We start from the raw sequence: 55,712 nt of genomic DNA, 5'->3' as shown, positions 1-55,712 counted from the left end.
CCAAGGAAGAGATCGCGGCAACCGCTTCCATCTCCGCCGGCGACCCCGAAATCGGCGCGATCATCGCCGAGGCCATCGACAAGGTCGGCAAGGAAGGTGTTGTCACCGTTGAGGAGTCGAACACCTTCGGCACCGAACTCGAGCTCACGGAGGGCATGCGCTTCGACAAGGGCTTCCTGTCGGCGTACTTCGTCACCGACCCCGACCGTCAGGAAGCGGTGTTCGAAGACCCCTACATCCTGATCGTCAACTCCAAGGTCTCCAACATCAAGGACCTGCTTCCCATCGTGGACAAGGTCATCCAGACCGGCAAGCAGCTTCTCATCATCGCGGAAGACGTCGACGGCGAGGCCCTGGCCACGCTCGTTGTGAACAAGATCCGTGGCATTTTCAAGTCCGTCGCCGTCAAGGCTCCGGGCTTCGGTGACCGTCGCAAGGCTCAGCTGCAGGACATCGCCATCCTCACCGGTGGACAGGTCATCTCGGAAGAGGTCGGCCTCAAGCTCGAGAACGTCACGCTCGACCTGCTTGGTAACGCCCGCAAGGTCGTCATCACCAAGGACGAGACAACGATCGTTGAGGGTGCCGGCGACGTCGAAGCCATCGCCGGTCGCGTTTCGCAGATTCGTGCCGAGATCGAGAACACCGACAGCGACTACGACCGCGAGAAGCTCCAGGAGCGTCTGGCCAAGCTTGCTGGCGGCGTTGCTGTCATCAAGGCCGGAGCCGCAACGGAGGTTGAGCTCAAGGAGCGTAAGCACCGCATCGAAGATGCAGTGCGTAACGCCAAGGCTGCCGTCGAAGAGGGCATCGTCGCCGGTGGTGGCGTTGCACTCATCCAGGCCGGCAAGACCGCATTCGAGAGCAAGGCCGTCCTTGACCTCGTCGGCGACGAGGCAACGGGTGCGAACATCGTGCGTGTTGCCATCGACGCTCCGCTCAAGCAGATCGCGCTCAACGCCGGCATGGAGCCGGGCGTTGTCGCCGACAAGGTGCGCAACCTGCCCGTCGGATGGGGCCTCAACGCCGCCACCGGCGAGTACGTTGACATGATCGCTGCCGGTATCAATGACCCGGTGAAGGTCACCCGCTCCGCGCTGCTCAACGCTGCGTCGATTGCCGGACTGTTCCTCACCACCGAGGCCGTCGTTGCCGACAAGCCCGAGAAGAACTCGGCTCCGGCCGGCGACCCCTCGGGTGGCATGGACTTCTAGGTCCCGCCAGCTAGACCAGCACGACAGAGTGGGCGTCTCCTTCGGGAGGCGCCCACTTTTTTATCTGCAGCCGCCGAGGTGTGAGTGTGAGCGCATTCTTCGCGAGAAATGCGCTGAGACTCACACCTCGGTGCAGCTCAACGTCTTCTGCGCCGAGGTTACCGTGCAAAGAGCCGCGTGTTGGCCTGCTCGGTCTCGGCGTACTGTTGGCCAGCTACGCTCAACGCCTGGTTGAGCAGGGTCAGGCTCTCCTCCAGTTGCTGGTGCATGCCCCGCCACTCGGCGAAGGCCCCCTGAAAAGCTGCGGAGGCCTGGCCGGTCCAGAACCCTTCCAGGCTGGTCAACTGGGTGTTGAGATCGCCGACATCCGCCTGCACGCGCGCGATGGTTCCCCGGGCTGTGCTCGCGGTGCTCTGCACCGCCTCGCTGTCGACCTGGAAGCTCGTCATGGTGTGCCCTTCTCCTACATAACAGTGGTTGATGACTGTGAGAGTAGAAGGCAAGCGAGGGCATCCGTTTGATACGCCCACTTCTGTGAGCGGATGCCTCCCGCCCCCGTCTGGGGAGGAGTCCCTACGGGATGACGGGTTGCGCGTGCTGCGGCGCGTTCGGCGCGCCGGCGAGCGGGAGCGAGACGCGGAAGGTAGCGCCGCCGCCCGGAGTCTCGACGACGTCGACGGTGCCGTGGTGGCTGGCGATGATTGCGGCGACGATGGCGAGTCCGAGGCCGCTGCCGCCGGTTTCGCGGGCGCGGGAGGAGTCGGCCCGCCAGAACCGCTGGAAGATCTTTTCCCGAATCTGCGGCGGGATGCCTTCGCCGTGATCGATCACGGCGATGGAGGCGCGCTGGGTGCGCGGGTCAACCATGACCTCAAGTTCGATCGGGCTGTCGGTGGCGGTGAAACGCATCGCATTGCCCATGAGGTTGGTGATGACCTGGCGAATCTTGTTCTCTTCGGCCATCACGATCGGCGGCAGCTGCGGCTCGACCGGCAGCACGGTCAGGTCAGTGTCGGGCAGTACGGCGCTGCCCCGACGCGGCTTGCGGGTGCGCAGCCGGGCCAGGGTGGCACCGGCGAAGGCGATGGCCCCGGTCGGCGGCCCGTTTCCGGCCGGCCGGGTGATCGCGCCGGTGGTGACGCTCTCCGACGCGTCGTGGTCGAATGCCGCGATCTCACCGGAGTCGTCGTGTCGGTCGTGATCGGCGTCGAGATCTGTTTCGAGCGGTCCGATCACCGGCGGGGGAGTGAGCACGGTAACCTGGCGGCCCGGGGAACTCGCCATGGCGTCGAGGGCCGCGTCGCGAGCGAGCGGCACGAGGTCGACAGGGGTGAGAGCCAGCGGCTTGGTCTCGTCAAGCCTGGCCAGTTCGAGCAGGTCCTCGACCAGCCCGCCCATGCGAATGGCTTCTTTCTCAATGCGTTCCATCGCCTGCGCGACGTCTTCGGGTGTCTGCAGCGCACCCATGCGGTACAGCTCGGCGTAGCCGCGCACCGAGACGAGGGGGGTGCGCAGTTCGTGGCTCGCATCGCCGACGAAACGACGCATCTGGTCGATGGTACGGGCTCGGTCTTTGAAAGCCCGGTCGATGCGGCTGAGCATGATGTTGAGCGAACGGTTGAGCCGACCGACCTCGGTGTTCGGGGTAGCGCCGCCGAGCCGCTGGCTGAAGTCACCGTCGGCGATGGCTGCGGCGGTCTGCTCGGCCTCACGCAGCGGAACGAAGGTGGTCGTGACGAGTACCCGGGTGAGCATGGCGCCGATCAGCACGACCCCGGCGCCAAAGCCCAGAAAGATCGTGAGGTAGGTGGCCATGGTGTTCTCGGTCGGCCGCAGCGACACGGCCATGACGAGGGTGCCATAGGTGCCGGTGGGGCTGATCACAACGGGAACCATGATCGCGTGGAACTCGGTGTCGTGGGCGGCATCCCACAGGGACTGAATCTGACCGTCGAGCTGCGAAACCCGTCTGAGGTCAAGGGGCATGCCGACAACCGGCAGCTCCGCGTGGTCGCGTTCCTGCCAGGTGCGGGTGATCAGGGCGCCGTCCTGGTTGTACAGTGCCACGAAGTAGTCCGAGGCGACGCCTTCGGTGTCACCCTGCGAGAACACGCTCGACGAGTAGCCGCTGAGCGCGGTTTGCGTGTCTACCTGCAGCTGAGTGTCGACCTGGGTCACCACGTACTGCTTGAGCATGGCCATGGTACCGATGCCCGAAACGAGCAGGCCGAGCGTGAGCATCAGCACCGTGACGCCGGTGATCTTGGAACGGAGGGAGATGCTGCTCCACCGTCTCGACAGGGTTTCGTGCATAAGGGCTTTAGTCTACGAAAGCTCGCTGTGTATAAGGAATGCTGTGACTAAGCCTTGGCAGCCTTGAGCATGTAGCCGAAGCCACGCTTGGTCTGGATGAGCGGTTCGCTCGAGTGCACATCCACCTTGCGGCGCAGGTAGGAGATGTAGCTTTCCACGATTCCGGCGTCACCGTTGAAGTCGTACTCCCAGACATGGTCGAGGATCTGCGCCTTCGAGAGCACCCGGTTGGGGTTGAGCATGAGGTAGCGCAGCAGTTTGAACTCGGTCGGGCTCAGTTCGATGGCTTCGGTGCCCACGAGAACCTCGTGGGTGTCCTGATCCATGGTGAGCTCGCCGGCGCGGATGACGGCATCTTCGTCGGCGTGCATGGTGCGACGCAGAATAGCCTTGATGCGGGCGACGATCTCGTCGAGGCTGAACGGCTTCGTGACGTAGTCGTCGCCGCCGACGGTGAGGCCGGTGATCTTGTCTTCGGTGTCGTCTTTGGCGGTGAGAAAGAGGATGGGCGCGGTGTAACCGGCCGAACGCAGGCGCTTGGTGACGCCGAAACCGTTCATGTCCGGCAGCATGACGTCGAGGATGATGAGGTCGGGTTCCTCTTCGAGCACGGCCGAGATGGCCTGTGCGCCGTTGCCAACGGCGCGCACGGCGAAGCCGGCGAAACGGAGGCTGGTAGTGAGGAGGTCGCGGATATTGGGTTCGTCGTCGACGATAAGGATGCGGGGGCCGTCAGTCATTCCCCCAGTATCTGCGCGTTAGCTGGAGCTTTGCTGAGAGTGAACGGTGTGTGCTGCGATCGGCGGTCGATAACCGTGATGTCGCCAGGTTTACCGACATGATGGAGGAGCACGATTGATGTGTTTACAGGTGAGGACCGCAATGACCCACACGAGAACCGGCACGGCACTGACGCTGCCTCAAATGGATGCCCCGCGCCGGCTGATCGGCGGCCGAACCTTCGACTTCGATCGCGAAGTGGCGGTGATGGCCATCATCAACCGCACGCCGGACTCGTTCTATGACCAGGGCGCAACGTTCGCGCTCGACGCATCCGTTATGGCGGCCCATCAGGCCATCGCCGACGGGGCCGACTGGATCGATATCGGTGGGGCCAAATTTGCGCCAGGGCCGGCCGTGCCGATCGCGCAGGAGATCGAGCGGGTGGTGCCGGTGGTCGAGGCGCTGCGGGGCTCTGGCGTGGTCATCTCGGTCGACACCTTCCACCCGGCAGTGGCGGCCGCGAGTATCGCCGCCGGAGCGCACGTGATCAACGACACGACGGGGGTGCACGATCCGGCCATGGCCGACGTCGTCACCGACAGCGACGCCACCCTGGTGATCACGCACAGCCTGGCTGCACCGCGGATGCCCTACCCGGCGCCGCACTACGACGATGTTGTCGCCGAGGTCAGCGCGTTTCTGTTCGCTCGGGTGGAGCGCGCCGTCGGGCGCGGGGTGCCGCCCGAGCGCATCATTATCGATCCGGGCCACGACCTCAACAAAACCACCCGACACTCCCTCGAACTTACCCGGCGGCTCGGTGAGATAACCGGGCTCGGCTTGCCAACTCTCGTGGCCGTCTCCAACAAAGACTTCGTGGGGGAGAGCCTCGACCGGCCGCGCGGCGAGCGGGTCGAGGGTTCCCTGGCGGCCATGACGGTCTGCATTCTGCAGGGAGCTCGCATCGTGCGCATGCACAACGTGCGGGCCGCCGTCGACGCCGTGCGCATGACCGAGGCCATCCTCGGGTTTCGCAAGCCAGCCTACGAGCGTCACAACCTCCCCTGATGCGCGCCGAGCTGCCCCAACGGGCCGAACTGATCGAACGCTACCGGGTGCCTGATCGCCTCACACCCCGGGTGCGGGTCAACTTCATTGCGAGCCTCGACGGCGCCGCAACGCACGAGGGGCTCAGTGGCGGCCTGAACAATGCCGACGACAAGATTGTCTTCGACGTGCTGCGACTACTCACCGACGTGATTCTTGTCGGTGCCGGAACGGTGCGCGCCGAGGGCTACGGCGGCATTCGAATGACGGCAGAAGACGCCGCCTGGCGAGTCGCCCACGGCCTCTCCGCCCAGCCGCCCGTGGCGATCGTGTCGGGGCGCCTGGATCTCGACCCGGGGCATTCGGTCTTCACCAAAGCCGTGACCCGACCGCTCGTGCTCACTCACGCTGCGGCGCCGACCGACCGGCGAGTTGCGCTCGCCGCGGTAGCCGACGTAATCGTCTGTGGTGAGCACGCCATCGACCCGAGACTGCTCGTGGCAGCGCTCGCCGCCCGCGGCCTGCCCCAGATTCTCTGCGAGGGCGGACCGCACCTGTTCGGCGACCTCGTCGCGGCCGACCGGGTCGATGAGCTCTGTCTGAGCTTGAGCCCCCTGCTCGAGGGCGGCTCCGCCGGGCGCATCGCCGTCGGGGCGATCGCAGTCACCCGCGCCATGGAGCTGCTGCACGTGCTGCGCGCCGGTGACATGCTGTTTCTGCGCTACGCGCGCCCCGAAAGCTCCTAGATCAAAGTTCGCAGGCCAGTGAGTTCATCGACCCGTGAGTCTTCGGTCGATTCAAACGTTTCACCCGCGAAAACTCACGGCTCGGCACGAAAACCCACGGGTGGACCAGTGGGACGGGGCCCAGGCCCCGTCCGTGGTGATACGGGTCAGACGGGCAGGGACTGGGCCTCGAGGCTCTGCGAGTCGAGGATCGTGTAGCTGTAGCCCTGTTCGGCGAGAAAGCGCTGCCGGTTCTGCGCGAAGTCCTGATCGACCGTGTCGCGGGCGACGAGGGTATAGAAGTTCGCGGAAAGACCGGACTCCTTGGGGCGCAGTAGGCGGCCGAGGCGCTGGGCCTCCTCCTGGCGGGAGCCGAATGAGCCCGACACCTGGATGGCCACGGTGGCCTCGGGCAGGTCGACCGAGAAGTTCGCGACCTTCGACACGACGAGCACCTTCACCTCGCCCACCCGAAACGCCTGGTACAGCCGTTCGCGTTCGTCGATCGGCGTGGCACCGGTGAGCTGAGGAGCGTTCAGCACCTCGGCGAGCTCGTCGATCTGGTCGAGGTACTGGCCGATCACGAGGATGCGTTCGCCCTCGTGCTTTTTGATCAGAGCCTGCACCACACCGAGCTTGGCCGGAGCGGTCGCAGCCAGACGGTAACGCTCATCGTCGGCCGCCGCGGCGTAGCTGAGCCGCTCTGACTGCGGCAGGTCGATGCGCACCTCGTAGCAGTTGGCGGGGGAGATGAAGCCCTGGGCTTCGATCTCCTTCCACGGGGCGTCGAAGCGCTTCGGGCCGATCAGGCTGAACACGTCGCCCTCGCGGCCGTCCTCGCGCACGAGCGTGGCCGTGAGGCCGAGGCGGCGGCGGGCCTGCAGCTCGGCGGTGAGCTTGAACACGGGAGCGGGCAACAGGTGCACCTCGTCGTAGATCACCAGGCCCCAGTCCATGGCGTCGAGCAGTTCGAGGTGGGCGTACTCGCCCTTGCGCTTCGCGGTGAGAATTTGGTACGTTGCGATGGTAACCGGCTTGACCTCTTTCACCTGGCCGGAGTACTCGCCGATCTCTTCCGGCGTCAGCGTGGTGCGCTTGAGCAGCTCGTCCCGCCACTGCCGGGCCGAGACCGTGTTGGTCACCAGAATGAGCGTGTTGGTCTTCGCGGTGGCCATGGCCCCGGCACCGACGAGGGTCTTACCGGCGCCGCAGGGCAGCACGACCACGCCGCTGCCGCCATCGAAAAAGCTTGCGACGGCCTTGTTCTGGTAGTCGCGCAGCGCCCAGCCGTCTTCCTTGAGGGAGATGTCGTGCGGGGTGCCTGGCGTGTACCCGGCGAGGTCTTCAGCCGGCCAGCCGAGCTTCACAAGCTCCTGCTTGAGCTGGCCGCGGGCCCAGGGCTCGATCAGGTAAGACTCCGGCGACGGATGCCCGATCAGCAGCGGTGCGATGCGCTTGGCTCCTGCTATTTCGGTGAGCACTGCCTGGTCGCTGCTGTGCAGCACGAGGGCGCCCTCGGCGTCGCGTTCGATGACGAGCCGGCCATAGCGACCGACCGTCTCCGTGATGTCGACGCTGACCGTTTGCGGTATGGCGAACTTGGAATACTTCGTCAGCGTCGCGAGCATGTCGGCCGCGCCATGGCCGGCCGCACGGGCATTCCACAGGCCCAGCCGCGTGATGCGATAGGTGTGGATGTGTTCGGGCGCGCGTTCCAGCTCGGCGAAAACGGCGAGGTCGTGGCGAGCATCCTCGGCGAGAGGGTGCGCGACTTCGAGCAACACCGTGCGGTCACTTTGCACAATCAGGGGGCCATCAGACATAGCGCCTAATCCTACTCTCGTCAGTGACGGGTCCCGTTCGGCGGGTGGCCATTGCGCGCGCTCGCGGCTCTCGTCAGTGCTGCCGCCGGGCCCGGGCAGCGAGTCAGGGCACCGGGGTGATGCTGAGGATGCTTTTCAGCGGCAGGGTGCGCTCGATATCCGCGCGCCGGTCGCGGGCCCGAAAGCGTCCGTTGCTGACGCTGGCCGGTTCGAGCAGATAGTCCACCACCGCGCCACCGGGCATGGCGATGCTGACCAGAATGGCCTGTTTGGCCTTGATGGCGGTGTCAAGCTGGCGGGCGAGCCAGGCATCCGCTACCGAAACGCCACTTTCGGCGCCGAGCCGCAGCTTCTCGACCAGGGTGAGAGCGGTATCGACTGTTGGCGTCACGACGACCCGAGCAATCTGGTGGCGGCGCAGGTGCACGATTTCGCCCAGATCGTCTTCGGCGGCGACCGGATAGCGCGCGTCGCTGAGCGCCCAGAACACGGCGTCTCCCGCGAAACGGCTGAGCAGGTGCTGGCCGTCGTCGGCGCGCACAAGCCCGATCGGCGCGAGCGTCTGGTCCACGGCAATGGTGCCGAGCAGCGCGGCATCGGCCGAGGAGACGTAGCTCAGATAGACGGTATCGCCGTCGGGCGGGCGGACCTGTGCGTGCGGTCCGCCTCCCTGGCTGCCGACCCGTACCCGACCGTACCGGGAGGCCGATTCGTTGATGAGGTAATCGACCGGCTGCGGAATTCCGGTGAGCGAGATCGACGCGAGAAAGGCGAGCAGCGTCGCGGCGTTCTCGCCCGCGGCAAGGGCGCGATTGACGGATGCCGCGGTGATGCGGTAACTCGTCGCCAGTTCCCTGCTCTCAACGTCGGCGAGACCGCGCAGTCGGGAGTCGATCGACGGCGCGAGCGGACCGGGCGCGACGATCGACAGGTCGTGCTGCAGATACACGGCACCGACTTCGGTCGGCAGGGCGGTCGCCATGGTGGCGACGGCCGCTTCCAGGTCGCCGCGCAGCACACTGGCGCCGGCCGTGCTCGTGGTGTCGTGGGTCGTGATGCCGAGCAACTCGGCGTCGCGGGCGAACTCGGTCAGTTGGGACAGCATCCACTCGCCGCCGGCCGGGTACAGCCAGGCGATGAACGCGGTGAGGCCGTCGCCCCAGTGCAGACCGGCCTGCTGCGGCAGAATTTCGGCCACGATGGGCGGCAGCGCCGTCTGCCAGGCGGCGGCCAGCGCGGCCCAGCGCAGGGTCGTGCGTTCGAGCAGCCAGGCTTCGCCGGCCTCGGTTTCCATCCAGTACCCGTCGGAGCGGGCCAGCAGATCGGCCCGCGCCGCCAGGGCGACGATCGGTGCGACCAGGTCGAGTTCAACCGACATGACGGCGGCCAGGCGTTTGGTGTCGGGCAGGCCGAGCCCGCCGCGGCTGAGCTGCCTGGCGGGCTCCCGGCTCAGTTCGTTGACCAGCTCGGCGATCGACGACACGACCGCGAAAACGCGCTCAGCAGCGAGCTGGTCAATGAAGGTGATCTCCGTGTGGGGAACGGCGGGCAGGCTCGCCGGGGGGAGCGCGGTTGCGAGTTCGACGGCACCCGGCAAACCCTGGGCCGGCCACGTCGCGAGGTGTGCCGAGACAGCGTCGTAGGGGATGGCGCATCCGTCGGTGTGGTCGGCGAGCAGTAGAGCATGCAGGGTGTCGACCCGCCGGGCCACATCGTTGAGCGCGACCTCAACCGACCCCAACTCGCACAGTCGGTTGGCCACCGCGTTCAGGGACGGAACAGAATTGCTGCTCGTGAGCTGCCCGGCCACGGCCAGGACGGCGAGCGTTGCGCGGTCGAGATGGCTCAAAGCCACCTGCACACTGCTTGAATCAAGCAACGCCTCAGCAAGATCGAAGAAGTCGTGGATGCCGCTCGCCGTCACGCCGCGCGCCCGGATCACGCGCCGCAGCTCGGCGTCGGGCAAAGCCCGAAGTCTCGATGCGAGGCCGAGCATTACTCGCGGTCTCGTCGAGCTTCGCGACTGCGGCGAGCTCCCACAGAAATCATCAACGTGATGATGAGAACGAACCCGACCGGCAGGCCGTACAGCGGAAGGATGAAAATCGGCGGCCAGATGCCACGGCTGAACCCGTCATTTTCGCCCACACCCACGGCCGTCGCGATGATCACCGCGAGGAACGCGAGAATCGATAGCCCCACCACGCTCGCCACCATGTAAGCGAGAACGCGCTCCGTTCGACTAACAGCGAGCCGGCTGACGGGTTGTGGAGTTTGATTGGTCACGTACTAAGGATACGGGCACGTCGGCGTTGCAACCGAATATGCTTGGTTCACACCGCGCACAATTCTGTGCGCCCAAAACTCAGTGAGGTTCAGATGCCCACCGGCAAGGTCAAGTTTTACGACGAGGAGAAAGGCTTTGGCTTCATCACATCCGATGACGGTCAAGAGGTCTTCCTCCACGCTTCCGCCCTGCCCTCCGGCGTAACCGTCAAGGCCGGCGCGAAGCTCGAATTCGGAATCGCCGACGGTAAACGCGGTGCCCAGGCACTCTCGGTACGCGTGATCGAGGTACCGCCGAGCCTGAGCAAGATCAACCGCAAGCCGGCCGACGACATGGCCATCATCGTGGAAGATCTGGTGAAGCTGCTCGACGGGATCGGCACCAACCTCAAGCGCGGCCGCTATCCTGAGTCGAGCCACAGCAAGAAGATCGCGGCGATGCTCCGCAAGGTCGCCGAGGAACTGGATGCCTGACCTGACGGACACGCAGCCGACCGACACGCAGCCGACCGACACGCAGCCGACCGACACGCAGCACCCAAAGCCGACCGATGCCACCCTGCTTGCGGCCGTCGACCTGGCCCGCACAGCGCTGTTGGAGATAACGACCGACGACACGATCGGTGAGGTCATCGGCCACATCGACGAGGGCGACCTCGTCGTGTCGCTGCTCTTTGACTGTCTGATGACCGGCTACCCGGGCTGGCGTTGGACCGTCAGCCTCGCGCGGGTCGATGAGAATTCTCAGCCGAAGGTTCTGGAAACCGAACTCACGCCCGGCGACGACTCACTGCTCGCGCCCGAATGGGTGCCGTGGTCGGATCGTCTCCTCGACGGCGACGGCGACGGCGACGGCGACGGCGGCACAGAAGCGGATGCCGACTACGACGACGATTCAGATGACGACGAGTCAGAAGACGACTCAGATGATGACTCCGCCGGCTCGGAGGAAGATGACGGCTCGGAGGAAGATGACGCGGATGACGACGCGGAGTCGGTCGAGGACGACGCGGACGACTCGCTCGACGCCCTGGATGCCCTCGACGGCATCGACTTCGATGAGGCGTTAGCGGCGGCGCAACTGAACCCAGGCGAGACCGCCAAGGCCGAGGGCGACACCGATCACGGTGCACCACAGCCACCAACCCGCTCCCGGCGCGCTCGCCGACCCTGACGCTTCTGGCGTCGTCCACTGGGTGATGAGGGCGGCGCCCAGAGCGATCAGCCAGAGCAGGGTGCCCACGAGCAGCGCCTTGCGGGCATCCGTTCTCGCGGGCAGCGGATCGGGCCGACGCTCGCTGTCCTTTAACCAAAGACGCATGACCCGATCCTGTTCCTGCTAGTTTCCGAGGTGTCCGACGACGTGCTCGATCGAGGCCACGAGCTTTTTGACGTCTTCGGGGTCGATCGCGGTGAAGGTCGCGACGCGCAGCTGATTGCGGCCGAGCTTGCGATAGGGCTCGGTGTCGACGATGCCGTTGGCGCGCAGGGTCTTGCTGATAGCGGAGGCGTCGATGGCGTCGTCGAAGTCGATCGTCACGACGACCTGCGAGCGGTGCGTGGGGTCGGCCACGAACGGAGTCGCGTAATCCACGCTCTTCGCCCAGTCATACAGAACGGATGATGACGCCTGCGTTCGCGCAGACGCCCACTCCAGTCCGCCGCTCTGGTTGATCCAGTCGATCTGGTTCTCCATCAGCAGCAGCGTGCTGAGGGCCGGCGTGTTCAGCGTCTGATTCAGGCGCGAGTTGTCGACGGCATTCTTGAGGCTGAGAAATTCCGGAATGTACCGGCCGCTCGCCGCGATTCGTTCAACCCGCTCGAGGGCGGCCGGGGAGAACAGTGCGATCCACAGGCCACCGTCGGAGGCGAGGTTTTTCTGCGGGGCGAAGTAGTAAACGTCGGCCTGGCTGGCGTCGAAGTCGATGCCGGCCGCCGCGCTCGTCGCGTCGATAACGGTGAGGGCGCCGGCGTCGCCGGCGACCCGGGTGACCGGAGCCATCACGCCGGTCGAGGTCTCGTTCTGGGGCCAGGCGTAGACGTCGATGCCGCCCGTCACAACGAAATCGCTGCGTGAGCCGGTGTCGGCCTTGATCACGTCGGGGGCTTCGAGCCACGGGGCGGCGGCCGCCTTGGCGAACTTGCCGCCGAACTCGCCGAAGACCAGGTTTTGGGCGCGCTTTTCAATGAGGGAGAACGCTGCGGCGTCCCAAAAGGCGGTCGAGCCGCCGTTGCCGAGCACGACTTCGTAGCCGTCAGGAATTCGGAAAAGTTCGCCCAGGCCGGCGCGTACGCGACCGACCAGGTCTTTCACGGGTGCCTGGCGGTGCGAGGTGCCGAGCACTCCGGTGCCGAATCCGAGCAGGTGATCGAGCTGTTCCCGCCGGATTTTCGATGGGCCGCAGCCGAATCGTCCGTCGAGGGGGAGCAGATCGGTGGGTATCAGTAGGTCGGCCATACGGCGATTCTAGTTGCCCAGCCGGGGGCGGGTAGGCTTGTGACGCTGTGCGGGCCCGGCCGAGGCCGCCACCGGAGCATCGCCTCGTCACTCGACGAACGGTGCACGCACGAGCCGAATGAAGGGCTGCGGATGAGCGATCTGATCGACACCACCGAAATGTATCTCCGCACGATCCTTGATCTGGAGGAAGAACAGATCGTGCCGCTGCGGGCACGGATCTCCGAACGCCTGGGGCACTCCGGCCCGACGGTTTCGCAGACCGTCGCACGCATGGAACGTGACGGCCTCGTCGTCGTCTCCGGTGATCGACACTTGGAACTGACCCCCGCCGGGCGCAGCAAGGCCGTGCACGTCATGCGCAAGCATCGCCTGGCCGAACGACTTCTAAGCGACGTGATCGGCCTCGAGTGGGAGTTCGTGCACGACGAAGCCTGCCGCTGGGAGCACGTGATGAGCGAGCAGGTCGAACGCAAGATTTTGGAGATGCTCGGCCACCCCACGGAATCTCCCTACGGCAACCCGATCCCCGGCCTCGACGAGCTCGGCGATTCGCCGGCGGTCGCATTCATGGCCGGAGTGACCAACGTGCTGTCGGTGGTGGCGAGTTCGACCGTGCCGGTGACCGCGGTCATCCGGCGTCTCGGTGAACCTGTGCAGTTCGACCCCGAGCTGCTGCTGCAGCTCAAGCAGAGTGGGGTCATGCCGGGCGCGAGCGGCGTGTTCTCGGCCGCGGGATCGTACGTTCTGGTACAGGTCGAGGGTTTCGGTGCCGGTCTGGAATTGCCGAACGAGGTTGCGAGCCATATTTTCGTCACCACACCGACCGGCTACATCCCGGTCGCTCACTGACATTGCGTACGGTTGCGCGTTCGATGAATCGTGCCAGTCGTCTCGCCTTTTCGAGCGGCCGTTACCAATCCGTTAGAAAAGTGCCGTTTCAGGGTGACAAATGGGTGGGCTTCTTGTAGCCTCGAGGATGTCCCACAGACCAGAAACGGTCGAAGGACTCTAGTCAAGACGCCTTCTTACCCCGTCTCTTGATTCGGAACACACCCGCGATTAGCGAAGTGGACGGGACAACGACCTAGCGTTGTCGAGGCGCCGGAGGTTAAAACTTTGGCTGCATTAGGACCGAGAAGGCCCAGGCGTGGGCTGAACCGAACAAGTGATTCCCTGGAAAAAGTGGAACCGTCGGTACACGCCCATCGTGCCCTGCCGCGCGCGGCACCGAAGAAGCGCCGTGGCGGAATCGCCAACATCGTTGTCATGACCCTCGCTACGGGACTGGTTGCCACCATGGCCCTCCCCGCCTATGCATTCGCTCCTGGTTCGAAGGAAGCGGCATTCAAAGCCAGCGAGTCCACCGAGATGTCCAAGGCCCAGGCGCAGGCCGTTGAAGTCGATGCGCAGGCAGCAACCGTCAGCGTCGCTCGCGAAGGTTTCACCGCTACCACTCCCGAAGAACTTGCCGCTGCCGCTGCCGCCGCCGCGGCTGAAACCCGCCGCGTCGAGGTTGCCGCGCAGATGACCTCCTATGCCGCGAGCTACTCCGGTCCGAGCGTCTCCGATTATCTGGCCAACCCGGCCTACCCGAATTTTGACCTCGCATCCGTTTTCAATGTGGCCTCGCAGTATCAGGGCGTGCCGTATGTCTATGGCGGTGCCACCCCGGCCGGTTTCGACTGCTCCGGCTTCATCATGTATGTTTACGCGCAGTTCGGCATCAGCCTGCCGCATTCCTCGGTGGGTCAGGGAGCGGCCGGAACCCGCATTTCAATCGAGGACGCCGTACCCGGCGACCTCGTGATCATGGACGGCCACGACGGCTTCTACGCCGGCAACGGAAACATCCTGCACGCGCCGTACACCGGCCAGAATGTGCGCATTCAGCCCATCTGGACCAGCGATTATTACATCGTGCGGATCGGCATCTAAATAACCTCTGCAGTGAACACTAGGTAACAGCTCACTCAAATGGCGCACACAGGTTCACCTGTTGCGCCATTTGTGGGTTAACCTAGTGCCCTGATGTAGTTTGTAGGTCCTGAGGAGAGCCCATGCATGAGCGACGCACTATCCACACCATGGATGTGCGCGGTCGCGAGTGCTTTCGGCATAGTTGTCAGAGTGAGAAGAGCTGCGTGAGCGGCCAGAAGGCGTTGTCATTGTGACGGCGCCTTTTTTTGTACTCTTTTTCGCTTCCGGCCGCTCCTGTTCTGTACGCATCGGATGTAGTTCGAATGGCTGGAAGCCGTCCAGCCTCCTTCGAAAGGGAGCGCATGCGCACATTGGTACTCAACGCGGGCTATGAGCCCCTCGCCGTCGTCTCGTTCAAACGAGCCCTCATTCTGGTGATGAACCAGAAGGCGACGATCGTGCAGTCCGACCAGAAACACCCCGTTTTCGCGGCGTCCGGCTCGTGGGATCGCCCGAGCGTCATCCTGCTCACCCGGTATGTGCGCATCCCCATGTCGCGCCTGGTGCCGGTGAGCCGCCGGGGGGTGCTGCGCCGCGACAACAATCGCTGCTGCTACTGCGGCAAGTCGGCCGCCACGATCGACCACGTGCTGCCCCGTTCGCGCGGTGGTCGCGACACCTGGGACAATCTCGCCGCCTGCTGTCTGCGCTGCAACAATCTAAAAAGCGACCACACACCGGCCGAGATGGGCTGGGAGTTGCGCTTCACCCCACGCATGCCACAGGGCATGACCTGGGTCGTGCGCGGTGTCGAGCGGCCAGAGCAGGAGTGGGACGCCTACCTGGCTCCGGCCGCCTAGTACAGCGGATGCCTGCGGCCGAGCGCATGCTTGACCCTGAGCACAGCGGGCAAACCGGCGCGCAGCCATTGGGGTGTACCCCCTGCAGCAGGGCAGCTAGTGGTGCTCCGCCACACCGTCGGGTAGTTCGATCGAGCGGGTCGGCCGGCGCGACCGGCTAAACTTGCCGGACCAGCCTCTGTAGCTCAGTGGAAGAGCAATTCCGTCCTAAGGAAATGGCCGGGGGTTCGAATCCCTCCAGGGGCACCATAACGCAACCGCACTCGAAGTGCGTGTCGGCTCTCGGCGCTCACTCCCGCTGCATCAGCACGGCGTGACCGCATTTTTCAGCTGGCTCCGCTATTGGCCGCGCAGCGGCCGTGAAGTCGTGGGAATCAGCGGCCCACGATAAGGCTCGCTGATCAGGAATGTGCCGGTGTGCGCGTCGATTCCGGCTGAGACCCCGGTTCGGGGGTTGTCGAGGTGGTGTCGCGAGCAACATGGTGGATTTCATCGTAGAGATCAACGGCTGATTCTCTTTTCAGGCGTTCCCACGTGGGCTTCGATACATACTTCATGCTTTGGCGCTCCATTCGTCCACCGGCGAGGCGACCCGTGAGGGTCCGTGCGTATTATTCTCGACCGCAGTGCTGGACTCCAACACCAAAAAGTCAATCAGCGCGCTGGCAAGACGCCACCCCAAGTCACGATACTGGGTGCGGGGAAGACCGGGTAACAGGGTGCAGACATCCGTTGGGCACGAGAACGACAGCGCTAGCCACATGCGGAGAAATGCCACCGCAAGGATAGTGAAATGAGAAGGAATCAACTAACCTGAAGGCGCCGTCCCGGACCATGACTGCACACGACTCAACTTGGGGGTTCGCGATGCGCGCACGTAGTCAATTAAAACGCCCGGCTCGCTCCCTGGCGGTCGAATTCGGCACCGAATTCGGCGTCGGGGCCAGTGGAGCCGATGCCCGGACAGCCGCCGTGGAAACTCTTCTGCAACGTTCGGCCCGCGGCAATCGAACGGCGTTCGCGCAGCTCTACGACATCATGGCCGTACCCGTCTACGCGATCATCCTGACGCGGACCGCGAATGGCCTGCAGGCCGAACGACTGCTGCTCGAGGTGTTCCTTGGCCTCTGGGAGCGTTGCCCCCTTTATCCGCACCGCAGCCAGAGCGCCGTGCCGTGGATCTTGGCCTACGCCGAGCAGACGGCGGACTACGACGAACTTCTTTCGTAGCAGCATCTGTGACTACTGCTACTTCCAGATGTTCGTGATGGGCCGTGCGGCCACCCCGAGCGCGGGCAGCCCGAACGCGGCCTCGACGGTGTGCAGCACCGAGTAGTGATTCACGTACTGGTCGTAGCGGCCGGCGACAACGTGCTGCCCAGCGAACAGAGTGAGAATCTGATTGCCGGAGGAGCCGTCGTTCTCATCCCAGGTCACAATGAGCAGGGAATTGTGGGTGAGCGCCCACGTCGCATAGGGGCCGATATTGGTCTTCAGCCAGGCGTCCCCGCGGGCGACGCTGCCGTCGTGCATATCGTTCTGCAGATTCGGCACGACCAGGGCAACGCGCGGCAGCCGGGTGAAGTCGCTCGGGAAAGCCGAGAACGGCTGGTTGCGGTTACTGGCGCGGGTGGAGGTAAAATTGGCCAGCGGATTGTGTTTGCGGGCGTAGTCACCCGACCGGCAGCCCCGATATCCGGCATGGGGAAGCGACTCGGAATACCCGACGACGCTGCGCCCCGACTTGAGCAACTGTGACCCGAGCGACTCCGCCGCGAAGGTGTTCGGGCAGGAACTGTCGGTCACGCCGAGCGTCGACCCCGCCCAGAGCGCCAGATAGTTCGGCTGGGACGGATGCGTGACACCGTGCGCATTCGTCATCACCGCCGACTTTGCCCGCAGGCTCGTGAGGTAAGGCTCGTTGGCGACCTGGCTATAGGAATGGTTCTCGAGCACCACGATCACGACGTGTGCTGGCCGCGGCGGCGTTCTGGCGACGGCGGCTTCGGGGTGTGCGGCCAATACGCCGGCGCACAGCAGCACGACCAGGGCAGCGGATGCGAGAACGCGTTTCATGAAGACTCCTCACGTAAATGCTACGCCCGACAGTGGTGTTCACCGGCGCGTTACCCGGGAGTTCTAGACTGGTCCTTTCGCGGCGTGCCAGTCGGCCACGACCTGAACGAGGAGTCGTGTGAGCCTGCACCAGAACAGTCCAGCTGACGATACCGCGCACGCTCAGTCCGTACTGGGCGCGGGCCATCTGGCCAGTCCGGCGCGCACCCTGGCCGACATTCTTGCGGTGACCGCGGCGCAGCATCCGGATGCCCTGGCTTTGGAAGATGCGGCCGGCACGATCAGCTACCGCGGGCTCCTGCGGCGGGTGCAGGCCCAGGCCAACGAGCTGAGCCTGGCTGGAGTGCGCCGCGGCGACACCGTGGGCATTCGCATTGCCTCTGGCACCCGGGATCTGTACGTGTCGATTCTGGCGACCCTATTCGTTGGGGCCGCGTACGTTCCAGTCGACGCCGACGACCCGGAGGAACGCGCCCGGCTGGTCTTCTCCGAGGCACACGTGGTCGGCATCATCGGCGAGAACAGCATTTTCGCACCGCGTGACGGGCTCGACGTGCAGTCGTTGCGCTCGCGCCGCGTCGAACAACACGACGACCCGGCGCTGGTCTTTCCGCACGACACTATTCCCACGCCCGAAGACGACGCCTGGGTCATCTTCACCTCCGGGTCGACCGGCGTGCCCAAGGGGGTCGCCGTCACCCACCGCTCAGCGGCCGCGTTCGTCGACGCCGAGGCCGGCCTGTTTCTGCGCGCCGAACCGATCGGCACCGGCGATCGCGTGCTCGCCGGGCTGTCGGTGGCCTTCGACGCGAGCTGCGAAGAGATGTGGCTGGCCTGGCGCAACGGCGCCTGCCTGGTTCCAGCCCCGCGCTCCCTCGTGCGCAGCGGCGCCGACCTCGGTCCCTGGCTGATCGCCCACGGCATCACCGTGGTCTCCACCGTGCCGACCCTCGCCGCCCTGTGGCCGGAAGAATCGCTCGAGGCCGTGCGCCTGCTCATCTTCGGCGGCGAGGCCTGCCCGCCCGAACTGGTCGCCCGCATCGCGACCCGCGGCCGCGAGGTCTGGAACACCTACGGGCCCACAGAAGCCACCGTGGTGGCGTGCGGCGCCCTGGTTGACGGCGTGGGCGAGATGCGCATCGGCCTGCCGTTGGGCGGCTGGGACCTCGCCGTCGTCGACGCCGCCGGCGAGCGGGTCGCCGAGGGCCAAACCGGCGAGCTCATCATCGGCGGTGTCGGCCTGGCCCGATACCTCGACGCCGCCAAGGACGCCGAGAAATACGCGCCGCATCCGCAGCTCGGCTGGTTGCGCGCCTACCGCAGCGGCGACCTCGTGCGCTTCGACCGGGCCGGTCTGGTCTTCGCCGGCCGCGCCGACGACCAGGTGAAACTCGGCGGCCGACGCATCGAACTCGGTGAAGTGGATGCCGCTCTCAACACTCTTCCCGGGGTTGCCGGCGGTGCCGCCGTGGTGCAGACCACCCCCGCCGGCAACCAGATTCTGGTCGGCTATATCGCCCTCACCACCGCGCCGTTCGACCGGAAGGCCGCGATCGCCAGGCTGCGCGAGGAACTGCCGGCCGCGCTCGTGCCGCTGCTGGCCGTCGTGGACGCCCTACCGACCCGCACCTCTGGCAAGGTCGATCGGGCAGCGCTGCCGTGGCCGCTGCCCGATGCGCCGCCGGGGGAGGGCGCCGAGGCGCTCTCACCGACAGCGGCGTGGCTGGCTGAGGCGTGGACATCCATTTTGGGGGTGCCGGTCACCGGGCCGGACGACGATTTCTTCGCTCAGGGCGGCGGCTCGCTGTCGGCCGCGCAGTTCGTGTCGGCCGTGCGCACCCGCCACCCCGAAACGACCGTCGCCGACCTCTACGATCACCCGCGCATCGGGTCGCTCGCCGAGGAACTCGACGCCCGCAGCCCCGTCACGCCGCCCGTAGTGCGGCAGGTGCTGCCGACCCCGGCTCGCAGCCAGTTCGCTCAGACGGTGCTCGGCATTCCGCTGCACGTGCTGAGCGGCGCCCGCTGGCTGGTCTACCTGGCCATTGCCAATAATCTGCTGAGCCTGGCCGGTGCGAGCTTCGCGCCGACGCTGTCGTGGTGGTGGGTAGCGCTCGGGTTTGTTCTGTTCGTCACCCCGCCAGGCAAGATGTTCATCGCCGTGATCGCTTCAAGGCTGCTGCTGCACGACGTACTGCCGGGCAACTACCCGCGCGGCGGTTCCGTGCACCTGCGGTTGTGGCTGGCCGAGCAGATTGCGCTACTCGTCGACGCCGCTAGCCTCGCCGGAGCGCCCTGGATCAGCTACTACGCCAGGGCCCTCGGCGCGGAGATCGGCCCTGACGTCGACCTGCACTCGCTGCCGCCGGTGACCGGCCTGCTCACCATCGGCGCCCAGGCCTCGATCGAACCGGAGGTCGACCTGGCCGGGCACTGGGTCGACGGTGACCTGCTGCGCATTGGCCACCTGCACGTCGGAGCCGATGCCCGCATCGGCTCCCGCAGCACCCTGCTCGGCGGCGCCCACGTGGGCAACGGCGCCGAGGTTGAACCCGGTGCCGCCGTCTCCTCGCGCATACCGGCGGGGGAGCGCTGGGCCGGTTCCCCGGCACGCCGGGTGGGTTCGGCTCGCCGCCCATGGCCGGCCGAACGACCGCCGCGGGCCAGCCGCTGGCTCGGCGCTTTCGCCGCCGGCTCGGTCGCAATGACCGCCATCCCCACGATCGCCCTGGTGCTCGGCGCGGGGATCGTCGGCGTGGTCGTCGATGACGCCGACAGCCTCGGCGTGGCGGTGCTGCGCGCCGCCCTGATCATGCCGGTCGCCGTGATCGCCGGCGGCCTCGCCTACGCATTGCTCGTGATCGCATTCGTGCGCGCCCTCGGCGTTGGTCTGCGCGAGGGCTTCTATCCCGTGCGCAGCCGCATCGGCTGGCAGGTCTGGATGACCGAGCGCATTCTCGACGGCGCCCGCACGGTGCTGTTCCCGCTGTACGCGAGCCTGCTCACACCCAGCTGGCTGCGTCTGCTCGGCGCGAAGGTCGGCGCCGACGTCGAGGCGTCGACCGTGCTGTTGCTGCCCTCGCTCACGACCATCGCGCCCGCCGCGTTTCTCGCCGACGACACCATGGTCGCCTGCTACGAACTCGGCGGCGGCTGGATGCACATCGGCCCGGCCAAGGTGGGCCGCCGGGCTTTTCTCGGCAACAGCGGCATGGCCGGCCCCGGTCGTACGGTTCCCCGCAACGGACTCGTCGCGGTGCTCTCGTCGACGCCGCGCAAAGCGAAGCGTGGGTCGAGCTGGCTCGGCAACCCGCCGGCGCGACTGCGCCGCAAACAAACGGATGCCGACGACTCCCGCACCTTCCACCCTCCCGTGCATCTGAAAATAGCGCGCTCACTGTGGGAGCTGCTGCGCATCGTGGCTGGCTTCACCACCGCCTGGATCGCGCTGCTCGTGCTCGCGGTGCTCGACCTGCTCTGGCTGCAGCTCGGCCTCGGCGCGGCGATCGCGCTGTCGGGTGTGGTCATGCTCGCGGCCGGCGCGGTCGCCGCCGGGGTCACGACGGTGGTCAAGTGGACGCTGGTTGGGCGCATCGACGCGTCGGAACATCCGCTCTGGTCGTCGTTCATCTGGCGCAACGAGGTTTCGGATAGTTTCGTCGAGATGGTCGCCCGCCCCTGGTTCGCCGAGAAAGCGTCGGGCACGCCGGCGCTCGCCGTCTGGCTGCGCACCCTGGGCGCGTCGGTAGGAAAGGGCGTCTGGTGCGAATCGTATTGGCTGCCCGAGGCTGACCTGGTGCGGCTCGGCGCCGGCAGCACGGTGAACCGCGGCTGTGTCGTGCAGACACACCTGTTCCACGATCGCATCATGCAGCTCGACGCGGTCGTGCTCTCCGAGGGAGCAACCCTCGGGCCGAACGGTGTCATCCTGCCGGCGGCATCGATCGATGCGGGCGCCACCGTGGGCCCCGGCTCGCTCGTGATGCGAGGCGAACGGGTGCCGACCGGTTCGCTCTGGTCTGGCAACCCGATCGCGCCGTGGCACCAGCCGCCGTGGACCCGTTAAGCGTGTAATAGTAAGGCAATGGCTCAGACTGTGCAGACAACCTTCGGTTCGGCCAGCGCCGGCGACCCGTATGTTCCCACCGGCGGCAACGGTGGCTACCTCGCCGAGCACTACGACCTAAATTTGGACTATCGGGTGGCCACCAACCGCTTGAACGCGACCGCGACCATCACCGCTCGGGCCCTGATGCGCCTCGACCGGTTCAGCCTCGATTTCGCCGGCCTGAGCATGGAGAAGGTCACGGTGAACGGGGCTCGCCCCAGCAAAGTCACGCACAGCGCCCGCAAACTGGTCATCACCCTGGCCACGAGCATTGAGGCCGGGGCGCAATTCGAGGTAGTGGTGCGCTATCGCGGGGCGCCGCATCCGGTGCGCAGTGCCTGGGGCGATGTCGGCTGGGAAGAACTCGACGACGGCGTGCTCGTCTCTGGACAGCCGTGCGGGGCACCGTCGTGGTTTCCGTGCAATGACCATCCGAGCAACAAGGCCAGATATCGCATCCAGGTCGCCTGCGAATCGGGCTACACGGTGGTGTCGAACGGGGTGTTGTCGAACCAGTCGAGCCGGTCGGGCCGCACCAGCTGGACCTTCGACGTGCGCGAGCCGATGGCGACCTACCTCGCCACGGTGCTGATCGGCCGTTACCGCCGCCGCGATCTGGCCGCCGCTCCGGTCGCCCACAGCCTGTACTTTCCGGCCAGGCTGGCGACCCGGATCGGCACCGACTTCGCCCGCCTGACCGAGATGATCGCGTTCTTCGCCGACCGGTTCGGGCCGTATCCGTTCCCGTCGTATTCGGTTGTGGTGACCGACGACGAGCTGGAAATCCCGCTCGAGGCGCACGGCCTGGCCGTGTTCGGCAGCAACCATGTGGACGGCAACCACGGCAGCGACCGGCTGATCGCCCACGAACTGGCACATCAGTGGTACGGCAACAGCCTCACCGTGGCCCGGTGGCAGGATATCTGGCTGCAGGAGGGCTTCGCCTGCTACGCCGAATGGCTGTGGGAGGAGCAGCGCGGCGGGCGCACGGTCGACCAGCTCGCCGCCCTGCACCGGGGCAAGATCCAGGCGCTGCCGCGCGACATCGTGGTCGGCGACCCCGGACCGCACGACATGTTCGACGACCGGGTGTACAAGCGCGGCGCCCTCGCCCTGCACGCCATCCGCAAATCACTCGGCGACGAGGCCTTCTTTCCGGCGCTGCGTTCCTACACCGCGTCCCGGCGGCACGGGCACGTGTCGACCGACGACTTCGTGGAGTTCTTCGCCGAACACACCGGCAGTCGGGCAATCGGCGGTTTCGTCGCCCGGTGGGTGCAGCAGAGAGCGCTGCCCAGCCTGTAGGAGTATGCGCCGCTGCAGCTACGGTTGTGGGCGCAGCACGATGCGGGGCCCTTGGGCGCCGAGTACGGCCAGCATTCCGACCAGGCCGGGGCCGGCGTCGAAGCCGGCGAGATGCACCCGGTCCACATCGAGGGCGGCGCCCGGCCAGCTCAGCCGGGTGGATGCCCCCTCCTGCGCCAACGCAACGGTCAGCTCCCGCGGGTCAACGGCCAGGCCCTCGCCCGAGAGCTTCAGCGCCGCTTCCTTGGAAGTCCACAGGAAAGCGCGCGCCCGGTCGCGGTCGCGCCCCGGCAGCGCCTGCAACGCCGAGCGCTCGAGCTCATTGAAGGCGACGTCGTCGAACCCAGCTCTGTGCACCGCGCTGACGCTTTCAATGTCGACACCGATCGGCCCGATGAGCGACACAGCGACGGCAACGGTCTGATCGGCGCGGCTCAGGCTCACGAAAACGCCCGGCGGGCGCAATACCCGTGGCCGTCCGTGGGCACCGCCGCAGCGCTCGCAGCGCTGCTCGATGATGACCGGCCCCGACTCAGGGCAGACCCGTGCCACGGCCGCTGCGAGCTCGGCCCGGTCGGTCTGGGGGAGGGGGGCGCGCGGAGCCAGAAAGAGGTAAACATCGGCTGAGGGCACGCTTAAACGTTACTCCGCCCCGAAACGCCGCTGGGCGGTGCTGGCGGGTGGCACACTGGAGGTCGAGCAAGGAGAGCCCATGACGCTGGTGGACAATGCGGTCTACGTGGACGGGCACCGGGTGGCGACGCCCCCGAGCCTCGACGAGACCTTCGAAGTGATGAAGCAGCAGAAGGGGTTTGGCTGGATCGGCCTGTATCGACCGAGCGAGGACGAAGTGCGGGCCGTCGCCACCGAATTCGGCCTGCACCACCTCGCCGTCGACGATGCACTGGCCGGCCACCAACGGTCGAAGCTGGAACGGTACGCCGACACCCTGTTCATCGTGCTGCGGCCCGCGCGCTACATGGACGACGATGAACGTGTCGAATTCGGCGAGCTGCACGTGTTCGTCGGCCCCGATTTCGTGGTGACCATCCGCCACGCCGAGTCGCCGAACCTCGCCCGAGTGCGCGAGCGGATGGAACAGACGCCGCACCTGCTCGCCCTCGGCCCGGAAGCCGTGCTCTACGCGATACTCGACCAGGTCGTCGACGAGTACGGACCGGTCGTCGCTGGCCTTGAGAACGACATCGACGAGATCGAAGATCAGCTGTTCGACGGCGATCCGGAGGTCAGCCGGCGCATCTACGCCCTGTCGCGCGAAGTGATTGAGTTTCAACGGGCCACGCAGCCGCTCGTGAATATGTTTGAGGCCATGCAGCGTGGCTTCGACAAATACAACGTCGATCTGGAACTCCATCGGCACCTGCGCGACGTGCTCGACCACACCCTGCGGGTCGTTGAGCGCGGAGACGCGTTTCGGCAGCTGCTGCAGAACGCCCTCACCGTGCACAGCACCCTGGTGGGACAGGCCCAGAACGACGAAATGCGGCACCTGTCGGAGACGAGCCTGGCTCAGAGCGAAGAAGTGAAGAAGATCTCCAGCTGGGCCGCTATTCTGTTCGCACCGACGCTGGTCGGCACCATCTACGGCATGAACTTCGACCACATGCCCGAGCTGCACTGGGTCCTCGGGTATCCCTTCGCACTCGCGCTCATGCTCGGCATGGGGTTCACGCTGTACGCCGTGTTCAAACGACGGGACTGGCTGTGAACCCTCAGATTGGGCCACAAACGCGCGAAACCCCGGCCGCCTCAGGGCAAACCGGTGGTTTGCCAATTAGGGTATCCCTGTGTGGCACCTCGATAGAAAACAAGACGACGACGACGTGCTTTCCAAGTACCTGGACGGCTCCACGGTCGACCCTCAAAACGTGACCAGTCCACACAACCTCAGTCTGGGCGACCCGGCGTTCACCGCCGGTAACATCGCCGAGCCGGTCTGGCAGCGCTGGCGCGACGAACTCGCCGCGCTCGGCGGTCGCTCTCCGCTGCTGCACTTCACCGACGAAGCCCGCACCCGCATCGAACTGAGCGCCACGCATCCCGGCGGCCTGCCGCAGTTCATCATCGGCAAGACCACCCTGCTGTCCAACCTCATTCGTGACGAACTCGCGCTGCGCAACGCCCGCCTGGCGGCGAACGAGATCACCCAGAAGGGCATTGAACTGCGCTCCATGCGCGGCATCGAATCGGTCAACCTCGCCATCGGCCTGGCCGAGTGGCGCTACCAGGACGTCGATTACAGCGCCCCGGTGCTGCTGCGCCCGCTCGCGATCCGCCGTTACGGCCGCGACTACGAACTCAAGCTCAAGGGCCAGCCGTTTCTCAATCCCGAGCTCGCTCGCGCCCTAAAAGACCAGTTTCAGATCGTGCTCGACGCCGATGCCTTCGTGGCCCTCGCCGTGACCAACGGCGCGTTCAAACCGCAGCCCGTCATCGACCGTCTGCGCGGTCTGACATCGCACCTGCCCTGGTTCAACGTCGTTCCCCGGCTCGTGGTTTCGTCATTCGCCTCCTGCGGCCAGGCACTCGCCGCCGACGCATCGAACCTCGACCACCCGCTGCTTGACGCCGTCGCCGGCAACATGACCGCGAAGCGCAACATCGAGACCGCCTACAACCCCGTGGTTCCGATCGGGCAGGACGCCCGCCCGCCGGCCACCGACACGCTGCTCGGCGACGCGGACCCGGAACAGGAGAACGTCGTGGCGCAGATCGCGGCCGGTAACTCCCTCGTCGTGAAGACCCTGCCCGGCACCGGTGGCACCCAGACCATCGTCAACGCGATCGGCTCGCTCGTAGCCCAGCACAAGCGGGTGCTCGTGGTCAGCGCCCGCCGATCGAGCCTTGACGGCATCCACGGCCGGCTCGTGCAGGTGGGCCTGCCCGGCATCGCCGTGACGCCGCGTACTCTGCGCCGAGATCTGATCCAGTCCATCACCCGTAACGAGAAAGCGGCCCAGCCGCGGGTCGGTGACGTCGACGACGCCCTGGTGCGCCTGCGCAAGGTACTGCTCGACTACCGGTCAGCCCTCACCCGCCGTGACTCGGCGCTCGGAGTTTCGGTGCTCGACGCGCTCGGCGAACTCGCCCGTCTCTCCCAGCTCCCCGAGCCGCCGTCGACGACGGCGCGCCTCGACCGGCACGCCCTCGAACTGCTCGCCCACTCGCGTTCGGCAGCGGCCACCACCCTGATCAAGGCCGCCGTTCTCGGCGAGTTCCGCTACGGCCCCGGCGACTCGCCCTGGTACGGTGCTTCGTTCACCTCCACAGCGGATGCCTCCAACTCGCACCAGCTCGCCAAACGCATCAACCAGATTGAACTGCCGCGGCTGCTCGAACGAGCCAACGGCCTGATCGGCCAAACCCGGCTGCGCCCATTCGAGACGATAAACGAACTCGGAATCTACCTGCGCCTGCTTCTGGACATTCGCGAAACCCTCGACAAATTCCAGCCCGGCGTCTACGACCGGTCGCTCACCGAGCTGATCGCCGCCACCTCATCGCGCCGCGAATCGTCCGAGATGAGCTCGGCCAGCAGGAGGAGGCTGCGCAAGCTCGCCGAGGAATACCAGCGTCCCGGCGTGCGGGTCACCGACATGAACGAGAGCCTGCGCCGCATTCAGAGCCAGCGCACGCTCTGGCAGCGCTACGCGGCCGCCGGCGTCACCCCCGAGGTACCCGTCGGTATCAACGATGTGCACGTCGCCTTCCAGCGTGTCTCGGAAGACCTCGGACTGCTCGATATTCCTCTCGGCACCACCGGAACGCCGCGCGCCCTGGCTGGGCGCCAGATCGGCGAGCTCGCCTCGATGATCTCCGGCCTCGCCGCCGAGAGCGAGGTGCTCGCCAACCTGCACGAGCGCACCGCGCTGCTCGCGACGCTTCGCGAGCACAACCTCGACCCGCTCATGACCGACCTGTCCCAGCGCCACGTGTCGGAGGAGAACGTGGCCGCCGAGCTCGAATTGGCCTGGTGGCAGTCCGTGCTCGAGATCATGCTCGCAAGCGACCGGGCCCTGCTGGGCGCCAATACCCAGGTACTGGACCGCCTTGAGGCCGATTTCAAACTCGTCGACGAGGCGCACGCATCCGCTAGCGGCAAGCTGCTGGCCTGGCTGCTCGCCGAAACCTGGAAGATCGGTGTCGTCGACTTTCCCGAGGAAGCCGACCAGCTGCGTCGTCTGCTGCGCGCCGACCGGGCCACCCCGGCCCGGCTCAACGAGGTCGCCCCGCACCTCGGTCGCGTGCTCGCCCCGGTCTGGCTGGCTTCGCCCTACGAAATCGCCGGAATCAGCGACCAAATCACCTTCGACACCGTGCTGCTCGTCGACGCGGGCGCGACAACCCTCGCCGAGAACGTCGGTGCGATTCGCCGCGGTCGCCAAATTGTGGCGTTCGGCGACCCGGTCACCCAGACCCCGTCATCGTTTGCGACCGGCATTTTGGGTTCCGGGGAGACCGCCGTCCCCGACGTCTCGGTCGACGCCCTGCACGCCGACTCCGCCCTGGCCCGGCTCGGTGAGCTGCTGCCGACGCTCACGCTCACTCGCAGCTATCGGGCCGGTGGTGAAGACCTCGCCGAACTTGTCAACCATCGCTTCTACGGCGGTCGCATCGATTCCCTGCCCTGGGCCGGGAGTTTTCTTGGCCACGGCAGCCTCACCATCAACTATGTGGCCGGTGGTCGCGGCATGCCCGACGCCGACAGCGGCGCCATCGAGAGTGTCGACGCCGAGGTCGTCAAGGTCGTCGACCTCGTACTCGACCACGCCTCGAAGCGTGCGCGCGAATCACTCATGGTGATCACCGCGAGCACCCGGCACGCCGTGCGCGTGCAGCAGGCCGTGCTGGCCGCGTTCGCCAAGCGCACCGACCTGTCGGACTTCATCCTGAAGGACCGCAGCGAACCGTTCACCGTGCTCACCCTCGAACAGGCCGTGGCGCAGAGCCGCGACCGGGTCATCTTCTCGATCGGCTACGGCCGCACCCCGCACGGGCGCCTGCTGTCGAACTTCGGGTCGCTCGGTGAGCCCGGTGGCGAACGGCTGCTCGCGATCGGTATGACTCGGGCCCGCCGCGCACTCGACATCGTCTCGTGCTTTCGCCCCGCTGATATCGACGAGGACCGCCAGCGTCACGGCATCCTCGCGCTGTCCCAGGTGCTCAGCGAGACCGAAGCCCGCCGGGACGAGGTGCAGGTGCCCGACGCGAGCGAGGCCATGCTGGTCGACCTCGGTGGTCGCCTCGAAAAACTCGGCCTCACCGTGCGCCTCGGCCACCGCGGCAAGCTCGCCCTCGCCGCCTCCTACGGCACCCGCGCGATCGTCGTCGAAACGGATGCCGTCATCAATCGTGCGAGCCTGCGCGAGTCGCTGCGGCTGCGGCCCGAAGTGCTGCGTCGCCTCGGCTGGCACTACCTGCGCGTGCACAGCTTCGAACTGTTCAGCAACCCCGATGCCGTCGCGGCACGCGTGGCCGCGATCGCCGGTGTTCCCCCGGCGGATGCCGCCCCTCGCGCCTTTGCCAGCGGTGACGCTCCCACGATCGCCCCGAAGCGCCCAGGCGCGTGAGCGGTTGCGACGCAACGGTCGATCCTGAGGCCAGCACTGCGGACGGCGCAACGGACGAAGCAACGGCCGGCGCAGCTCCGCGCCTCGGATCGCTTCGCCAGCCGATCGTAAAGGCTGGGGGGAAGGCCCGGCGTGCCAGGCTGCTTCCGGCGCCGGATACCGACCCGAACCCGCACCCGCCCGTGCTTCGGGAAGACGGCGGCGTTGCATCCGTTGGCAGCGTGGCGAGCGCGAACGATGCACGGTTGCGGCAGGATCGCCCGCCGCACTGGTAGTTCATTCGACAACAGGTTGCTCAGGCCGGTGACGCGTAGCTAACCTCGGAGGAATTTGCGACACGCCGTGCTGTGCGGCGTGGTGAACGGCGTGTCGCCAAAACTTACGAGGTTACGTGCAGCTGCACGGCACCGGGAGGCCTGGTTGCGCGGTTAGGCGGTGTGTTTGGGGCCCTGGTCGGCGTTCTTGGCGAGAAGGTCGCGAATTTCGGTGAGCAGGTCGAGCTCCGTGGTGGGATCCACGACGGCAGCGGAGGGTACCCCGGCTGCGCGTCGACGATCCTGCGCCTCTTTAAGCCTGTTGAGCGGCAGCACGATCACGAAGTAGACGACCGCGGCGATCAGCAGAAAGTTGATGAGCGCGCCGATGACGACGCCGAACGCGATGTAACCCTCGCCGGGAAGCGGCACGCGCAGGGCTCCGGCCAGCGATTCAGCGCTGAAGATCGCCGCGATGAGCGGGTTGAACACGCTTGTGACAATCGCGGTGACGAGCGCGGTGAACGCCGTGCCGATGACGACGGCGACGGCGAGGTCGATGACGTTGCCGCGCATGATGAATTCTTTGAAACCGTTGATCACGGGGTGCTCCAAACGGATAACTTGGGAGACGGTCTTGGTCAGCGTCACGATTTAGGAGGCCTTCGCGGCTGCTGCTGGGATGGTCTTGGCTGGCGTGCTCTCGGACTTCTTTTCTGCCGGCTTGCTCGTGGGCGAGTCTGACGACGCCGACGAATCCGACGAGCCCGACTTTTCGCTCGTCTTGCGGTCGAGGTTGGGGTTGGAACGCTTCGACTCCGACTTGGAGTCGTTGCTGTAGAAACCCGAACCGCTGAAGGTCACGCCGATCGAGGAGAACACCTTGCGCAGCTTTCCCTGGCAGGTGGGGCACACCGTGAGCGAATGGTCGGTGAAGGCCTGCTGGATGTCGAAGGCGGTGTCGCACTCGGTGCAACGATAAGAGTATGTAGGCACTGCATCTCCAGCTGGTTGAGCCGACAGGCAAACGCCTGCCAAGACTAAGGTTAGGCGCGCTCAGGCCCCCGCGGGTTCAGAACCGGGCTCAGCGGCGGGCAAAACGGTCAGAAAGCGATGATTCGTGTCGGTGTCACGAGGCCGTTGACCGGCTGGTCGTGCACCTCGCGCGGAACTTCCGTGAGATATTCGCTGTCGTAGACGACGGCGTAGACCGGCGGGCATTTCTCCATCGAGCCGAGCGTCTTGTCGAAGTAGCCGCGACCCCAGCCCATGCGCAGGCCCGATTCGTCGACGGCCGCCGCAGGAACAATGATGAGGTCGACGTCATTGATGGCGATTGGCCCGAGCAGCGTTCCCACGGCCTCCGGCACTCCGGAAATGCCGGTGAATTCTTCGTCACCGTCACCGACAGTCCAATCCAGCAGGCCGTCTTCACGCGAAATCGGAAAGAGAACACGGATGCCGTCTGCCGTGGCCCAGTTGAGAAAAGGTCGGGTATCGGGTTCGTTACGGGCCGACAGGTAGCAGGAAATTGACCGCGCTGACAGGTCGAGAACAAGGCTTTGCAGGTTTTCCGTGAATCCGGCCGTGGCCGATTCACGTTCCGAGGAGGTCAGGTTCTGGCGTCGTTCGCGTAATTCCGCTCGCAGCGCACGCTTTCGATGAGCTATGTCGGAGTCCATATAAGGCATCCTACTTGCCACTAACCTAGTGCCCATGGGTACCCCGATAACTAAAGCCGTCATTCCCGCAGCTGGACTCGGAACACGCTTCCTCCCAGCGACCAAGGCCATGCCGAAGGAGATGCTGCCCGTCGTTGACAAGCCGGCCATTCAATACGTTGTCGAGGAAGCCGTCGCGGCCGGTCTCAGCGACGTGCTCATGGTCACCGGGCGCAACAAGAACGCACTGGAGAACCACTTCGATCGCATGACTGAGCTTGAGGCGATGCTGGAACGCAAGGGCGACCAGACCCGGCTCGCCAAGGTGCGCGAGTCCAACGAACTCGCCGACATCCACTACGTGCGGCAGGGCGACCCGCGCGGACTCGGCCACGCCGTGCTGCGCTCGCGCATGCACGTCGGCGATGAGCCGTTCGCGGTGCTGCTCGGTGACGACATCATCGACGCGCGTGACCCCCTGCTGACTCGCATGCTCGAGGAGCAGGTCAAGCGCGGCGCCAGTATCATCGCCCTGCTCGAGGTCGATCCCTCGCAGATTCATCTGTACGGAGCGGCAGCGGTCGAAGCGACCGACGACCCCGACGTCGTGCGCATCACCGGCCTGGTTGAGAAGCCCAGCACCGAGGATGCCCCCTCCAACCTCGCCATCATCGGCCGCTACGTGTTGCGCCCCGAAGTTTTCGATATTCTGGAACACACCGCGCCCGGCAAGGGCAATGAGATCCAGCTCACCGATGCCCTGCAGGAGATGGCCGTCAACCCGGAGTCCACCGGCGGCGTGTACGGCCTGATCTTTCGTGGCCGTCGCTACGACACCGGTGATCGGCTCGACTACATCAAGGCCATCGTGCAGCTCGCCGTTGATCGTGAAGATCTTGGTGCCGACCTCAAACCGTGGCTGCACGAATTCGTCGCCACACTCGACTAACGCTCCACCTTGCCCAGCCCCTAGCCCACGACAGACAGGCGAACCGTGCCGATCGCAATTCCGACCCTCCGCGAGGGGGCAGTCACCCTGCGTCCCATCCGACTGCGCGATTCGCGCGTGCTCGAGGGTGAACTGCTGGCGAACCGCTCGTGGCTGCGCAAATGGGAGGCGACCAACCCCTACGCGCCGATGTCGTTCGACACGCGTGCGAGCATCCGCAGCCTGTTGATACATTCGCGTTCGGGTCACGGCCTGCCGTTCATCGTGGAACACAACGGGGAGCTGGCCGGCCAGCTGAACGTGTCGTCGATCACCTGGGGGTCGCTGTCGTCGGCCACCATCGGGTATTGGGTGAGCGAGAAGGTCGCCGGCCAGTCGGTCACTCCAACGGCCGTGGCGCTCGCGACCGACTATTGCTTCTACCAGCTCGGCCTGCACCGCATGGAGATCTGCATCCGCCCGGAGAACAAGGCGAGCCTGCGCGTCGTTGAAAAGCTCGGCTTTCGCTACGAGGGACTGCGCCGTCGTTACATTCACATCAATGGTGACTGGCGCGACCACTTCTGCTTCGGCCTCGTGGCTGAGGAGCTCACTCAGGGCGTGATGCGCCGCTGGCACGACGGCCTGGTACCAGCGGATGCCGCGAGCGTCACCGCGGCAGATCTCGAGTCGGCTGCGCGTCCGGTGCGTGTCATCACCCGATGACCGAGGAGTTTTTCCCTGTTCGGGGGCGGAACCCGTGTATTAACTTGGGTGACACACCGAGAGTAATCAGCCTCGGATGCGCCAGCGCCTCTTACCGTTGTCAACATGAGTAGTGAGGCATTGGGTGGCGGGGTCATGGTGGCGGTGGCTGCTGTGCTCTGGGTTGCCTATTTGATGCCCACTTGGTCGCGCCGTAAGCAGTACCAGGCGACCGAAAGAAATGCGGTTCGATTGCAGCAGACGTTGCGCATTCTCGCGGAAACCGCCGAGGTTCCGCAGCAAGTGCGCCTCGAAGCGACCGCCCGCACCGTGGCCGAGCAGCAGCGCGTTCTGGCGCGGGCCGAACAGGACGCGCGGGCCGAAGCGCAGGCGGTTGCGGATGCCGCCACGTCGGTGCGTCGCGCCGCCGCAGCGGTGGCCGCGGCAGCCGCGCCGCGCGTGCCGGAATCGCCGATGACGAAGCTCCGTCGTCTGCGTCGGTTCCGCGGCCTGGTCTCGCTGATCCTGCTGGCTGGTTTTGTTCTGGCCGCCGCTGGGATCGGTTCTGCCCTCGCTGGCTCGTTCACCGCGCTGGTTGGTGGCGGGGCCGTCATGGTGGCCGCCTTCGGTGTCCTCGGACGGCTGGCCACGGTCGCCCGGTCTGCCCGCATCGTTCGGGTGGAAGCCCCGGTGGAGTTGCCCGTGCTCATCGGACAGCCCTTCGAACCCGTGCAGCTGGAAGAGACTCCGGTCGCCCCGGCGACCTGGACCCCGCAGCCGGTGCCGCGCGCGCTGCACCTCTCGCGGGGATCCATCGCGCAGACGGCGATGGCATCCGTTGAAGCGGCCAACCAACTGCGCAAGGCCGCCGCCGAGGCGGAAGTGACCCGTCGCGCCGCCGCACTGGCCGAGGACACCAATCGGGCAGTCACGCCGATCGCGCGACCCGCTGCGACAGCGACCGCAGCAGCAGTTCCGAGCCGATTCGCCTCGATGGGTATCGTCGGCGAGACCAGCCCGGGCATGACCGACCTCGACGCCGTGCTGCGTCGTCGTCGCGCGGTCTAGCGCGCCCGCATTCGCGCATTGAACCGCGGACTGCGCGGTGGTGTCGGGGTGGGAGACCCAGGCGTGATATTCTTCAAAGGAAGTTTGGGGCTATGGCGCAGTTGGTAGCGCGTCTCGTTCGCAATGAGAAGGTCAGGAGTTCGAATCTCCTTAGCTCCACCAGAAAGGCCGTCTGACCAGGTATTTTACCTGAATCAGACGGCCTTGTTTTTGGCCTAAAAGTCGAAGTCAACTAGTTGACTTCGTTCTGGCGATGGTGTTGCCCGGTAATTGTCGGTGCTAACCCGGCTAATGCGGCAGCTACGTCGGGGCCAAGTGGTGCCGGTTCGACATAACTTTGGCGGGTTACATTTTCGCCGGAATGGCCGAGTGCAGCGCTTGCCGCAGTCATGCCGAGCCCGCGGTGGACGGCGGTCCCGTACGTGCGCCGAAGCGTGTGCGGAGTCAGGTCCGGCAGCCCTGCGAGTACCCGAACTTCACGAAGAAGCGAACGCAAGTTCCCCGGGTCCCAGACAGTACCGGCGCGGCTAGGGAATACGAGTTCACCCTCAACGCCGCGGCGGGCGCGGAGGGTCGCGACGGCCCAGTCCGGTAGCCGGATTCCGCGACGGGAGGCATGAGACTTACCGAACGGCTGGGCGTGCAAGCCACGTTCAACGGTCCGTATAACGGTTCCGGTAACGTCTAGATGCGGCGCTATCCCGTCGAGGTGGACGTCCGGCCAACGTAGCGCAAGGGTCTCCCCAACACGCATTCCGGTTGCTAATTGCACGTCAATAACGTCGAGTAGGTCCGCGTACCGAGACTTAGGCCCGGGGCGCTGCGGCGGAGAGGCGACTAGGCCAGCCAAAACTTCACGGAGGTGGGCGAGGTCGGGAGTATCTACCGTGGTGGGGACGTGCCGTCCCCGGCGGGGCGTTCGGATTCCACGAACTGGGGTATCCGTAACGGTCCCGTTTCGCACGGCGAGGCTGAATGCCTGACTTAGGAGAGTCCTAACCGTTTTGTAGGAGCCCGGCGTCGCTGCGTGCACTTCGGCGAGGTAGTCTGCCACTTGCCGCGGTGTCACGTCGGCAACCTGCCATTCTCCGACTGCCGGGAGTATCGACGCTCGCGCTGTGCGCTCATATTCCGCCAAGCTCTGCGGACGAAGCTCATTCGCTAGCCGGAGCTCCGCGAATAGGTCACCAAACAGCGCCGCGAGGCTCCGCGACGCTACGACGGTTCGCGCCGCGGTCGCCGCGGCCGCGTCGAGGTCTTGCTGCAGCTTCACAATGCGGGCGTTCAGTGCACGGGTGGCCGCAGCTTTCGACGGCCCGGTTGCAGTAACCTGACGTGGTGCCGAGCCGTCGAGGGGGCGGTAGCGGGCCATGATTTTGACTGAACCGTCGATGGTTGCCGAGGTTATCGTTCCGTGCCGGCCCCGTGATATTCCGGTGGCCGCCATTATGCGGCCTGGCGGCGGGAATCGAGCCAGGCGGAAACGTCAGAGGTTCGGAAAAGTATGGCTCGACCGACCCGTATTGACGCTGGGCCGACCCCTTTCAGGCGCCAGTCGTAGACGGTTTTAGGGGACGTGCGGGTTATCTCCGCGAGCTCTGGAATCGTGAGGAGCGGGTCTCCGCGTAGGTCATGGACGGTGGATTCTGAGGTCGTGCTTATCGATGTCATAGCCCTCTCTATGCGCGGTCTAAAATAATTTCCGGGAAAGCCCTGATGGGAGCGGTGTTTCCCGGAACTACCGGGCACAAAAAAAACGCCCCGCCCTCCATTGCGGAAGGCGGGGCGGGGCGTTGCGAGGGGTTACTCTGACGGTGTTTTAGCGGAAGGTAGCGTGTAGACCGGGTTGCGGGCGACGCCGAGGAGCCAGCCGAACGCGGGAACTTTCGCGGCCAACGCGGCGACGCCGAGGTAGTAGAGCGACGCTGCGAGGGTCGAGATTCCGAGGACCGCCTGAGCCTGGACTTCGGGGTCAAGCTCTAGCCCGACGCTAGCGAGCCAGCCGACGACGGCGCCGACGGCAATGGGAACAAACGTGCGGATTATTGCGATGAAGAAGTTGCTCATTGGAGCCTTTCGGGTAGTTGTTTCGGTTGTCACGGTCGCTCGAGCCCGAGCGCAAAGCCGGCCCAGGAGTTCGGGCCGAGAATCGAGTCGACTGGTCCGCGGTAATCGCCAAACTTCGCGGCGTAGACCTGAATCAGCCGGCAACCGACGGCGCCAATAACGCCGTCCACCGGGCCGGAGTATCCGACTCCGCGGATGGTGATTTGGATGCCGCGGAACCCGTTCGGGCCGAGAGCGCCATCCTGGGGGCCGGTGTACCTGGACGGGTTACGGCCGGCAAGTGCGCGCTGGACGCGGAGCTGCGAGGCGGCATCGGGAAGGTTGAACGCCCAGCCGCCGCCGGAGGACACCGGTGCTGCCGCTACTGCGGCCGGAGCTGCCGAGGCCGGTAAGGGAGAGCCGCCCTGCCCCAGAATCTGCCGCGCGCGGTTGACGATTCCGTCAAGGTCAAGCCCGCCGGGGCACGCGGTCGCGTAGCCCTTTTTGAACCGCGTATAAACTTCGCGGTGGCCGATTACGTGGTCGCGGTCGCACGGAATCGAGAACCGGCGGCACCAGTCAGCGGTCAGTTGCGCGGCCGCTTCGGTTGCGGCTGCCGACACGAGCCAGCCGCCGCCGACCGCGGAGTTCGCGATTTCGGTGACGAGGGCCTGAGAGTCGAACATGGAAGATGACAGCGACCAGGCGCGCCGCGATTCATCGACAACGCCGACGAGCTCGCCGGAGTTCGAGATAGCGACATGGCAACTTCCTTGCTTCCGTCCGCTCGCCCAGGACGCCAGCACGGCAGAGAATCCGGTCGTAGCCATGTGGTGATGGACGATGTACTTAGGGGTTGTTCCTGCATTGCGGGTTGAGTGGTTGGGGGTGGCGCTGTGGCGCGTCACGAGTCCTGAAAATGCCATGTTGTCTTTCCGTTCTGCCCGCCGTGCGGGCATGCGAAAGGGCCCAGCGGTCGAAGCCGCCAGGCCCTAATCTTGTGAGTATGCTGTGTGTTTATTCGATGCACGATGACCATAGCCGCAGCGAGCCCCGGGAGCCACGCTGCGGCGTTAGGTTCGCCGCGGGCGCGACGCTACCTTGATGCGCTGCACGGCACGCAGCGTTGGCGTGCGGGCCGGAGCGTGGGGGATTTAGGCTAAGCGTGGGTCAACGTAGGGCTCGGGGACAGTTAGTCCGTGAGCCGTGTATGCGTCAGTTTCGGAGGCGTACCAGGTCCAGCCGGCTGCGCCAGAGGCGCGGTCAGCGGCTACGGAACCATCCAAGTCGAAGCTGGGGGCTGTGACCCATTCGGAGGCGCGGAAAAGCTCGAGGTCTTCGCCCTCGCGGAAGTAGAAGCCGCTGGTATCAGTTGTCGTGGTCATGCTGCGACCGTCCATCCCTTAGCCGTGGCAATGGTTCGGTCGCAGGTGGCCGTCCCCGGGTTGCCGGTGATTGTTATTGTCGCGCCATTCCTAGCCGTCCCGAGGTTCGTAAAAACTTCGTTCAGGGCTTCGGCGCTGAGGAGCCCGTTTGTCATATGTGCGCTTACTGTCAAGCCAAATGCCTGCATTCGCTTGAGTCCGTACGCGTCCCGAAAGGCACCAAAAGCGTAAGTCACCGCCCTGAGGTCCCAGGCCGGAACCTCTTCGATTCGAGAGTACGCGATGACGTAGGTGATGTTCGCGACTTGACTGGTATCCCAGAGGTCGGCGCCGCTTGGTATGACGACGGTTGCAGATAAGCCTTGGAGCATATATTGGATATCCGTCACGGCGTACATGGTGATTCTAGGGAGCTCCACTAAGCCTGTGTGGTTCATTAATCCATTCCTAGCGGAAAACTGGAATTCGATATCAAATGGAATTCGCTTGAGTTTGGTTACCAAACTGACACCGCCATTCGTGTACACAACGTCCTGCCACACCCCCACGGGGCGCCAGCCGGTCGCAGTGCGGACATTCAAACTGCCTGGTGCTGTCATTGTTTTATCCAAATATCGGCTAGTTGCGCTTGGGTTGGTTCGACGCTGCCTATCCAGTAGACGGCGCCGGTTGCGGCTTCGGGCCGCGGGTAGTTTGCATCCGCGCCGTGGGCGACGGAGAGGAGCGTGCCGGTCGGGCCAGCCCCAGCAGTTCCGGTAGGTCCGGTTGGCCCGTCCGGGCCTAGGTCGCCCTGGATGCCTTGGATTCCCTGGTCGCCTTGGACGCCGGTAGACCCGGTAACCCCGGTAGCACCAATTGGTCCAACGATTCCTTGGACGCCCTGGACGCCGGTGATGCCTTGCGGCCCGGTCGCGCCTTGCGGGCCGGTGGACGTCACTTCGACGGTGATGACACCGGCGGCGCTCATCGGGTCACCTCGGCGCGAACCTCGAATGGGCCGCTAACTAGCGGGGTTACGTCGCCGCCGCCGGAGGTCATCTCGAGCGAGAACACACAGGCGATGGCGGGGAGCTGCGCGGTGGTCTCAGCGTCGATTCGGAGCTCGATAGTGCCGGCGGTCCCGCCGAGTGTAAGTCCGCCATTCTGCGTGGATAGGTCGAGGAGAGTGTCCGGGGAGGCTGTTCTAGCCCGTACCTGCAGGTGAGCCGCGTAGCCGGTGACGTCTACGGGGATACCGTCGAGCGCCCAAAGAAAGGTCCGAGATACGGTCTCCCCCTGGCTGATTCCCACAGCGGATGGTTGAGGGTAAGTCATGATTTTCCTTACTGAAAGTCGGTGAGTTCGGCCGGGAGCGGCCGCGGTTCGAACCCGTAGCCGAGAATGTCGCTGTGGAGCCGCCAGGCGTACGAAGTGATGACCCGGAGCCTTCCGTCCGTTACGGCCTGCGCGCCGCGGAGCTCGGCTAGTTCGTTTCGAAGCTCGGCGAGTTCGGCGCGGAGGGCGGTGCTGTCGGCCTGGAGTACCGCCGCGAAAGCGAGCTCGCGGGCCCCGGGCTTCCACGCGCGGGCTGCGGCCCAGGAGGCGACTGCGGCTACGGCGGCCGCGACGAACGCGAGCCATGGTTGGATTTGGTCTGGCATGAGGGGGCCTGTCTGTGTGTGTGTGTGTATGTGTGAACGTTTTGGGTACACAAACGCCCCGGTGCTGTGGTCTGCGGCCGGGGCGTTTGTGCGGGTATGAGCGGTGGGGCTAGTGAGTAGCGAGGTGCATATTGCACCCGAAACTCACCGAGCCGATGCTCGAGACGATTTCACCGTTGGCGCGTATCGAATAATTACCGGCATCCCACTCGAACGTTGGGCGGAATCCTTCGGGGAGGATACCCACGACAAGCTCTGGTGCCGCTATGCCTAAAGCGCCGCCGCGGAGGAGTACCGTACCGTCGGTACGAAGTACATACTCGACTGGTCCTTTACCGTCATCATCTTCACTCGCCGGGTCATCGTGGACGAACCCATTTATAAGGTCCAGAGTGGACCAGGTGAAGTCGCCAGCTTTAGCTGCGGTAACCCAACGTAGTCCGTCATATCTGTAGCCGCTTGAGTAGCCAGTGTTGTCCCGAAGGCCGATACCTGCGGTGTCTATCGTTACGCTGTGAATCCGGGTGAAAATCTCAGGTACTAGAGCGGCTGGAACACCGAAGGACCGGGAGTCACTAGAGGTGGCGCCTAATCCGTACGCGATGCCTAACGCGTCAACACCCCATGCAGCTCTTCTATCGAATCCATAGGGTGTGAGGCCAGTTTTTGACGCGTTAAAAATGATGGAAGCTAGAGATATCACCCGACCTTTTGATGTCGTAAAATTCAGGCGAACATAACCGTCGGTGTCGATTGTGAACCAGCCGACTTCTACGTCCATGACTGGCCGGTAAATACCGGCAAGCTGCATGACCGTGCGGCCGTCATCCGCCGGTATCTCTTCCCCAGTTTCCGGGTCGATTCCAGCTTCGGTTTTGCCGGGAGCTATGACCATTCCAGACGACAGAACCCATTCAGTCTCAGTCTTGACGACGGTCACGTCGCCGTACCGGTCGGGCATGTATGTCTGCCATGTCGGTGCGAGTTCGCCTATTTCGGCGTTTCCCGGCGCGGTGTACTCTGCGCCTATCGCACGCCCAACGATGACATATCCGCCGGGTCCCGGGCCGGGAACGGCGAACACACGCTCACCTTTCACAGGCCGGTAGGAGTCGAGGTACTTCCAGCCTTCGGCGGTCGGTTCGAGGGAGCCGTCTAGGATAACTTTCACGAGCGCGCCGATGTGGTACTCGTCGGCAATGGTGACGAACACTCCACTGCCGCCGCCACTTCCGCCGCCGCCGTGGCCGGAGAAACGACCGTTGCCGCCGAGCGCCCCGCCGAGCCCGGCGCTGCGTTTAGCGAGGCGCGCTTCGAGCGTTTCGAGGCGGTCTGCCAGGGTGATATCTGCGGTGGCGGTTACGCCGTCGTGCCGGATTTGTAGGGCCATGACGCGCATTTTTTCGAACCCGGAGGCCCGTCGTACAGACACCCAATCGCCGAGCTGATACCCGCCGGGGACAAGGGGGTGCGATACAGCGGCGGCTAGAGCTTCGGTGACGACATATTGAGACCGCGGTGCGCCATGCGTTTTTGTTGCCGGCGCGGCGAATATTCCGGCGGTGGTGCCGTCGATGACTCCACCCGCTTCGAGGGTCGATTCGAGCCGGCCGTAGCCGGTCGGGGTGGCGCCGTCTACCGGGAATACCCAGGCGAATTCGTCGCCGCGGACGGTGACATGGGTACTCAGGGTTCCGATGGACGTGGACACGGGGATGCTAGTCGATGTGATGCCCAGACGTGCTTGTCCGGAGCCGGCTGTTGAGCGGTCGTCACCGGTGCCGGGGTTGAAGATGTGCAGTGTGCGACCGTTTGTCTGAAACTCGATGACATTCTGGTCGGCCATCGCTTGGATGATTTGCCAGGTTGACTGCCCGGCCTGGAATTCGAGGTCAACCCGGCCGGCGGCGTTCCACGGTTCCCCAGCACTGTCATTCAGAGAATCGAATGAGTATTCGATAGCGGCGAGAGCACCGCGTGCCTGTGCTTCGTCAACGAGCGAGAGGATAATCAAGCCCACGGTATCGGTCCACCGGCGCGGCCCGCCGGTGACAGATGCGAGGTTACTTTTAGCGAGGAGCCAGGACACGGCGTTTATGCCGGTCACTTGCACGATTCCAGCGACGTCGAGCGCATCGTAGGAGGTCTTATCCGCGATATAGCGACAGTTCGCCGGTTCAGTCCAGCTTGCCCCGTCCCACAGCTCGACGGCGAATTCGAGGACGTCGGGGAGCGGGCCGACCACGGCGGTGGATACGGTTAGCGTTGCCGCGGCGACGTCGCCGAGCGGGGTGGTGAAATCGAGCGCTTGGTGCTGCATGATTTCGCGGGCTGCACCGCCGGCGTCGTACCGGCGGACACGGAGGTCAAAGTCGAGCATTGGTTACCTTTCAGGCTACGTAGGCGTTGCGGCCGCGGACGTTGACAGCAGCGGTGTCGCCGCGTGACGCAGTGCTCACGGAGAGCTTCCCGCGCCGTGTGGCCGGGGTGAGGGTGAATTCGGGGGTAATATTCAAGAACCCGGGCCTTGGGCCGAAGCTGAGGGAGAGACTGTCCACCTCTGTGCCACCGGTCCAGGCATCTGTAGTCGTCATCCAGGCCTTGCCGGACGTTGCGTCGAACCGCAGGTACGAGCCGGCGGGGATGACGCCGGTGTAGGTCCACCATGACCCGGCGCTGTCGCGAACTTTCGGGTCGGTGACGTCGGTCAGGCGCACGAGAGCGTCACCAACTTTTCCAGACAAGCCGGGGAACACCGGTACGGTCTTAGTTGCCGCGTCCAATGGAACGTCGAATGTTTCCGTTTGCCCCCGGTACCAAACTCCGGGGATTGTCAGCACGACGGTCACCGAGAACTCTGTGTTCTCTGCGTCGCCGTGACCCACGCGGGTGGGTGTGGACGTGTCGGTGAGGACCCGGGCGCTACCCGGCTTACCCGATTGGGTTATAGCCAGTTCGGGCTGCGTCAGCAACGCTACGAGCGCCGGGAGTGACCGGTACGGCGTAGCTATTGTCAGCCCCAGGGCCGGCGCAACCTGCCGGCCAGGCATGATTACCGAACCGTCATAGCCTGGGGTTGTGAGCGACGTGCGCTCGATATTCGTTCCAGTTGTCCAGTCGGACGAGCCGGTGACCAGCCAGCCGAGGGTGAGGTCGTCCAGAGGATACCCGTTGAGAGAGTAGATGGTTGCTCCGATGCTATGAGAGCGCTGCGGCATGATGCCGCAGCGCTCAGGGGTGGGGTTATACGCCGAGCGCCGCGCCTACGAGGTTGTGCGCGGACGATACGGTCTTAGAGGTCGGCTCAGAGACAGGGTTGACGATGCTCAGGTTCACTGTGCGACCTTTGCCGCTGTCAGTGTTAGCAGCCGGGTGGTCGAGCGGAATAACCTGTGATGCGCGGGGTAGCCGTAGAATCTCCGGGCCGCGTTCACCTACGAGGGTTGAGCCACTGCGGGTTACCGTTCCACCGGTGGCGAGGCCGGGGATATCGAACCCGCCGGGTAGCTTGGGGATTTCAATGTTCCCGAGAGCGCCGCCGGTGATTTTGCTGAGGCCGTCCAGCAGCAGGTTCACACCGGTAATCATGATGTTGATTCCGGTTTTGAACGTCTGGACGAACCCGTCCCAGCCGCCGCCGGCGAAGCCGAAGAACCCGGCAAAGCTATCCCACCACGCGCCGACCGTGCTGGTAATCCACCCGCCGGCGTTGGTGATTCCCGTTCCTATGGCCGCCATGGCGGTATCCCAAGCTGCGGCTATCCAGCCGGAGAATGAAATCCACACTTGGGTTGCGACGAGGCACATGTTCGACCAGAGCTGTTGGAAGAATTGTGTTTTGGTAGCGAGCAGGACGATGCCGGCGATGAGTGCGACGACCGCTAGGACCACCCAGGTAATCGGGTTTGCGAGCAGAGCGGCGTTGGTAGCCCAGATGGTCGACGCCCAGGCTGTGAACGCTGCGACGAGGACAACTCCGATGACGATAGACAGAGCCTGTACAGCGCCAGGGGTCTTATTTATCCAACTTAGGATGGGGATTACCACTGACGCCAATGTTTGCAGCGTGGGGATTAGCGCTTGGCCAAACGATGCAGACAGATTGGTTGTCTGCGCGGCAAGGATTCGGGCTTGGTTGGCTGCGCCCTCACTGGTCTTGGCGAAGTCACCCTGGGCTACCGTCGTAGATTTGAAGATGGCACTCTGCGCGGCGAGGACTTTTTGCTGCGCGTTCAGTGGGGCGGTTCCAGAGTAGATGCCCATTGCCATAGCTTCCGCTTTGAGCGTGGCGTCGTCGAGGAGAACGCCATAGCTACGGATAGGTTCCATTTCCCCGCGCAGCGCGGCGCCGATAGCTTCGATAGCTTGTTCTGGGCTGGTGTTATGAAACGAGGCCATGTCGGTGGCTAGCCCCGTAAGGCCCCTGGAGAACTCTGCGTTACCCTTGGTGCTCAGACCCGCAGCCTGACCAAAAACGCCGAACGTTTTTGCAGCGTTCAGGGCTTGGACGGTGGACTGACCAAGTGCTCTGTCTGCCCCCTCTGACCACTTTTGGATGCTTCCGTATGAGGTGCCGAAGATAGTCTCGACGGCTGTTCCGGCTTCTTGTAAGTCTGAGGCATTGCCGATGGACGCACCGATTACACTGATTGCTTTCTTTGCCACGACTGCGCCCATGGTGACGAGCGCAGCCGTGTTGAAGGCCTTTCCGAACTTGTCGCCGGACCGTTTGCCGGCGGCGTCGGCTTCGACCTCAGCCCCACCCATAGCCTTGCGGGTAGTTGGTGCGACGTCGTCAGAATTCACGATTAGAGTGACGTAAGCCTTGGCTAGTTCAACGCCCGTAAGTGGTGTTGCCATTTCTTTTTTCCAGCCATTCTCGGACGTCGTCCAGCTTGTGCGCCGTCCCGAGCGTTTCGGGCTGGTCGGCGTTTGGGGTCATTGCTTTGGGTCGTGGGCGCGGCTTGGGAGCCTTGGGTCGACGGACGCCAGCCGTGGCCGCGGCGTAGTACGCGAGCCCGGCTATCTGGTCGGATAGGTCGGCGAGGATTACCCGTGTTTCGTCCCACGAATGACCGTTTACGGCGCGGTAGAGCGAAGATGTGGGGTCAGCAAAGGACACCCACAGTGACAGGTCGCGCCAGGTCAGGGCTGGTGTCCCCAGGTCGTCGAGCCGGTATCCGGCCCGGAATAAGTCGAGCTCGAGCGCGTCGGCGTGCTCACCGATAATCAGGGCGTAGAGCGCGACTATTTTTCCAGCGTCACGCCGGACTCAGACTGCCAGGCCGTGAACAGCACATCCAGCTGTTCCCCGTCGAGGGTGCCAGCAGCGGTGGCGGCCGGGCCGGTGCCGAGAAAGTTGAGGACGTCGAGGAGGTTTGGTGCCTCGACGGCTTGAAGTTTGGCGATGACTCCTACCGGCATGAATTTCATTTTGGGGAGTGAATACTTCTTGGCTGAACCTTCGATGCTGAACTCGAACCGATTCTGTCGGATGGACGCTTTGCTGGCGGGTACGGTAAATGTCATGTGCCGTGACTTCTTTCTGAGAGTTTGCTGTGAGCTTTAGGTGCCGTGCGGTGCGGTGAACCTGGCCGCGGTGCACGGCAACCCGCGGCCAGGTGGAGGTGTTGCTAAACGGCGATGCCGCCCCCGAATTCAACCCAACGGTGTGCGAAGTTTCCGTCGGAACCGATGAAGGTTTCAATTTCGATTTCGTACGCGACGGGGTTCTCGCTATCGAAAGTCAGCTCAGGTTTTGTGATGACTTGACCGCGCTCGATGTAATACCGCTGGGCGTCGGCCCCGTCGAGAAAGTCGAGGTCCCAGGCGCGCATTGGCGGTAGCGACGAATTGTGGCGAACGTGAATGAGGTTGCTGGTCTGAGTGACGTTGTCAGCGCCATAGATGGCGCTGAGTGATGGCAGTGAGGTTTCGCTCAGCGTCACGGTGAGAATTTCTTTGAACGATTTCACGTACTTACGGATGACGTTTCCGTTGTGGTCGAGCCACTCTCCGGACTCCACCTCGGGGGCGATAACAATTCCGTTATCGCTTGTATAGCCGAGACTCACCCAGCCGATGGGGAGCGGGGTGGACGCGTCCACGGGAGCCTCAATACCGAGGTCGGCGACGTGGATTCCGCCGGATGCGAGCTTGCCTGCGAGAACATTTCCTGGTGTGTTAGTCATGGTGCTGTGCCTTTCAGGCTGGTTTTGGCAGCGCGTATCCGCGGTACCGGATGGATGATGTGGCTGTGTATCGGGCCTTCCCTGACGTCGGGTCGGGGAGGTTTTGAGGTCTGGAGAGTTCTGTCGTTCCGTAGACGGCGGGGCGCCCGGTACGGTCAGCGATTCCGGGGAACACCGCCCGCACGAGCGCGGAGAGGTCCTGCGCGTCTGTTTCGGTGGCAGCCCACGCTTCGAGAATCACGGTGGCCGTGTCGATGGTTTCGTGACGGCGAACACCGCCGGTCACTAGGACTTTGACCCACGCTTCGGGAGCGTTGCCGCCAGACGGGATGCTTGTTCGCACCGGAACTGGACGGCCGTAACGTTTCAGCGCGTCAGTCAGGTAGGCGACGATGACGGCTTCGATGTCGTCGAATATGACGGCTACGGTGCCCATTAGCTGGCCCCAGCGTCAAGCGCCCGGGTGAGGGTGCGGTGCCGTGCCTCAGCAGACATAGCGGCGAGGTTTCCGGTGTAAACACCAACGCGGGCGCGGCGTTTGTCTTTCTTCCGGGTGACCCCACCATCGACAAAGAACTCAGCTTTAGCCATACCGCTGGGCGTTTTTGCCGTGCGGTTAGCCTGGTCAGCGATAGCTTGCCCGCGTTTTAGCAAATCGGCCGCAACGGCTGGTTCTTGCCGAAGGGCAGGGAACGCACGGTGGTTGAATTTGAGCCTGATTTTCTGCGCCATTACACGTCTACCGCTTTCAGTTCTGTCTCTGTGTGCCCGACGGCGCCGGTTGGACCGCGATACCAGAGCGGTTCCCCGACTACCTGGTAGGTGCGGGTGAGCCCGCGGGGGTCGAGGTATTCGACGCGGTCCTTTGCGGTCAAGGGCAGGTTGAGGGGGCCCAGGAGCCGGTGGGTCGCGGTGGTGCGGCCGTCGCGTTCGTCGCTGGACAGCGCTTGAACCCGCACCCCGGTGAGGGTGCTGCGGGTGGCAGCGGCCCAGGAGAGTTCGGTGCCGCCGTGGGCGCTGGTCGTTTCGTTCGCCCGGACCCGGACGATTTCGTCTCGATAAAAACTGCGACTCATGATGCGGCCTGGACGATGAGCGTCGGGCGCTGTGGGAATGAGCGGTCGAGGCGTTTCTTCTCAGCACTCAGCAGGTCGGTCACGCCTTGGAAGGAGTCCCAGCCGAACGTGACGCTTTCGGCGCCGCCGCTTTCTTGCTGGACGCCGCCGGCCAGACTTTCGTTTTGGCTGTCGAGCCGCGCGGCAATTCCTGAGACAAGCTCAAAGAACCCGTCAGTTTGGGCGTTGCCGGCTGCGGCGAGGCGTTGCTCGCCAACGTACTCTCGTACGCGGGCGGAGGCGATGCGGAGGGCGACGGGGGTGACGGTACGGCCGAAGCCGGCGGCGTCTTCGACCGAAAGAATCAGTGGCTGCACGGTGGCGGCTCCTAAAGTTTGAGTGGTAGTGCGGGGGCCGTAGGGGCCGGGCTATTAAGTCCGGCCCCTACGGCCGGTGGTTACGGTGCGACCGGTGCGGCGACGATACCGGCGATGATGACCGCCGCCGGGCGGGTCACCTTCGAGCCGTAGACGTTCAGCGAGCTGATAACGTCGCTGAACGAACCGCTTGGGCGTGAGCCCTGGGTCTCGGCAATCTGCGCTGCGAACGCAGCCGCACCCGTGTGGTATGCCACAACGACCGCGGCGGATTTCTCAGCGAAATGCGGGCTCCAAATCACGTCGAACCCGGCGAACACCGATACCTGGTTGGTTCGCAGCTCGGTTCCGTTGCTCTGGATTCCAGTCGAGTCACCGAGGGCTTCGACGAGGAGTGCCTTTGCCGTCGGGTTGAGCAACGCGATACGGCCCATTTCGGGAACCTCGGCGGCGTCGAAGTCAGCGGCGAGTTTACGCAGCGCGGTCTTGATTTTGGCTGCGGTGTCGAGCGTGGCGCTCGAGCCCTGCGTTCCACCGGCCAGGAGCGTCGCAATCGCGAAGCGCTCAGCGTCACGGGCGAGGGCAACGCCTTGCTGGTCGGTGAATTGCGTCAGCGACCCTGCGGCCTGGCGCCGGTCGATGTCGTCGACCTTCTGGCTGGTCGCCTTCTCCTGGTCGATGAGCACCGTGACTTCGGTGGCTTCGATTTCTTCGCTGGTGAAGCTGCGGCCCTGAGCGGCGTAATCCTGGACCGTGGGAAGGCCAGCGTTGAAGATTTTCACCGCGTTTCCGGTCTTGATTTCCCCGTCGGGGATTGCCGTGAAGGTCGCGATGACAACCTTTTCACGGTCGTAGGCGACCTGGACTTCGGCGCGGGTGATTTCGGGGATGAAGTTTGCGACTGACATTTTGTGCTCTTTCGTTGGGTGTTGCTGGAATAGGGAGAGTGTGTTTTGGTTTTACTTTTTGTCGAGGATTCCCGACAGGCGACCGTCGGCCTTGGCTTTGACGATTTCCGCCGCCGACATTCCGGTCAGCTGTGCAGCTGTAAGTTGCGCCCCGGCAGAACCGATTGGCGTGCCTTTCGCGCCGGAAGCCGCAGCGTCATTAGCCGGTGGTGTCACCGCGCCGCGAAACGCGAGGAGCGCGTCGGCCGAAGCGTTGAGCTCGTCCTCGGTGGAACCGGAGAGTAGCGCCGCGGGGACGCCTTTTGCGGCAGCGACGGTGGACCGCAGTGCGGAACCGTTGGCAAGGTCGCGCTCCGCTGTCAAATCGGCGAGTTGCTTTTGCAGCTTCTCGGTGTCGCTGAGTTTTTCCAGTTCGATAGCGGCAAGCTTTTCGGCGGCGGTGCTGTTGGCTTTTGCGCGAGACTCCCACGTGCGGGAATGCCCAATTGCGGCTTCCAGTTTCGCGGTGAGTTCCTCCACGGTGAGCGCGGCGGGCGCGGCGTTCTTGTCGTCAGTTTCGCTTCCAGTGTTCTCTTCGGCCGTGGCGGCTTCGAGGGCGGCAGCCGTGGCTGCAGCGGAGGTTGCGGGCGTGGCGGCGTCGGGGTTAGTAACGGTCATTTTGTGCTGACTCCCTTTCCGGGAATGTGGGGCTTGGCGCACCCGTGCGGGCGTGCCGGTGAACCCGGTCGGCTGATGCCGTCGGGAAGTGTGAGGGTGGGTGGCGCGGCCTAGGTCGAGAGGGCGCGGCGGGCGTAGAGTACGCGCTGGTCGGCGATGCCGATTTGCTTCCGCGCGACTCTGCGCTCTGCAAGCGGCAGGCTGTCGATGTTCGGCCAGCGGGCTTTGGTGGACGCCGCGAAGTCCTCAGCTTTAGCTAAGGATGCTTCCTGGAACTCTTTCTTGACGGCAGGTTCCGTCTTGCGGCGTTTGAGGTCTGCGGCTTTAGCGCGGTTGCGTTCCCGGGCTAAATCTGCGGGCCCCGGAGGCTTCACAGTAGAGCCAGGCGCGGGGCGGTACCCACAGTCGCAGTGGGTGTGGAGCGGGCGCAACCCGCCGGAAGTTTCGTACGGCCGGGTGCCGGCGCCGATGACTCTCCGGCAGAAACTGCACGCGGTCGCGGAGAGAACCCGGTTATACGATTCGACCCCCGCGCCGGCATACGAATACCCCGCTTGGGCTGAGCGCGCTTCGCCCATTGCGCGCTGGACGAGCCCGCCGAGCACTTTGGCGCCGCGGTCCACCGCGGTACTAAATGGAACACCGCGGGAGAGGTCCTGGTAGACGGCGAGGGCGGGCTGGCGCAGGTATTCATCCCACGCGTAAATAGTGCCGGTGATAGCCGATTTAGGGGCCTTATCGGCGGCTACTTTCACGCCGGATTCAACGGTCAAATACTTGCCGACAAGCTGCGCTTCGGCTTGGGCGACGCGCAGCTGCGAGCCCTGCAGCACCGGAATCAGCTTCGCGACGAGCCGGGCGATATCAGCGTCGCGGTAACCCGGAGACGAGCGCCAGATTGATTCAGCCCGGGCGAGCGTGGACCGCTCTGTGAGTTTGTAGGTCGCCTGGTGTGCTTCCAGGAGCCGCCGTAGAGCGTCGTCTTTGGCGGCCACTGGATACCTTCCTTACGGGGTTGGGGTGTCAGGCAGGCTTGATTTCAACGTCACCGGGGACATTCCCGGCAAGAATTCGAGGCCGGTCAGGCCTACGATTTGCGCTGCGGATTCCGGTGTCGCGCCGGCACGGATTAGCGCACCCATGCTTTCGGTCATGGACTTCATGTCGGCCGGGTCGATAGCCACGGAGCCGGGGTCGGATGCGTTCGGCGCTGTGATGGCTGCGAGAGTCATCTGTTCGTCGAGGCGCTCAGCTTCCATGCGTTCGACCTCTGCGGCGGAGTACCCGCCCACTGTGAGCATCCGGGAGACGAACGGAACGTCGGCTGATTTGGCGAGAACCAGTGCTTGGAATTTCTCGTACTCACTGATTCGCTGCGGCGGGGAGAACAAAATCGTGATGCTCTCACCGTCAGCTAACGCCGTCGGGTCTTCGATTCGGAGGGCGCGGACTAGCGCGAGTTCGACGGCCGGACGGATGCGGTCAAGGTAGGCAGACACTCGAAAGATGAGGCTATCTTTTGCCGCTTGTGCGCCTTCCGCGCTCTGGTTTGCGCCGTCGCCGGGGTTGAGCGCAGCCAGCGGGGTGCGCGCTACCGCGGAGAGGTCGCGGAGGTCGTCTTTCGACGCGTCGAGCATCGGGCGGATATCTGTCTGGGCGAGCTGTGCGAGGTCTACACCCTCGGGCAAATCCCAGAGGGCGCCGGGGGAGTTTTCGAAGATAGCGGAATAGTCAATCTCGTTGCCGTCATCGTCAGCTGTCGGCAAATTTCCTTTCAGATACCGTTGCTGAAACGCTTGCATGGCGGCAGATACGAGGCGGTTGAGGAGCCCGTGGTAGACCCGGTCGATAGTCGATAAGTGCGGCTCGAAGCTACCCTGACCGTTGGCGGCCGGGCGGATGACAACGAACGGAACGGCGCCCACTTCGACGGTTCCCACAAGCTTCCAGGAGCCGCCGGAAATTGCCGTCAGAACGGTCTTCTCATCCGCCATGGGCCGGGAGAACATGGCACGAACCGTTCCATCCCACACCCAGGCGAAATCAGCTTGCTGGTCCGCGTCACGCCAGACTTTGAGCGCGGCGCGCGGCGCGGCGCTGGGACGGATTGGGTCGGCGGCAACGATGCAGAACCTGCGGTCTTCGGCCGTGATGACAGCTTTCCCGTCGTCACCTCGAGCGGTAAGCAGGTAGCTTTCGCCGTCGGTCAGTGCCGCGTGGACAGCCTCACCGAGCGTTACCTCGAAGTACGAGTCGCGGATGATTCGCTGGACTTTCTTCTCTGTCTCTTCGCGTTCCGGGCCGACAACAACACCCTGATAGCGGATGCGGTCGCCGGCGCTAGAGACGATGAGTGGAGCTAGAGCCGGGCAGGCTTTCTTCTGGAAAGCGCTCCACGCAGCTTTGGTATTTTTGCCCATTTCGGGAAGCGGCGGACTGATGTTCGGGTCTTCGAACATGTAGCTTCGCAGCGTCGCAATATGCGGCGCGGCGGCGTCGAAGCGGGCAGCCAGGATGGGGAACCAGGCTGCGGCGTCGCGGGTGAAAGTGGCGTCGGCCATGTGGTGTGGTTCCTTCTGGTTGGATTAGTAGAGGCGACGGGGTATGCCGGTGCGGCGTCGTTCGCCTAAGCCCTTGTTTTTGGCCGTGACCGCGCAGGCATAGGCGAGCACGGAGGCTACGGCGGCGTCAATTTTTTCGACGCTATCGGCGGTTCGCTTGAATAGGGCCATTCCCCACTGGTTCGTGGACCGGCGAGCGGCCAGAAAGTGGCGGACCATGTCGGCAGATTCGGCAAGGTGGACCGTTTCGGTGGCGATAGCTTCGTAGAGAGCTTCCACGTCCTTGCCGCTTCGAGCGGCAGATTTGCCGCTCATATATCTGTACATTGGGCGCCCTGTGCTAGCGATGACCTTCAATTGGCCGTGATATCTAGCGGTCCACTTATCGAGGTAACCCTCGATGTGGGAGGGGTCGGCGAACATTCCGACGACCGTGTATTTCTTGAAACTTTCGTGCAGCACCGCTTCGATAGCGACCATCGGCGGGTTCCAGCCCTCTTGGGCGGCGCGTTCGGTAGCTTCCCAAATGCCCAGGGGGTGAAGGGTCATATCTGAGAGTCGGCAGGCGACCATTGCGGTGGCGTCGGGGATGCGGAGGAGTTTCTTCTTCGTGCGTTCGACGAGGTTTCCCGGCGCGAAGTCAAAGCCGATAGTGATGACGTCGCCCTTAGCTAGCGGGGGGACAGGCTGGCCGTCAACGAGCTGGATAGCGCCTATCTGGTTGGCGGTGACGAAGGCGGTAGCCGCGGCCGATTGTTGGTTCAAATTCAACCTGCGGAACTTCTGCGGGTCCTTGGTCGGGTCGTTTGCACGGCCGACATACCGTTCGTAGTCAATCCACTCACGGTCGGCGTACGCTTCCCGCAGAGCGGCAAGGAGAGCAACTTCGTCACCCAAATTAGCGAGGGCGGGACCTTCGAGGTGGTCAAATAGTATTCGGGGGTTCTTCACCCGGCCGGCTAGGATTGCCAACGCTAGCTTGTGCTGATTTTCGGCGACACTCTTTTCACCATCGCCATACATGGTTGTCGTCGCCAGCATCCAGGGTTCGTCGGCTTTACGCTTCGGTAAATTTTGGTCAACGGTCGAGAACATTTCGCGGGTTTCCGCGGTGATATACAGGTGAGTTTCATCGGCGACCGCCATGGTCTCCAGGCCACCGTCTTTCGAGGCTGCACCGGACGTTGACGGCCGGACTTCCCCGCCGTTCGGCAGGAGCGCGCGGGTGATTCCCGAATCGACACCGTGAACGCCGGATAGCGGCGCTTCGGCATCTTCGAGGTTCGACCGGACGTTGCGGAACGTATTCCCGGTTTGGCCTTCCTCGGTGGCGAGGAGCCGGACGAACGGGTCTTGCAGCAGGCGCCCCATGGGCTCGCCGGGCCGGTAGACGTAATGGAACCCGTGCTGGTCGAACGTCTCGCCGCCTTTTGCCCAGCCGGCAAAACGTGAGGGACCCATGGCGTCAAAAAGTACGATGAACCCTGCGAGCTCAGATTTTGCGGTGCCTTTGGGGCGGGACAGGACGCAGGTATCATACATGCGGCGGCCGGCCGGTTCCAGGCAGTAGGCGTCGACAATGAAGTCGTAAAAGTCTTGGTCTAGCACGATGCGCTGACCGCGGATAGTGCCGAACCCATGACGGCAGAGGTGTTCAATCCAGGCGACGGCAAGGTGGCCTAGGGAGCGTTCAGAGTCGTGGCCGGGCATGCGAACTTGGATGCGCGGCATTTTGTCCTTACGGGTTAGGTGCGGTGACTTGCCTGGCGGCGGGAGTCGAGGTTGGCGACCGGGGCGAGCTTCGCTTTAGCGCGGGATGCGCGAGGTTTTGGTGCGGGTTTTTCGACCGGAACGTAGCGGATGCGAAGCTTGCGGCGCGCCTCCGCGGTGGTGCCTAGTTCTTGCTCGCGGCGGCGGAGTTCCGCGGCGACGGTGTGGGTTCCGGCGGCGAACACGTCGAACAGAAACGCCGTTGATTGCGCCAGGAGCCAGTCGGAGGCAGTCCACAGCGCGCAATGCGGCATCGTTGAAACGACGTTCCACCACTCAACGGTGAGCGGGGACATGGGCAGCGCTACCGGTTCGGCGTCGATGACGACGGTGCGGGTCTTCGGCAGGGTCGGTCGCTTGCCGGAGAACGGCTTGTCCGGCACGTCGGTCCAGCCGACCTGGGGGGTGTTGCGGTGGACCGGATTGGCGGTCGGTTCGCGGCCTGGGACGGCCATAATGGACCGCCTTTCGCGGGGGCTAAAAAGTTTTGGGATTCGTACAGACAGCGAAAGGCGGCACCTCTCCGGGGAGGAGCGACCGGGGGAGGGGGTAGAGGCCCCCTCTAAAATAAAAAAGGCGCCAGGTGACCCTAAAAAGGGTCAAGCATGGGCTCTAAATGTGGTTTCAAATGAGAATATTTCAGTACAGTTTCAGGCCGCTCGGGTGAGGTTCACCAGGGTGCCGCGAGGTGACAGGGGGGAGGGCGGCGCGAGCGGCGCGAGCCTCAGCCTGCGTCTTGACCCGGTGGTGCCATGCGCAGAGTGCCTGCAAATTTGCCGGCCGGTGGTCACCCCCGGGGGTCACATGGTCACAGTCGGTGGCTTGTTGCTCACACCGGGTGGAATCCAGCATGGACGCTTGGCAGCGCCCGCCAGCGCGAGCGAATGCCGCCGTTCGCAGCGCCGCCCAGTTGCCTGGGAGCCGGGCGCGCCGGGTGGAGCTGGCCCAGTTGTTAGTCAAGGTCCGGCATGAAGGCGAGGTATTTGCCGCCAGTAGCGGGGTCGTACGTAGCGCCTACGTAGAACTTGCCGTCGGTTGACGCATCGTCGAGTGTCCGTAGCCCGACCTGGACGTCGAGGTCGCCCTCGTTGGCGACGGCGCGGGCGAGCAGGACGATGAGTTCGGATGCGAGCATGTGGTTCTCCTATTGCTTGGTGAATCAGGTAGTTGGTTGTTCCTCGGTGAAGAATGGGCCGCTCAAAGGTCCGGCACTACCAGCGCCGCGGCCAGGACCACGAACCCCCACGCCGCCGCGAAAGCCGGCCAGGACGTGCGCCAGGCCGCGGCGAACGTGACGGCAAATCGTCGCCATGCGGCGTTGAGACGCGCCATGGCGACGAGAGTTGGCGAATATTTCCATGCGTCGGGGTCTGTGATTTTGCACCTCTATATAGGGGAGTGAAAAGTTGAAGCGCCGCCCGCCGGGGAACTGCACGATGCGCGTTGGCTAGGAGGGGAACCAGACATCGGAGTTCGACCCGTGCGGGCGGCGGTCTTGCTGCCCGGCCGCAGCGCTGCGGTCTGGCAAGTGTGAGGGCACGCCGCCGGGTGAGGGCGGCGTGCGGGGTGCTGCTAGAGGATGGTCAGCGACCCGAGGTCGAGGCCGTCTGGCGTGATGTCAAAAACCAGCATGCCTGGGTCTGAGTCGTCGCCGGAGCGGTGACGGAACCAGTCGCTGCCGGCATCGAGTGTCGGTGCCTGCAGCCACCATTTCGACCGTCCGGAGTACGGGTTGCGGCCCGTCGGCTCGATTCTGAGGTGGTGATAGTGGCCGGTGACCATAAGGTCAGCGTGGGCGAGGACCTGCCCGCCGTGTGTTTGCTTCGCCCAGAATGCGGCCGCGCCACCCGGGCCGTACTGGTGGCCGTGGGTGACACCTAGGCCGGTTCCGAGAACGTCGAGGACGAGTGATTCGTCCCAGTCGGCTGGCAGGTTCCACTGCGCGCGGAGCCCGGCGGCAGCGGCCAGGCGCTGCGCCTGACGATGCACGTAAAGGCCAAGGTCGTCTGCTGGCTTGCCGAGCGTTTGCTTGCCTGCCCGCCACGCGGTGTGATTGCTGGGCACCGCCATGACCTGAGCTGGCGCGTGCCGGGCTAGGGTGTCGGCGAAGTCGTAAATCGTTGTCCCCGCCAAATCCATTTGCTGGGTCAGCGAGAGGTCGTTACTAAACGCTGTCGCGGCCGGTCCGGCGCCGCTCTCGAAGCCCTCGAAAAGGTCACCGGCATCGACCAGGACGGTCTGCGACGGCTTACGTTTCTTGAGCGTCGCGTCAACCTGCGCGCGGCGAACGGCGAGCCGCTCGATGAGTTCCGGTGTTCCGCCGCGGCTGCCGGTCTTGCCGATTTGCAGGTCGGCTAGGACGACGACAGTAGCGCGTTCGGTGGCAGGTGCGGCCAGCTGCGCGCGAGGCTTGCGCCGTGCGGCAGCGAGGAGGGCTGGTAGGTCGTGGCTGGCTTCGGCACTTTGGCGGGCTCGAACCGTGAAGCGGTAGGCCGTTAGCCACTCGCCGGAGAATGATTGCCAGCGTGAGGTGCGAACGTTGCCGACGACTTCGACGAGGTCGGGGTCGTGGCCGTGTTCGAGGAGTATCTCTGAGAAGTCAGTGAGGGCTGCGGTCCGTGGGGCAGAAGTAATCTCACCCTCCGACCCGTCCCAGTTAGACGCGGGGCGCCATCCGGCGGGGATATCGCGGGTAGCTGAGGTTGCGTTCAGGGCCTCAAACATTTGCCACCTCCGTAGCCTCGGCAGACGGGAGTGGGCAGTGGCACAACCCGGAGCGGTGCTTCGATATTGCCGAGTAGCCGACTGCGCGCTTTCCGAGTTCGACCGCGATTGCGCGCTCGATTTCTGAGTTTGCGACGAGGTCGAGGGGACGAGCGAGCGCGGCGGTCAGGTTGGCTGCCGATACGGTGTCGAGGTTGGCGAGGATTCTAGCGACCTTGCAGATGACGCTTGAGGTGCGATGGGTGGTGAGTGATTCGAAAATTTTGTGCCTCTCTGTACGGCGCTATACGAGCGCCGGTCGCCCCCTGGCGCAGGGGCATTCGGATGCTGTCCGGCTTCGCCCGGGCGGCTGTGGGTGACGAGAGGAGCATCCCCGCGCGCAGTCGCCAGCCAAGCCCGGAGTTAGTGGGTGTGCGGGTTGCTGTGCCGGCGCGGGGATGCAAAAACCCGCCAGTCTGTGGGCTGGCGGGTGGGATTCGTCGTCTAACTAGTTATCGGCGGAGTGGCGACCTTTAACAACGTCGGGTGAAAGATTCTCACCGATGCGCCAGAAATGGACCATTCTGGCGTCGTAATACCGCCGGGGACCAGATAGGCAAATCTGCCTATTTTGCCTATTCCGCATAGGCAAATAGGCAAATCAGGGCCCCGAGCGGGCACGTTTCTGAGCCCGCTCATGTCATCCCGGGCGTGTCGTGGTCCAAATTTGGCGGTCCGAGCTGGCCCGATAGGCAGAAATAGGCAAATCCGCACCCCAAATAGGCAAAAAATAGGCAGAAAATAGGCAGATTCTGCCGACCTCAAAAACTCTAAAATGACCTCAACTTCCCCGTCTTTACGGGGTTTTTACTCTCTTTTTACACTTTCAAGAAGAAGAAATAGGCAAATAGGCAGATTATTTTGAACTTTAGGTTTGTGGGGAGAAAAAAGTTTTTATTTTTTTTTCTTGAGCATGCTCTCCCAAAAAACGGGTGTCTTTTGCCTATCTGCCTATTTGGCGAATATTTAGCCGTTAGCCAGGGGTTTTGATGGTCGCTGCAGGCCTGTATCGACGAAGCCCTGAAACACGGATTCGTACCCTTGAATGTACAAAAATGCCCAAATCGAGCAGCTCATCATTTTCACGCGCATAGATACTCCTGTACGACCGCAGGACCGGATATCCCGTTGGGTGACCGGAGAGGAGCCGGAGAGGTGAATCGACCGTACGACCGCAGGACCGGATATCCCGTTGGGTGACCGGAGAGGAGCCGGAGAGGTGAATCGACCGTACGACCGCAGGACCGGATATCCCGTTGGGTGACCGGAGAGGAGCCGGAGAGGTGAATCGACC

At 64.4% G+C, this 55,712-nt stretch carries 56 protein-coding genes and 2 tRNA genes (1 of these 58 running past the window's edge); 19 read left to right on the top strand and 39 right to left on the bottom strand.

The window, feature by feature from the left end; all coding sequences use genetic code 11:
* On the top strand, window positions 1-1,214 hold the 3' portion of the coding sequence (gene groL / locus QMK31_RS08755) for a chaperonin GroEL (protein ID WP_283500561.1). Its footprint begins 415 nt before the window's first position; 1,214 of the gene's 1,629 nt are visible here — the last part of the coding sequence; the start codon falls outside the window, past its left edge; it ends in the stop codon at window positions 1,212-1,214.
* Between the two features lie 158 nt (window positions 1,215-1,372).
* Here the strand turns inward: groL and QMK31_RS08750 are convergent, their stop codons facing one another.
* The 3 genes from QMK31_RS08750 to QMK31_RS08740 all read right to left on the bottom strand — a co-directional run bounded on the left by QMK31_RS08750 (window position 1,373) and on the right by QMK31_RS08740 (window position 4,267).
* On the bottom strand, window positions 1,373-1,663 hold the full coding sequence (locus QMK31_RS08750; RefSeq protein ID WP_283500560.1) for a WXG100 family type VII secretion target: 291 nt from the start codon (window positions 1,661-1,663) through the stop codon (window positions 1,373-1,375).
* Between the two features lie 124 nt (window positions 1,664-1,787).
* Window positions 1,788-3,527, bottom strand: coding sequence for a sensor histidine kinase (locus QMK31_RS08745; protein WP_283500559.1), 1,740 nt, complete (start codon window positions 3,525-3,527; stop codon window positions 1,788-1,790).
* 47 nt (window positions 3,528-3,574) lie between these two features.
* Window positions 3,575-4,267, bottom strand: coding sequence for a response regulator transcription factor (locus tag QMK31_RS08740; RefSeq protein WP_092112483.1), 693 nt, complete (start codon window positions 4,265-4,267; stop codon window positions 3,575-3,577).
* Window positions 4,268-4,409: 142 nt separating this feature from the next.
* Here QMK31_RS08740 and folP point away from each other — a divergent pair, with 142 nt between their 5' ends.
* Together folP and QMK31_RS08730 are read left to right on the top strand one after the other, a co-directional pair.
* Complete coding sequence (folP, locus tag QMK31_RS08735; RefSeq protein WP_283500558.1) at window positions 4,410-5,318, top strand: dihydropteroate synthase; 909 nt, start codon at window positions 4,410-4,412, stop codon at window positions 5,316-5,318.
* A complete protein-coding gene (locus QMK31_RS08730) occupies window positions 5,318-6,043 on the top strand; it encodes a pyrimidine reductase family protein (RefSeq protein ID WP_283500557.1) in 726 nt (241 codons plus the stop codon). Before folP ends, QMK31_RS08730 begins: the two co-directional genes overlap by 1 nt.
* 146 nt (window positions 6,044-6,189) lie before the next feature.
* On the opposite strand, the gene QMK31_RS08725 is transcribed toward QMK31_RS08730, so the two are convergent.
* The 3 genes from QMK31_RS08725 to QMK31_RS08715 all read right to left on the bottom strand — a co-directional run bounded on the left by QMK31_RS08725 (window position 6,190) and on the right by QMK31_RS08715 (window position 10,131).
* The gene (locus QMK31_RS08725; RefSeq protein ID WP_283500556.1) at window positions 6,190-7,845 is read right to left on the bottom strand and encodes a DNA repair helicase XPB; all 1,656 of its coding nucleotides are present in this window, start codon (window positions 7,843-7,845) and stop codon (window positions 6,190-6,192) included.
* Window positions 7,846-7,948: 103 nt separating this feature from the next.
* On the bottom strand, window positions 7,949-9,811 hold the full coding sequence (locus QMK31_RS08720; RefSeq protein ID WP_283500555.1) for a helicase-associated domain-containing protein: 1,863 nt from the start codon (window positions 9,809-9,811) through the stop codon (window positions 7,949-7,951).
* A gap of 29 nt (window positions 9,812-9,840) precedes the next feature.
* Entirely contained in the window at window positions 9,841-10,131 is a 291-nt protein-coding gene (locus QMK31_RS08715) for a hypothetical protein (protein ID WP_283500554.1), read from the bottom strand.
* Window positions 10,132-10,224: 93 nt separating this feature from the next.
* Between QMK31_RS08715 and QMK31_RS08710 the strand changes: the two genes are divergently transcribed.
* Together QMK31_RS08710 and QMK31_RS08705 are read left to right on the top strand one after the other, a co-directional pair.
* Window positions 10,225-10,605 (top strand): cold-shock protein, encoded by a 381-nt coding sequence (locus tag QMK31_RS08710; protein ID WP_283500553.1) that lies wholly within the window; start codon window positions 10,225-10,227, stop codon window positions 10,603-10,605.
* A complete protein-coding gene (locus QMK31_RS08705) occupies window positions 10,598-11,305 on the top strand; it encodes a DUF3027 domain-containing protein (protein ID WP_283500552.1) in 708 nt (235 codons plus the stop codon). The genes QMK31_RS08710 and QMK31_RS08705 overlap by 8 nt, the downstream gene beginning before the upstream one ends.
* A gap of 165 nt (window positions 11,306-11,470) precedes the next feature.
* Here QMK31_RS08705 and serC read toward each other — a convergent pair whose 3' ends face one another.
* Entirely contained in the window at window positions 11,471-12,589 is a 1,119-nt protein-coding gene (gene serC, locus QMK31_RS08695) for a phosphoserine transaminase (RefSeq protein WP_283500550.1), read from the bottom strand.
* A gap of 132 nt (window positions 12,590-12,721) precedes the next feature.
* On the opposite strand from serC, the gene QMK31_RS08690 reads away from it, so the two are divergent.
* From QMK31_RS08690 to QMK31_RS08670, 5 genes are all read left to right on the top strand, one after another.
* On the top strand, window positions 12,722-13,441 hold the full coding sequence (locus QMK31_RS08690; protein WP_283500549.1) for an iron-dependent transcriptional repressor DtxR: 720 nt from the start codon (window positions 12,722-12,724) through the stop codon (window positions 13,439-13,441).
* Between the two features lie 333 nt (window positions 13,442-13,774).
* Window positions 13,775-14,527, top strand: a complete 753-nt coding sequence (locus tag QMK31_RS08685; protein WP_283500548.1) for a C40 family peptidase — start codon at window positions 13,775-13,777, stop codon at window positions 14,525-14,527.
* 344 nt (window positions 14,528-14,871) lie between these two features.
* Complete coding sequence (locus QMK31_RS08680) at window positions 14,872-15,369, top strand: HNH endonuclease (RefSeq protein ID WP_283500547.1); 498 nt, start codon at window positions 14,872-14,874, stop codon at window positions 15,367-15,369.
* 174 nt (window positions 15,370-15,543) lie between these two features.
* A tRNA-Arg gene (locus QMK31_RS08675) sits at window positions 15,544-15,618 on the top strand.
* 585 nt (window positions 15,619-16,203) lie between these two features.
* Window positions 16,204-16,599: a sigma-70 family RNA polymerase sigma factor gene (locus QMK31_RS08670; protein WP_283500546.1), complete on the top strand. Its 396-nt coding sequence runs from the start codon at window positions 16,204-16,206 to the stop codon at window positions 16,597-16,599.
* 18 nt (window positions 16,600-16,617) lie between these two features.
* Here the strand turns inward: QMK31_RS08670 and QMK31_RS08665 are convergent, their stop codons facing one another.
* Complete coding sequence (locus QMK31_RS08665; protein ID WP_283500545.1) at window positions 16,618-17,445, bottom strand: alkaline phosphatase family protein; 828 nt, start codon at window positions 17,443-17,445, stop codon at window positions 16,618-16,620.
* A gap of 118 nt (window positions 17,446-17,563) precedes the next feature.
* Here QMK31_RS08665 and QMK31_RS08660 point away from each other — a divergent pair, with 118 nt between their 5' ends.
* Window positions 17,564-21,511, top strand: coding sequence for a Pls/PosA family non-ribosomal peptide synthetase (locus QMK31_RS08660; protein WP_502852793.1), 3,948 nt, complete (start codon window positions 17,564-17,566; stop codon window positions 21,509-21,511).
* Between the two features lie 18 nt (window positions 21,512-21,529).
* Entirely contained in the window at window positions 21,530-22,858 is a 1,329-nt protein-coding gene (locus QMK31_RS08655) for a M1 family metallopeptidase (protein WP_283500544.1), read from the top strand.
* Window positions 22,859-22,876: 18 nt separating this feature from the next.
* On the opposite strand, the gene QMK31_RS08650 is transcribed toward QMK31_RS08655, so the two are convergent.
* Window positions 22,877-23,491 carry a 4'-phosphopantetheinyl transferase family protein gene (locus QMK31_RS08650; RefSeq protein WP_283500543.1) on the bottom strand — a complete coding sequence of 205 codons (615 nt, stop codon included), beginning with the start codon at window positions 23,489-23,491 and terminating at the stop codon, window positions 22,877-22,879.
* A 79-nt stretch (window positions 23,492-23,570) separates the two neighbouring features.
* Between QMK31_RS08650 and QMK31_RS08645 the strand changes: the two genes are divergently transcribed.
* The 3 genes from QMK31_RS08645 to QMK31_RS08635 all read left to right on the top strand — a co-directional run bounded on the left by QMK31_RS08645 (window position 23,571) and on the right by QMK31_RS08635 (window position 28,724).
* Complete coding sequence (locus QMK31_RS08645; RefSeq protein WP_283500542.1) at window positions 23,571-24,587, top strand: magnesium and cobalt transport protein CorA; 1,017 nt, start codon at window positions 23,571-23,573, stop codon at window positions 24,585-24,587.
* A gap of 79 nt (window positions 24,588-24,666) precedes the next feature.
* Window positions 24,667-28,449, top strand: a complete 3,783-nt coding sequence (locus QMK31_RS08640) for an AAA family ATPase (protein ID WP_283500541.1) — start codon at window positions 24,667-24,669, stop codon at window positions 28,447-28,449.
* Window positions 28,446-28,724 carry a hypothetical protein gene (locus tag QMK31_RS08635; RefSeq protein WP_283500540.1) on the top strand — a complete coding sequence of 93 codons (279 nt, stop codon included), beginning with the start codon at window positions 28,446-28,448 and terminating at the stop codon, window positions 28,722-28,724. Before QMK31_RS08640 ends, QMK31_RS08635 begins: the two co-directional genes overlap by 4 nt.
* Window positions 28,725-28,877: 153 nt before the next feature.
* Here QMK31_RS08635 and mscL read toward each other — a convergent pair whose 3' ends face one another.
* The 3 genes from mscL to QMK31_RS08620 form a co-directional block, all read right to left on the bottom strand.
* Window positions 28,878-29,306 (bottom strand): large conductance mechanosensitive channel protein MscL, encoded by a 429-nt coding sequence (gene mscL, locus QMK31_RS08630; protein WP_283500655.1) that lies wholly within the window; start codon window positions 29,304-29,306, stop codon window positions 28,878-28,880.
* Window positions 29,307-29,357: 51 nt separating this feature from the next.
* Complete coding sequence (locus QMK31_RS08625; RefSeq protein WP_283500539.1) at window positions 29,358-29,699, bottom strand: FmdB family zinc ribbon protein; 342 nt, start codon at window positions 29,697-29,699, stop codon at window positions 29,358-29,360.
* Between the two features lie 107 nt (window positions 29,700-29,806).
* Window positions 29,807-30,385 (bottom strand): 5-formyltetrahydrofolate cyclo-ligase, encoded by a 579-nt coding sequence (locus QMK31_RS08620; protein WP_283500538.1) that lies wholly within the window; start codon window positions 30,383-30,385, stop codon window positions 29,807-29,809.
* A gap of 34 nt (window positions 30,386-30,419) precedes the next feature.
* On the opposite strand from QMK31_RS08620, the gene galU reads away from it, so the two are divergent.
* The 4 genes from galU to QMK31_RS08600 all read left to right on the top strand — a co-directional run bounded on the left by galU (window position 30,420) and on the right by QMK31_RS08600 (window position 33,227).
* Window positions 30,420-31,313, top strand: coding sequence for a UTP--glucose-1-phosphate uridylyltransferase GalU (gene galU, locus QMK31_RS08615; RefSeq protein ID WP_283500537.1), 894 nt, complete (start codon window positions 30,420-30,422; stop codon window positions 31,311-31,313).
* A gap of 45 nt (window positions 31,314-31,358) precedes the next feature.
* Window positions 31,359-32,018, top strand: coding sequence for a GNAT family N-acetyltransferase (locus QMK31_RS08610; RefSeq protein WP_283500536.1), 660 nt, complete (start codon window positions 31,359-31,361; stop codon window positions 32,016-32,018).
* 105 nt (window positions 32,019-32,123) lie between these two features.
* Complete coding sequence (locus tag QMK31_RS08605) at window positions 32,124-33,065, top strand: hypothetical protein (protein ID WP_283500535.1); 942 nt, start codon at window positions 32,124-32,126, stop codon at window positions 33,063-33,065.
* A gap of 86 nt (window positions 33,066-33,151) precedes the next feature.
* Window positions 33,152-33,227 (top strand) — tRNA-Ala (locus QMK31_RS08600).
* Between the two features lie 70 nt (window positions 33,228-33,297).
* On the opposite strand, the gene QMK31_RS17345 is transcribed toward QMK31_RS08600, so the two are convergent.
* From QMK31_RS17345 to QMK31_RS08475, 27 genes are all read right to left on the bottom strand, one after another.
* Window positions 33,298-34,437: a tyrosine-type recombinase/integrase gene (locus QMK31_RS17345; RefSeq protein ID WP_502852787.1), complete on the bottom strand. Its 1,140-nt coding sequence runs from the start codon at window positions 34,435-34,437 to the stop codon at window positions 33,298-33,300.
* 74 nt (window positions 34,438-34,511) lie between these two features.
* Window positions 34,512-34,736 carry a helix-turn-helix transcriptional regulator gene (locus QMK31_RS17235; protein ID WP_349361551.1) on the bottom strand — a complete coding sequence of 75 codons (225 nt, stop codon included), beginning with the start codon at window positions 34,734-34,736 and terminating at the stop codon, window positions 34,512-34,514.
* Window positions 34,737-34,868: 132 nt separating this feature from the next.
* Window positions 34,869-35,132: a hypothetical protein gene (locus QMK31_RS08595; RefSeq protein WP_283500534.1), complete on the bottom strand. Its 264-nt coding sequence runs from the start codon at window positions 35,130-35,132 to the stop codon at window positions 34,869-34,871.
* Window positions 35,133-35,161: 29 nt separating this feature from the next.
* Window positions 35,162-36,037, bottom strand: coding sequence for an N-acetylmuramoyl-L-alanine amidase (locus QMK31_RS08590; RefSeq protein WP_283500533.1), 876 nt, complete (start codon window positions 36,035-36,037; stop codon window positions 35,162-35,164).
* Between the two features lie 228 nt (window positions 36,038-36,265).
* Window positions 36,266-36,496, bottom strand: coding sequence for a hypothetical protein (locus QMK31_RS08585; RefSeq protein WP_283500532.1), 231 nt, complete (start codon window positions 36,494-36,496; stop codon window positions 36,266-36,268).
* Window positions 36,493-36,933: a hypothetical protein gene (locus tag QMK31_RS08580; RefSeq protein ID WP_283500531.1), complete on the bottom strand. Its 441-nt coding sequence runs from the start codon at window positions 36,931-36,933 to the stop codon at window positions 36,493-36,495. The genes QMK31_RS08585 and QMK31_RS08580 overlap by 4 nt, the downstream gene beginning before the upstream one ends.
* Before the next feature lie 158 nt (window positions 36,934-37,091).
* The gene (locus QMK31_RS08575; RefSeq protein ID WP_283500530.1) at window positions 37,092-37,463 is read right to left on the bottom strand and encodes a hypothetical protein; all 372 of its coding nucleotides are present in this window, start codon (window positions 37,461-37,463) and stop codon (window positions 37,092-37,094) included.
* The gene (locus tag QMK31_RS08570; RefSeq protein ID WP_283500529.1) at window positions 37,460-37,810 is read right to left on the bottom strand and encodes an immunoglobulin domain-containing protein; all 351 of its coding nucleotides are present in this window, start codon (window positions 37,808-37,810) and stop codon (window positions 37,460-37,462) included. Before QMK31_RS08570 ends, QMK31_RS08575 begins: the two co-directional genes overlap by 4 nt.
* Before the next feature lie 8 nt (window positions 37,811-37,818).
* Window positions 37,819-38,136 (bottom strand): hypothetical protein, encoded by a 318-nt coding sequence (locus QMK31_RS08565; protein WP_283500528.1) that lies wholly within the window; start codon window positions 38,134-38,136, stop codon window positions 37,819-37,821.
* 109 nt (window positions 38,137-38,245) lie between these two features.
* Complete coding sequence (locus QMK31_RS08560; RefSeq protein WP_283500527.1) at window positions 38,246-40,516, bottom strand: hypothetical protein; 2,271 nt, start codon at window positions 40,514-40,516, stop codon at window positions 38,246-38,248.
* Window positions 40,517-40,526: 10 nt separating this feature from the next.
* Window positions 40,527-41,354, bottom strand: coding sequence for a hypothetical protein (locus QMK31_RS08555; RefSeq protein WP_283500526.1), 828 nt, complete (start codon window positions 41,352-41,354; stop codon window positions 40,527-40,529).
* A gap of 25 nt (window positions 41,355-41,379) precedes the next feature.
* Window positions 41,380-42,942, bottom strand: a complete 1,563-nt coding sequence (locus tag QMK31_RS08550) for a phage tail tape measure protein (protein WP_283500525.1) — start codon at window positions 42,940-42,942, stop codon at window positions 41,380-41,382.
* A gap of 441 nt (window positions 42,943-43,383) precedes the next feature.
* On the bottom strand, window positions 43,384-43,665 hold the full coding sequence (locus tag QMK31_RS08545) for a hypothetical protein (RefSeq protein WP_283500524.1): 282 nt from the start codon (window positions 43,663-43,665) through the stop codon (window positions 43,384-43,386).
* Window positions 43,666-43,769: 104 nt separating this feature from the next.
* A complete protein-coding gene (locus QMK31_RS08540; protein ID WP_283500523.1) occupies window positions 43,770-44,327 on the bottom strand; it encodes a phage tail tube protein in 558 nt (185 codons plus the stop codon).
* 13 nt (window positions 44,328-44,340) lie between these two features.
* Window positions 44,341-44,763, bottom strand: coding sequence for a hypothetical protein (locus QMK31_RS08535; protein ID WP_283500522.1), 423 nt, complete (start codon window positions 44,761-44,763; stop codon window positions 44,341-44,343).
* A complete protein-coding gene (locus tag QMK31_RS08530) occupies window positions 44,763-44,918 on the bottom strand; it encodes a hypothetical protein (protein WP_283500521.1) in 156 nt (51 codons plus the stop codon). The genes QMK31_RS08535 and QMK31_RS08530 overlap by 1 nt, the downstream gene beginning before the upstream one ends.
* Window positions 44,919-45,058: 140 nt before the next feature.
* Window positions 45,059-45,403: a hypothetical protein gene (locus QMK31_RS08525; RefSeq protein WP_283500520.1), complete on the bottom strand. Its 345-nt coding sequence runs from the start codon at window positions 45,401-45,403 to the stop codon at window positions 45,059-45,061.
* The gene (locus QMK31_RS08520; protein ID WP_283500519.1) at window positions 45,400-45,759 is read right to left on the bottom strand and encodes a hypothetical protein; all 360 of its coding nucleotides are present in this window, start codon (window positions 45,757-45,759) and stop codon (window positions 45,400-45,402) included. The genes QMK31_RS08525 and QMK31_RS08520 overlap by 4 nt, the downstream gene beginning before the upstream one ends.
* 80 nt (window positions 45,760-45,839) lie before the next feature.
* A complete protein-coding gene (locus tag QMK31_RS08515; protein WP_283500518.1) occupies window positions 45,840-46,667 on the bottom strand; it encodes a phage major capsid protein in 828 nt (275 codons plus the stop codon).
* Between the two features lie 51 nt (window positions 46,668-46,718).
* Window positions 46,719-47,324 (bottom strand): hypothetical protein, encoded by a 606-nt coding sequence (locus tag QMK31_RS08510; protein WP_283500517.1) that lies wholly within the window; start codon window positions 47,322-47,324, stop codon window positions 46,719-46,721.
* A gap of 110 nt (window positions 47,325-47,434) precedes the next feature.
* Window positions 47,435-48,319 (bottom strand): hypothetical protein, encoded by an 885-nt coding sequence (locus QMK31_RS08505; RefSeq protein WP_283500516.1) that lies wholly within the window; start codon window positions 48,317-48,319, stop codon window positions 47,435-47,437.
* Window positions 48,320-48,331: 12 nt separating this feature from the next.
* Window positions 48,332-49,885, bottom strand: a complete 1,554-nt coding sequence (locus QMK31_RS08500; protein WP_283500515.1) for a phage portal protein — start codon at window positions 49,883-49,885, stop codon at window positions 48,332-48,334.
* Window positions 49,886-49,909: 24 nt separating this feature from the next.
* Entirely contained in the window at window positions 49,910-51,616 is a 1,707-nt protein-coding gene (locus tag QMK31_RS08495) for a terminase large subunit domain-containing protein (protein ID WP_283500514.1), read from the bottom strand.
* Between the two features lie 14 nt (window positions 51,617-51,630).
* Window positions 51,631-52,110, bottom strand: a complete 480-nt coding sequence (locus tag QMK31_RS08490) for a phage terminase small subunit (protein ID WP_283500513.1) — start codon at window positions 52,108-52,110, stop codon at window positions 51,631-51,633.
* A gap of 497 nt (window positions 52,111-52,607) precedes the next feature.
* Window positions 52,608-52,790, bottom strand: a complete 183-nt coding sequence (locus QMK31_RS08485) for a hypothetical protein (protein WP_283500512.1) — start codon at window positions 52,788-52,790, stop codon at window positions 52,608-52,610.
* Window positions 52,791-52,852: 62 nt separating this feature from the next.
* Window positions 52,853-52,987, bottom strand: a complete 135-nt coding sequence (locus QMK31_RS08480) for a hypothetical protein (protein ID WP_283500511.1) — start codon at window positions 52,985-52,987, stop codon at window positions 52,853-52,855.
* A gap of 240 nt (window positions 52,988-53,227) precedes the next feature.
* Window positions 53,228-54,379, bottom strand: coding sequence for a metallophosphoesterase family protein (locus QMK31_RS08475; RefSeq protein ID WP_283500510.1), 1,152 nt, complete (start codon window positions 54,377-54,379; stop codon window positions 53,228-53,230).
* Window positions 54,380-55,712 lie beyond the last annotated feature (1,333 nt).

This window comes from Cryobacterium sp. PH31-O1 (assembly GCF_030063455.1).
Lineage (GTDB): Bacteria > Actinomycetota > Actinomycetes > Actinomycetales > Microbacteriaceae > Cryobacterium.
This window is presented reverse-complemented; position numbering and strand designations above follow the sequence as displayed.

Excerpts from the sequence above, each read along its gene's own strand:
- QMK31_RS08750 (WP_283500560.1), bottom strand. The coding sequence starts at position 1,663 with ATGACGAGCTTCCAGGTCGACAGCGAGGCGGTGCAGAGCACCGCGAGC.
- QMK31_RS08745 (WP_283500559.1), bottom strand. The coding sequence starts at position 3,527 with ATGCACGAAACCCTGTCGAGACGGTGGAGCAGCATCTCCCTCCGTTCC.
- QMK31_RS08740 (WP_092112483.1), bottom strand. The coding sequence starts at position 4,267 with ATGACTGACGGCCCCCGCATCCTTATCGTCGACGACGAACCCAATATC.
- folP (WP_283500558.1), top strand. The coding sequence starts at position 4,410 with ATGACCCACACGAGAACCGGCACGGCACTGACGCTGCCTCAAATGGAT.
- QMK31_RS08730 (WP_283500557.1), top strand. The coding sequence starts at position 5,318 with ATGCGCGCCGAGCTGCCCCAACGGGCCGAACTGATCGAACGCTACCGG.
- QMK31_RS08725 (WP_283500556.1), bottom strand. The coding sequence starts at position 7,845 with ATGTCTGATGGCCCCCTGATTGTGCAAAGTGACCGCACGGTGTTGCTC.
- QMK31_RS08710 (WP_283500553.1), top strand. The coding sequence starts at position 10,225 with ATGCCCACCGGCAAGGTCAAGTTTTACGACGAGGAGAAAGGCTTTGGC.
- QMK31_RS08705 (WP_283500552.1), top strand. The coding sequence starts at position 10,598 with ATGCCTGACCTGACGGACACGCAGCCGACCGACACGCAGCCGACCGAC.
- serC (WP_283500550.1), bottom strand. The coding sequence starts at position 12,589 with ATGGCCGACCTACTGATACCCACCGATCTGCTCCCCCTCGACGGACGA.
- QMK31_RS08690 (WP_283500549.1), top strand. The coding sequence starts at position 12,722 with ATGAGCGATCTGATCGACACCACCGAAATGTATCTCCGCACGATCCTT.
- QMK31_RS08680 (WP_283500547.1), top strand. The coding sequence starts at position 14,872 with ATGCGCACATTGGTACTCAACGCGGGCTATGAGCCCCTCGCCGTCGTC.
- QMK31_RS08670 (WP_283500546.1), top strand. The coding sequence starts at position 16,204 with ATGACTGCACACGACTCAACTTGGGGGTTCGCGATGCGCGCACGTAGT.
- QMK31_RS08665 (WP_283500545.1), bottom strand. The coding sequence starts at position 17,445 with ATGAAACGCGTTCTCGCATCCGCTGCCCTGGTCGTGCTGCTGTGCGCC.
- QMK31_RS08655 (WP_283500544.1), top strand. The coding sequence starts at position 21,530 with ATGGCTCAGACTGTGCAGACAACCTTCGGTTCGGCCAGCGCCGGCGAC.
- QMK31_RS08645 (WP_283500542.1), top strand. The coding sequence starts at position 23,571 with ATGACGCTGGTGGACAATGCGGTCTACGTGGACGGGCACCGGGTGGCG.
- QMK31_RS08620 (WP_283500538.1), bottom strand. The coding sequence starts at position 30,385 with ATGGACTCCGACATAGCTCATCGAAAGCGTGCGCTGCGAGCGGAATTA.
- galU (WP_283500537.1), top strand. The coding sequence starts at position 30,420 with ATGGGTACCCCGATAACTAAAGCCGTCATTCCCGCAGCTGGACTCGGA.
- QMK31_RS08605 (WP_283500535.1), top strand. The coding sequence starts at position 32,124 with ATGAGTAGTGAGGCATTGGGTGGCGGGGTCATGGTGGCGGTGGCTGCT.
- QMK31_RS17345 (WP_502852787.1), bottom strand. The coding sequence starts at position 34,437 with ATGGCCCGCTACCGCCCCCTCGACGGCTCGGCACCACGTCAGGTTACT.
- QMK31_RS17235 (WP_349361551.1), bottom strand. The coding sequence starts at position 34,736 with ATGACATCGATAAGCACGACCTCAGAATCCACCGTCCATGACCTACGC.
- QMK31_RS08595 (WP_283500534.1), bottom strand. The coding sequence starts at position 35,132 with ATGAGCAACTTCTTCATCGCAATAATCCGCACGTTTGTTCCCATTGCC.
- QMK31_RS08590 (WP_283500533.1), bottom strand. The coding sequence starts at position 36,037 with ATGGCATTTTCAGGACTCGTGACGCGCCACAGCGCCACCCCCAACCAC.
- QMK31_RS08585 (WP_283500532.1), bottom strand. The coding sequence starts at position 36,496 with ATGACCACGACAACTGATACCAGCGGCTTCTACTTCCGCGAGGGCGAA.
- QMK31_RS08580 (WP_283500531.1), bottom strand. The coding sequence starts at position 36,933 with ATGAACCACACAGGCTTAGTGGAGCTCCCTAGAATCACCATGTACGCC.
- QMK31_RS08575 (WP_283500530.1), bottom strand. The coding sequence starts at position 37,463 with ATGAGCGCCGCCGGTGTCATCACCGTCGAAGTGACGTCCACCGGCCCG.
- QMK31_RS08570 (WP_283500529.1), bottom strand. The coding sequence starts at position 37,810 with ATGACTTACCCTCAACCATCCGCTGTGGGAATCAGCCAGGGGGAGACC.
- QMK31_RS08565 (WP_283500528.1), bottom strand. The coding sequence starts at position 38,136 with ATGCCAGACCAAATCCAACCATGGCTCGCGTTCGTCGCGGCCGCCGTA.
- QMK31_RS08560 (WP_283500527.1), bottom strand. The coding sequence starts at position 40,516 with ATGCTCGACTTTGACCTCCGTGTCCGCCGGTACGACGCCGGCGGTGCA.
- QMK31_RS08555 (WP_283500526.1), bottom strand. The coding sequence starts at position 41,354 with ATGCCGCAGCGCTCTCATAGCATCGGAGCAACCATCTACTCTCTCAAC.
- QMK31_RS08545 (WP_283500524.1), bottom strand. The coding sequence starts at position 43,665 with ATGACATTTACCGTACCCGCCAGCAAAGCGTCCATCCGACAGAATCGG.
- QMK31_RS08540 (WP_283500523.1), bottom strand. The coding sequence starts at position 44,327 with ATGACTAACACACCAGGAAATGTTCTCGCAGGCAAGCTCGCATCCGGC.
- QMK31_RS08535 (WP_283500522.1), bottom strand. The coding sequence starts at position 44,763 with ATGGGCACCGTAGCCGTCATATTCGACGACATCGAAGCCGTCATCGTC.
- QMK31_RS08530 (WP_283500521.1), bottom strand. The coding sequence starts at position 44,918 with ATGGCTAAAGCTGAGTTCTTTGTCGATGGTGGGGTCACCCGGAAGAAA.
- QMK31_RS08525 (WP_283500520.1), bottom strand. The coding sequence starts at position 45,403 with ATGAGTCGCAGTTTTTATCGAGACGAAATCGTCCGGGTCCGGGCGAAC.
- QMK31_RS08515 (WP_283500518.1), bottom strand. The coding sequence starts at position 46,667 with ATGTCAGTCGCAAACTTCATCCCCGAAATCACCCGCGCCGAAGTCCAG.
- QMK31_RS08510 (WP_283500517.1), bottom strand. The coding sequence starts at position 47,324 with ATGACCGTTACTAACCCCGACGCCGCCACGCCCGCAACCTCCGCTGCA.
- QMK31_RS08500 (WP_283500515.1), bottom strand. The coding sequence starts at position 49,885 with ATGGCCGACGCCACTTTCACCCGCGACGCCGCAGCCTGGTTCCCCATC.
- QMK31_RS08495 (WP_283500514.1), bottom strand. The coding sequence starts at position 51,616 with ATGCCGCGCATCCAAGTTCGCATGCCCGGCCACGACTCTGAACGCTCC.
- QMK31_RS08490 (WP_283500513.1), bottom strand. The coding sequence starts at position 52,110 with ATGGCCGTCCCAGGCCGCGAACCGACCGCCAATCCGGTCCACCGCAAC.
- QMK31_RS08485 (WP_283500512.1), bottom strand. The coding sequence starts at position 52,790 with ATGCTCGCATCCGAACTCATCGTCCTGCTCGCCCGCGCCGTCGCCAAC.
- QMK31_RS08480 (WP_283500511.1), bottom strand. The coding sequence starts at position 52,987 with ATGGCGCGTCTCAACGCCGCATGGCGACGATTTGCCGTCACGTTCGCC.
- QMK31_RS08475 (WP_283500510.1), bottom strand. The coding sequence starts at position 54,379 with ATGTTTGAGGCCCTGAACGCAACCTCAGCTACCCGCGATATCCCCGCC.